Source organism: Novosphingobium sp. UBA6272 (assembly GCF_002440635.1).
Lineage (GTDB): Bacteria > Pseudomonadota > Alphaproteobacteria > Sphingomonadales > Sphingomonadaceae > Novosphingobium.
The window spans coordinates 116,176-171,831 of the sequence record NZ_DJUW01000026.1 but is presented as its reverse complement, the minus strand read 5'-3'; the positions used below and the strand labels follow the sequence as shown (position 1 = coordinate 171,831).

The following is a 55,656-nucleotide window of genomic DNA, read 5'->3' as shown; positions in this document are numbered from 1 at the left end:
AGGTAATAGACGCAGCTGACCATGCGCAGGCTCCGCTCGCTCGTCTCAGAGCGGGTCCGGGTGTCGATATGGCGGTCATAGAAATCGCCGTCGTGATGCGCGACCACGCTGCATTCGCGGTGCCAGACCGGGAAGGGCTTGACCCCAATTGCCGAGATCAGTTCCTCCTCCCGCGCGGACAACGCTTCGAGGAAGCCGGACAAGTCCACTCCAACCCGTCCGGGCAGGCGCATCGAAGAGCGGACTTGCGGCACGGTTCCTGCGCCTGCTGTCTTGCGCACTTCGCTGGGGGTGAAACTGGCTTCGGCCGCGATGATCTGGTCCAGCAGTCTTCCGGCCGCCTCTGCACCCAGGAAGCCGTCTATGATCAAATGCGGGCTCGCTCCGGCGTTCAAGCTGGTCTCAAACGTTGAACTTGAAGTGCAGCACGTCACCGTCCTGGATAACGTACTCCTTGCCTTCCTGACGCAGCTTGCCGGCTTCCTTGGCGGCGTTTTCCCCGCCGAGGCCAATGAAATCGTCATAGGCGATGGTTTCGGCGCGGATGAAGCCGCGCTGCATGTCAGAGTGGATCTCGCCCGCTGCTTCGGGGGCCTTGGCGCCCTTATGCACGGTCCAGGCGCGCGCTTCCTTCGGGCCGACGGTAAAGAAAGTGATCAGGTGAAGCAGATCATAGCCCGAGCGGATCACCCGGGCGAGGCCGGTTTCGTGCAGGCCCATTTCCTCGAGGAACACCATCCGTTCCTCGTCGTCCATCCCGGTCAGTTCGCTTTCGATCGCAGCCGAAACGATCACCGCATTTGCGCCCTCTGCCTTGGCCTTTTCGAACACCCGGGCTGAGAAGGCATTGCCCTGCGCCGCCGACTCTTCCTCGACATTGCAGACATAAAGCACCGGCTTGGCGGTAAGCAGCTGCGCCTGGTTGAATACGCGCAGCTCTTCCTCGTCGCTGGGCCGGGCCAGCCGCGCCGGCTTGCCTTCGCGCAGCAGCTCGAGCGCGGGGGCGAGCACGGCGGCGATCAGCTTGTTTTCCTTGTCTCCCTGCGCGGCTTTTTTCTGCGCGGCGGGCACCCGCTTTTCCAGGCTCTCAAGGTCGGCCAGCATCAGTTCGGTCTCGACCGTCTCGGCATCGGAAACCGGATCGATCTTGTTGTCGACGTGCTGGATGTCGTCGTTCTCGAAACAGCGCAGCACGTGGACGATGGCATCGACCTCGCGGATGTTGCCGAGGAACTGGTTGCCCAGGCCTTCGCCCTTCGATGCGCCGCGCACCAGGCCGGCGATATCGACGAAGCCCAGCTGGGTCGGGATGATCTTCTGGCTGCCGGCGATCGCGGCCAGCTTGTCCAGCCGCGGATCGGGCACGCCGACGTTGCCGACATTGGGTTCAATCGTGCAGAACGGATAGTTTGCCGCCTGCGCCGCCTGGGTTTCGGTCAGCGCATTGAACAGGGTGGACTTGCCGACATTCGGCAGACCAACGATACCGCAACGAAAACCCATCATTCACTCCGCTCAGGCGCCAAGCGCGGGCCAATAGCGGGGGGAGCGCGGTTTGGCGAGTCAGTCATGCACCACGCCTGCCCGGGGCACGGACGGGACGCCCGCCAGCCAGCGATCGGCCTGTGCAGGATTTGAGAGCCGCATCACGTTCCCGGAGAAATCCGCCAGCGCCGCCGCATTGCGCGCGTACCAGGCCGCGCGAAAGCTCAGGACATAGAGCAGGAATTCCAGATTGAGGTTTTCGGGGCAGCCCTCGGTCATGTCCGGCCGCGCGCTGCCGCGATACTGCCACCAGCGCTTGAATACGCGGGCCAGGCAAAGCCAGGTTGGATAGTCGAGCCAGACCACCGTATCGGCGCGCTTGATCCGCAGGGGCAGGGTCGAGCCGTAATTGCCGTCGATGATCCAGCGATCCTGGGCCAACACTGCTTCGACCATGCCGCGCGCTTCGTTGCGATCACGCTCGATCCAGCCGGGGAGCCAGTGGAGTTTGTCCATGTGGAACAGCGGCAGGCCGGTGCGCCCGGCCAGGGTGTGGGCGAGGGTCGATTTGCCCGCGCCGGGCGATCCGATGACGAGGACGCGGTTCATGCTGTCATTCCGACAGACGCAGGGCCAGCTCGCTCATGAACCGGGCATCGTCGCCTTTGGCCAGCCAATCGGCTTCGCCGGCGATCGCGCCAAGCATGTCGGACAACGGTTCCAGTTCGGCCTTGGCATAATTGCCTAGCACATGGCCGGTAACCCGATCCTTGTGGCCGGGGTGGCCGATCCCGATCCGTACCCGGCGAAAATCGGGGCCGAGGTGCTGGTCGATCGAGCGCAGTCCGTTGTGTCCGGCCAGTCCTCCGCCGGTGCGGACCTTGACCTTGAACGGGGCCAGATCGAGCTCGTCGTGGAACACGGTCAGGCTTTCGACCCCAAGCTTGTAGAACCGCAAAGCCTCGCCCACCGCGCGGCCGCTCTCGTTCATATAGGTGGCCGGCTTGAGCAGCAGGATCTTCGCCCCGCCGATCCGGCCTTCCTGGACCCAGCCAAGGAACTTCTTCTGGACCGGGCCAAAGCCATGCACTTCGGCCAGAGTGTCCATCACCATGAAGCCGACGTTGTGCCGGTGCAGTGCATATTGCGGTCCCGGATTGCCCAGGCCTACCCAGATTTGCACGAGGTTCGTCCTTACCGGATCACTTGTTGCCCGCTTCGCGGAGGAACTTGAGCTGGCCTTCGTCGGCCGCCTTGAGGCACTGCATGGTCTGGCGGCTCTGAACCGAAACTTCCAGCTTGCTTGCTGCGTCCCAACGCCGGACGACTTCAGTCTTGAATTCGGCATTCGTCGGCCCAGCCTGGAGCCGTCCGATGAAGAAGGCCAGTGCCCGTTCCGAACGGTTCTGGAGGCGCATTGTCGCTTCGCGCTCCTTGATCTGGTCGGCTGGCTTTTTCATTTCGGCCAGCGTTACGGCAAGGACTTTCATCACCCGAACCGCGCAGTCTAGATCGTCTAGCGGGGCATCGACCGTTTCGACCAGCGGCGCCGTGGCAGAGGGCCGGTTGGCATTCTGGGCCTGGGCCGGAAGCGACGATGCCAACATGGCGGTGGCCAAAAGCGAAACGCGGGCGATGTTCATTTGGGACCCCTGAATAGAAAAGCCGGGCCGTGTTACCACGGCCCGGCTGAACTTTGGCTGGCAAAAGCCGCTGCGGCAACCGCGATTGCGGTTTAGCCTTCGGCCTTGCTGTTATCGCCTTCTTCGCTGCGCAGGCCCGAAGGGGCAACGATGGTGGCGATGGTGAAGTCGCGATCGGTGATCGCGCTCTTCGAACCGGCCGGAAGATTGACGTGGCTGATGTGGATCGAATCGCCGACGTCGAAGCCGGTGACATCGATGTTGATGTCTTCGGGGATCTTGTCCGCTTCGCAGACCAGTTCCAGTTCGTGACGGACGATGTTGAGCACGCCGCCGCGCTTCAGGCCCGGGCTGGCGGCTTCGTTGACGAACACCACCGGCACTTCGACGTGTACGGTCGAATTGGCCGAGAGGCGCAGGAAGTCGGCATGGAGCGGACGGTCGCTGACCGGGTGGAAGGCAACATCCTTGGGCAGGGTGCGGACGGTCTTGCCGCCAACTTCCACTTCGACGATCGAGTTGAAGAAGTGGCCGGTGCCCAGCTGCTTGCGCAGCAGCTTTTCTTCGACGTGGATCGCCAGGGGTTCTTCATTACCGCCATAGACAACGGCAGGGACGCGGCCTTCACGACGCAGGGCACGGGAGGCTCCCTTGCCTGCCCGTTCGCGCGTCTCGGCCGGCAGGGTCAGCGTATCGCTCATAACTCAAGCCTTTCGAAATTCGTAAGTTGGTCCATTTCTCCGCCACGCCTCCAGGGATGACCATGACGGGAAGCGCGGGCCGTTAGCGGCAAAGTGGGGGAAATGCAAGCAATCCCCGGCCTCGGCGCTGCTATTGCAGCCGGGTGACCTTCCAGCCGCGCGCCGCCAGCATCGCAGGCAGGCCATCGCGCCCCGCCAGATGTGCGGCCCCGACTGCCACGAATGGCCGCGCGCCGCCGGCCAGCATCGCTTCAAGCTTGCCCAGCCACGCCCGGTTGCGGCCGACCAGCAACTCTTCGCGCAGCGCCGGGGCCTTGGCAAAGTCTTCGTCGGTCACCCGCGCGATCAGGTCCATGTTTCCGGTGGCCCAGGCCTGCTCCAGATCGCGCAGCTGGACCTCACGGCCATCTGCCTCGATCAGCACGGCATCGAGCAGGGCGCGTTGCTCGGCTTCGGGCAGGGCGTCGAAGATCGCCAGCTGTGCCCGTGCGCCTTCGAACTCCTCGATCGGGCCGCGCCAGGCGAGCGCGATGGCGCGGTCAATCCCGTTGCCGCTGTCATTATCGCCTGCTGCGGCCGCGGCGTTCTGCAGCATCAGCGCCGCCGCCCAGGTCTCATAAGGATCGAGCGAACCGGGCTTCAGCCCCCCGGCGGCCAGATCTTCGGCCAGATCATCGCGCAGAGCGGGCTGCACCCGCGCTTCCAGCGGCGGAAGGCCGGGTGACTGGGCCAGGTCGGCGAAGGCCTTCGCCGTCTTGGCGTCGTCGGTAATGTCCGCAACTTCCAGCACCAGGCGATCGGCTGCCTTCAACGCCGCATCGACTTTGGCGGAGCGCCATTCGACCGGTGCGGGCAAAGCGTGGATCGTCCCGAACAGCCAGGCCTTCTCGCCCTTTGGTCCTTCGACCAGCCACAGCGCCGGATGGACCTCGGGCGCGCGGGCGCAGCCGGCCAGGGCCAGCAGGGCCAGCAGCGCCGCGATCAGCCTATTGGACACGAACCGCCTTGATCCCGCTCTTGGCGAGGAACGACTGGACCGAATCCTTGCCGCCCAGGTGTCCGGCGCCCACCGCGACAAAGACCACCCCGGGCTGATCCAGCCGATTGTCGATCCACACCGACCAGTTGCGGTTGCGATTGGTCAGCAGGGCTTCCCACAGCACCGGATCGTCGGTTTCGGCATTCATCAATGCTGCCAGGCCCTTGGCGTCGCCCTTGGCCCAAGCCGCCACCATCTTGTCGATCTGCGGCTTGATCTCGGGGATTCCGTCGATCACTTCGAACAGATAGCGCTTCTGGTCTTCCGGCTTCAGGCCATTGAAGATGCCGAGCTGGAAATCGAGCGTTTCAAGCCCGGTGCGCGGACGGCCCAGTGCCTTGTTACGCTTGCCGAGCTGGTTTTCCACCCCGCTGTCGAGCGAGTAGCCGGATTTCTGCAGGGGCAGGGTGGCTATGGCCACGGCGGCGAACCAGGGCTTGTAGCGATCAAACGCACTCACAGGCAGGCCCAGGCTGGTCATTGCCGCTTCGAACTTGGCTTTCTCTTCCAGGCTCATCCCGTCGCGCAGTGTCTGGCCGGGAGGCAGGGTGCCGTGCTTGAGCATCATCGAGATGCTCTCTCCATCCGATACTTCGGGAATTTCGGTGACCAGTTCCTGCGACCGTTCGAATGCGGTCTGCAGCTTGCCGTTGTACCACTCGATCCCCTTGGGCAGCAGGTGGACCGTGCCGAACAGGTAGATCGTGGTGTCCTTGTCAGATACCTTCCAAAGTGCCGGTTTGGCGGCAACCGGAGCAGGCGCAATGGGTTCGGCCTTTATAACAGGAACGGGGGCGTTCTGGGCAATCGTAGCCGGGCCGAGCAGGGCAAAAGTGCTGGCACTGGCGGCGATCAAAAGCTTGCGAAGGTTCATGGGATGCTCTTTTCCGGTTTGGGGGTGAGTTTCAAGGCTGCCGGTCAGGCCTAGCGGTATTTCTGCCAGAGCCAGCCGGCGAACCAGACGAACACGGTCAGCACAAAGGCGGCCGCTGCGTCATAGGGCCGGGCCAGCCCGCCTTTTGCGGCGGTCCACCACGCCAGGGTGACCAGGATGTAGACATTGATCGCCAGCGTAGAGGCAAATCCCTGCGCCGCGCGTTCGTGTTCGTCGATATTGCGGTAATAGACCACCGTGATCAGCGCGGTTATGGCCAGCGCGAGCAACAAGGCGATCGCGATGCCGGAAGGGATCGCGCTTTCCGAAAGCAGCGTGCGGAATGTCGCGTCAAAGCCACTGCCGCTTTTCTCCTTGGAGGTCAGCACCAATCCGGCCCCGATCACCGCGCCCAGCGCCAGGCTGAATGTCCACAAAGTCTTGGCCATGCGGGTGCGCGGGCCCGTTTTCCTTCGGTCCATTCCGACCAGACGCCGGATCTGGACAATGAGCAGCCAGCAGATCAGCGCCGCGAACAGCACCACCGGCGCGCCGACAAGAATATCGCCCGGCGAGACCCGGGTGCCCGAATGGCTGCCGAAAAAGCCCACCACTACGCCGATCGAAAAAATCAGGGCCACGCCCAGTGCCAGGATGATTGCCAGCCGCACAGGCCAGGCATCGCTCCATTTCGGGGTGTCATTGGTCGGTGTCATCGAACACTTCCTCAATCGGCATTTCGAACAGTCGGGCGATGCGGAACGCCAGCGGCAGCGAGGGATCGTGCTTGCCGGTTTCGATCGCGTTGACCGCCTGGCGTGATACGTCGAGCCGCTCGGCGAGGTCCGCCTGGCTCCAGTCGCGCATCGCCCGTAGGACTTTGAGCTTGTTCTTCACCTAGGCATCCCGCCAGCGCTGCCACTTGTAGAGGCAGATGAACACGAAGGGCAGGTAGACAGCCGTGTAGAAAATTACCTTCAGGGCGCCCGAAGCATGGGCCAGAATCGCTGCCTCCTGCGGGGTGCCGACGTCAGAAGGAATCGCATCCGGGGCCTGGGTGCGAAGCCAGTCGACAATCTGATCCTGGAATATCACTGCAGCCAGGAAGATCAGCGGCAATGCAGTCGTCAAGAGCTTCACAATCTTGGCTCCGGCCCTCTGCCACAGCCCCTGAGCATATTCATCGCGCATGAACCCGGCCAGAATCAGGAATTCGATCAACAGCCAGGTGCCAATGAACAGGCTCATCGACACCGTGCTCCACACCCCGTGGAGCTGGGAATCCGTCAGGCCAAGCAATCGCAGCCACGGAATGATCGACTGGATCAGAAAGCTCCAGAAAGCGATGTCGATCAGCGTGTCGTAATAGCGGTAATGCTTTCTGGTTGTATTCACGATTGCGCTCTCTCCAACTGGGTCCCGCATAGGGGCTTGGCCGGGCAATGCAAAGGGCGACCCGGCGGGGCAAAGGGTGCCGGGCCGCCCCATCCGCGTGAGCGGATCAGTCGATCTTCTGGCGCGCGCTGGCAATCACATCATCGATGCAGCGTTGTTCTGCGATCCGGGCGCCCGGGCTGAAGTAGCCGGTCCGGCAGGCGTCGCGGGCGGCGGACTTGAGGCGGGTTTCAAAGCGCTCGCGGTCAGCCGATTGGGAGAGATCGAGGCCCGTAACCGAGATTTCGACGTTCACCACGTCCTGGGCAAGGGCAGGGCTGGCAGCGGCGACCAGGGCAAGCGAAGCGATAAGCGAACGAACAATCATGGTGCAACTCCTCGGTTGGTGTCTCGTATACCTGTCTAGATGTCAGGTATGCGTTACACAATGTCGTGATTCGCTGACAATGTCAAGCTTACCTGACATGGCTCTCGAAATGCCCGCAGAACGGTTGATTTGCGCGGGGTTCTCCGCCAAAGGCCGCTGCCATGACCCTTCGACAAGCTCAGGACGATCGGGCCGCCGTGGCCCTTTCCTTCCAGGACATGATCCTCACGCTTCACAATTACTGGAGCGCGCAGGGCTGCCTGATTCTCCAGCCCTATGACATGCGGGTCGGGGCGGGGACCTTTCACCCTGCGACCACGCTGCGCAGCCTTGGGCCAGAGCCGTGGAACGCCGCCTATGTCCAGCCCAGCCGCCGGCCCACCGATGGCCGCTATGGCGAGAACCCCAACCGGCTGCAGCACTATTACCAGTACCAGGTGATCATGAAGCCGAGCCCGGAGAACTTCCAGGAGCTCTATCTGGGCAGCCTGCTGGAGATCGGGATCGATCCGCTGGCGCACGATATCCGCTTCGTCGAGGATGACTGGGAAAGCCCGACGCTGGGCGCCTGGGGGCTTGGCTGGGAAGTCTGGTGCGACGGGATGGAAGTCAGCCAGTTCACCTATTTCCAGCAAATGGGCGGGTTCGACTGCAAGCCGGTCGCGGGCGAGCTGACCTATGGGCTGGAACGGCTGGCGATGTACATCCAGGGCGTCGACAACGTCTATGACCTCGCCTTCAACAAGGCCGGGGTGACCTATGGCGAGGTGTTCCTCAAGAACGAGCAGGAATTCTCGAAATACAACTTCGAGGTTGCCGATACCGACAGCCTGTTCAAAGGTTTCCAGGCCGCCGAGGCCGAATGCCAGCGCTGCATCGATGCCGATATTCCACTCGCCGCCTATGACCAGGCGATCGAGGCCAGCCACCTGTTCAACCTGCTGCAGGCCCGCGGCGTGATCTCGGTCCAGGAACGGGCGAGCTACATGGGCCGCGTGCGCGATCTCGCCAAGGGATCGGCGCAAGCCTGGATCGAGAAGAACAAGGATCAGTGGGCGAAGGATTTTCCGGAGTGGGTGCTGTGAGCGGGGCCGCCAGTCGATCCTCTCCATTTTTGGCGAATGCCACAAATGGGGAGGTGGCGCGGCCGAAGGCCGTGACGGAGGGGTCTCTGCCCTGCCGCTTTACCCCTCCGTCAGCCGCTTCGCGTCTGCCACCTCCCCATTTGGCTTCGCAAAATGGAGAGGACCTTTATGTCTGACTTCCTCCTCGAACTCCGCTGCGAGGAAATCCCCGCCCGGATGCAGGCCGGTGCGCGCGCCGATCTGGAGAAGCTGTTCCGCACGGAAATGGATGCCGTCCTTCGACAGGCTCAGGATGAGCGGGTTGAAGTTGAGATCACCGTCTGGTCCACCCCGCGCCGCCTGGCGCTGATCGCGCGCGGCTTGCCCAGCGCAACCGCCGCCGTCAGCGAAGAGCTGAAGGGCCCGCGCGTCGGCGCGCCGCCGCAAGCGCTCGAGGGCTTCCTGCGCAAGACTGGCCTCAGCGAAGACCAGTTGGTCGAGCGCGACGGGGTGCTCTACGCCATCACCGAAAAGCCCGGCCGCGCCACTGCCGAAGTGCTGGCCGAAGCGATCCCCTCAATCGTCCGCGCCTTCCCCTGGCCCAAGAGCCAGCGCTGGGGCGCGGCCTCGCTTTCCAGCGAGAGCCTGCGCTGGGTACGCCCGCTTTCGGGGATCGTCGCGCTGCTCGATGGCGCGGTGGTGGACTGCGAAGTCGGCGGGATCGCCGCAGGCCGTACCACAGTGGGCCACCGCTTCCACGCGGAAGGCGAGATCGGCATCGACGGTGTGGATGACTACGCCGACAAGCTGCGCGCCGCCCATGTGATCGTCGACCACGCCCAGCGCCAGGACCTGATCCGCGCCGAAGCCGCCAAGGCTGCCGCCGACGCCGGGCTCACACTGGTCGAGGACGAGGGGCTGGTGATCGAGAATGCCGGGCTGACCGAATGGCCCACGCCGCTGCTGGGCCGGTTTGATCCGGCCTTTCTTGATGTACCGCCTGAAGTGATCCAGCTAACCGCGCGGACAAACCAGAAATATTTCGTGTGCACCGACGCGGCGGGCAAATTGGCCAATGCCTTCGTCTGCACCGCCAACATCACCGCGACCGATGGCGGCGCGGCGATTGTCGACGGCAACCGCAAGGTGCTGGCGGCGCGGCTCAGCGACGCGCGGTTCTTCTGGGAGCAGGACCGCAAGGTGCCGCTGGCGCAGCAGGCGAAGAAGCTGGAGCGGATTACCTTCCACGAAAAGCTTGGCACCGTTGCCGACAAGGTCGAGCGGGTGGCCAAGCTGGCCCGGTGGCTGGTTGAGGAAGGAATCGTCGGCTCAGATGTTGCCCTCGCAACCAACTCCACTCGTCGCCCCGGCGAAGGCCGGGGCTTGGCTTCCTTGTCCACGGATGCGGACAACCCAGAGGCCGATAAGAAAAGCCAAGCCCCGGCCTTCGCCGGGGCGACGGAGAGTTTGGCGGATATGGCCGAACTCGCCGCCCGCCTGTGCAAGGCCGACCTCGTCACCGAAATGGTCGGCGAGTTCCCCGAACTGCAAGGCCTGATGGGCGGCTACTACGCCCGCGCCGAGGGCCTGCCCGACGCCGTCGCCGACGCGATCCGCGATCACTACAAGCCGGTCGGGCAGGGCGATGACGTACCGACCGCGCCGGTGACGGTGGCGGTGAGTTTGGCGGATAAGCTGGATACGTTGGTTGGGTTCTTCCTGATCGATGAAAGGCCAACGGGCTCAAAGGATCCGTTTGCGCTCCGTCGTGCAATGCTAGGTATCATCCGCATTATACTCGAGAACCGAATGCGGATCGGTGTCACGGAGCCGTTCCAAACGGCAATGGTCCTTCAAATTCAAAATATCGCTTGGCAGCAAGCCATCCCGTTCGAGGAAGATTTTTGGGCAATTCAATCGCGCAAATTCGCTGAAGAACTTCGACCAGTATTGGCTGGCGCCGCACAGGAAGCCAAGGATCAAAAGCAGCGTGAACTGATTGAGGCGGGTGAACAAAATGCCCGACACTTGGACCAGTTCCTCGCCGACCGCCTCAAGGTTCAGCAACGCGAAGCCGGTGTCCGTCACGACCTGATCGACGCGGTGTTCGCGCTGGGCGGCGAGGACGATCTCGTCCGGCTGCTCGCGCGGGTCCATGCGCTCCAGGCCTTTGTCGGGACCGAGGACGGCGCCAACCTGCTGGCCGGGTACAAGCGCGCCGCCAATATCCTCAAGAAAACTCCCCTCCCCGAGGGGGAGGGGCTGGGGGTGGGGGGTGCCACATCTCCGGCGTCGAACACCCATCCCCAACCCCTTCCCTCAAGGGAAGGGGCTTTTGTGCTTTCCTACACCCCCGAACCTGCGGAAAAGGATCTGATCGACGCGCTCGCGGCGGCGGGGCCCACGGCGGCTTCGGCGGTCGCGGCGGAGGACTTTGCCGGGGCGATGTCGGCGCTGGCCAGCCTGCGCGCGCCGATCGATGCGTTCTTCGACCAGGTCACCGTCAACGATGCCGATCCCGCCAAGCGCCAATACCGCCTCTCGCTGCTCGCGCAGTTGCGCAATGCGGTGCACGGCGTGGCCGATTTCTCGCGGATTGAAGGCTGACACATCGAAGGCTGACCCAAGTCACCGCAAGGTGACACAGGGTGACGGGGGGAGACACAGGGCGACGGAAAGTTTTTTCCGCCGCCTGGACCCTGTCAACTTTGTCAGGTTCGGACCTTCGATCCGGTCTGGCTTATGGCAAAAATCAATCAGCAGCCGCACCTTGCTGCATTGCACAATGGGGGTTAGGGGCCAAAGGGCACCGGCCACCGAGTCGCCGGTTCATGGAAACGGCGGAAAACCATGACTTCATACGTATTCACATTCGGTGGCAATGCCCGCAGCGACGATCCGCGCAGCCGCGACAAGACGATTGTCGGCGGCAAGGGCGCCAACCTCGCCGAAATGGCCGGGATCGGCCTTCCGGTCCCGCCGGGCTTCACCATCACCACCGAAGAATGCGTCCGCTATCTCGCCCAAGGCGCCCTTCGACAAGCTCAGGGTGAGCGGCCTGACTTCGATGACGCGGTGAAGGCCGATGTCGCGGCGGCGCTGGGCCATATCGAGGCGGCGGTCGGCAAGAAGTTCGGTGATGCAGCCGATCCGCTGCTGGTCTCGGTCCGCTCGGGCGCGCGGGTCTCGATGCCCGGGATGATGGATACCGTGCTCAACCTTGGCCTCAACGATGCGACCGTTGAAGGGCTGGCGGCGAGTTCGGGCGATGCCCGCTTCGCCTGGGACAGCTACCGCCGCTTCATCCAGATGTACTCCGACGTGGTGCTCGGTATCGACCACCACCTGTTCGAAGACGCGCTGGAAATCGCCAAGGAAGACCAGGGCTATTATGCCGATGTCGAGATGCAGGCCGATGACTGGCAGAAGCTGGTCCGGGAATATGCCGGGATCGTCGAGGAAACGCTCGGCCGTCCGTTCCCGCAGGATGTCAACGAACAGCTGTGGGGCGCGATCCGCGCAGTGTTTGACAGCTGGGATTCGGACCGGGCCAAGGTCTACCGCCGGCTCAACGACATTCCGGGCGATTGGGGCACCGCGGTCAACGTCCAGGCCATGGTCTTCGGCAACATGGGCGATACCAGCGCCACCGGGGTCGCTTTCACCCGCGATCCTGCGACCGGCGAAAAGGCCTATTACGGCGAATGGCTGGTCAACGCCCAGGGCGAGGACGTCGTCGCCGGGATCCGCACCCCGCAGTACCTGACCAGGGCCAGCCGCGAGCGGGCCGGGGCCAAGCCGCTGTCGATGGAAGAGGCGATGCCCGCGGCCTATGCCGAACTCGCCGCAGTGTTCGAGCTGCTCGAAAAGCACTACCGCGACATGCAGGACATCGAATTCACGGTCGAGCGCGGGCACCTGTGGATGCTCCAGACCCGCAGCGGCAAGCGCACCGCCAAGGCCGCGCTCAAGATGGCGGTCGACATGACCCACGAAGGCCTGATCGACGAGAAGACCGCGATCCTGCGGGTCGATCCGATGGCGCTCGACCAGTTGCTCCACCCCACGCTCGATCCCGCGGCCACCCGCGATGTGCTGACGGTGGGCCTGCCGGCCAGCCCGGGCGCGGCTTCGGGGGCGATCGTGCTCGATGCCGATAGCGCCCAGAACCTGGCCGAGCGCGGCGACGCCGTGATCCTGGTCCGGGTTGAGACCAGCCCCGAGGACATCCACGGGATGCACGCCGCGCGCGGCATCCTGACCGCCCGTGGCGGCATGACATCACACGCCGCCGTGGTCGCCCGCGGCATGGGTCGGCCCTGCGTTTCCGGGGCTTCGGCAGTGTCGATCGACATGGCCAGCCGGACCCTGCGGATCGGCGGGCGCGAGCTGAAGGAAGGCGACCAGATCACCCTCGACGGCACCACCGGCGAAGTGATGTTCGGCCACGTCCCCACGATCGAGCCCGAGCTGGTCGGCGATTTCGGGGTGCTGATGGGCTGGGCCGACCAGCACCGCCGGATGAAAGTGCGCACCAATGCCGAAACCCCGGCCGATTGCCGCACCGCGCGACAGTTCGGCGCGGAAGGCGTCGGGCTGTGCCGGACCGAGCACATGTTCTTCGACAGCACCCGGATCGCGGCGGTGCGCCAGATGATCCTGGCCGAGGACGAGGCCGGGCGCCGCGCCGCCTTGGCCAAGCTGCTGCCCGAACAGCGCGCCGATTTCCACTCGATCTTCGAGGTCATGGTCGGCCTGCCGGTCACGATCCGCTTGCTCGACCCACCGCTGCACGAATTCCTGCCGCACGCCGATGCGGAATTCGCCGAACTGTCGGACATGATCGGGATCGGGGTGGATACGCTCAAGCGCCGCGCGGGCGAACTGCACGAATTCAACCCGATGCTCGGCCACCGCGGCTGCCGTCTGGGGATCACCTTCCCCGAAATCTACGAGATGCAGGCCCGCGCGATCTTCGAGGCTGCCTGCGACGTTGCCGCGCAGAGCGGCGAACCGCCGGTGCCGGAAGTGATGATCCCGCTGGTCGCGACCCGCAAGGAACTGGCGATCCTCAAGGCGCTGGTCGACAGGACCGCCACAGCGGTCTTCGCCGAAAAGGGCCGCACGCTGGACTACCAGGTCGGAACCATGATCGAACTGCCGCGTGCAGCGCTGATGGCCGGGGAAATCGCCGAGGAAGGCGCGTTCTTCTCGTTCGGCACCAATGATCTGACCCAGACTACACTCGGCGTCAGCCGCGACGATGCCGGGCGGTTCCTGGGCCCCTATGTCGAAAAGGGGATCTTCGCCCGCGATCCGTTCGTCAGCCTCGATATCGAAGGGGTTGGCCAGCTGGTCGAGCTCGCTGCCGAACGCGGCCGCGCGACCCGGCCCGATATCAAGCTGGGCATCTGCGGCGAGCATGGCGGCGATCCGGCCTCGATCGCGTTCTGCGAAAAGATCGGGCTCGATTACGTTTCGGCCAGTCCCTACCGTGTGCCGATTGCCCGGCTCGCGGCGGCGCAGGCGGCGCTGCGCTAGCGCTTCCAGCCGCTCAGCGTCAGGATTTCGAAGCTCTCGACCGTGCCGGTGCCGAACGCGGCCCGGGCCCGCTCGCGCGCGGCGCGGGTCAGCGGCGGGCCAGAGCGGGACAGGCAGTTCGACAGTCCCTGGCTGCGCAGATCCGCGACGAGCCGGTCGAGCGAGGAAAAGCGTACCGCCAGGCTGCGGCTGTCGACCACCGGATCGCCCCAGCCGGCGCGCTGGAGCAGCTGACCGCCGGCGCGAACGTCTACCATCGGGTGCAGCCGCGGCGCGGGGCGGTCGCCATCGGCCTCGAGCATCGCTGCGCGCAGGGCCGGCAGGCTGCCTGCGCCGACAAAGCTGGCCAGCGCCAGACCGCCAGGTGCGAGGGCACTGCGAATGTGGATCAGCGCGCCGGGCAGGTCGTTGGCGGTATCGAGCATGCCGAGGCTGGCAATCAGATCGAACCCGGCGAAGGGGAAGGGGCGTTCCTGATCGAAATCCAGAGCATCGGCGCTGACTGCTTCCGCACCCTGTGTCGTCAGCCAACTTGCCAGAGCACCGGTCCAGTCACCGATCACCAGCGCGCGGCGCGGCTCGACCCGCAGAAAGCCGAGACGTTCGATCACGTCTTCGACCATATCGGCGATCAGGTAGTCCGGCGTGTGGCCCGCCCGTGCTGCGGCCAGGTGACGGGCATGCCGCGCGCGGCGGCGAGCGGGAGAGAACACTTCGGGCGGGGCGGGCTGGGTCACGTGGCCAGCCCTGCCTTGCACCGCGCGCCCGCGCAAGCGATACCGCAGGACGATGCAGTTGCACCCGCTCCTCGTCCCGGTCGCCGACCTGCTGTTCCCCCCGCGCTGCCCGCTGTGCGGCGAAGGACTTGCCGCGCAGTCGGGCCTGTGCGCAGCCTGCTGGAGCGAGCTGGCCATTCCGGGCGAACCGAGCTGCCCAACGTGCCAGCGCCCGCTGGGTGACGGCATGGCGGCGGGAACAGTCTGTGCGCCGTGTCTGGCCGATCCGCCGCGTCATGACGGGATCGCAGCGGGCACGCTCTACAACGATGCCTCGCGCAAGCTGATCCTGGCGCTGAAACACGGACACCGGATCGCGCTAGCCCCGCTGCTGGCGCGGCTGATGCTGGCACAGTTGCCCGAGGAGATCGGGCCGGGCTGGGCAGTTGTGCCGGTCCCGCTACACCGCTGGCGGCTGTGGCGGCGCGGGTTCAACCAGGCGGCTTTGCTGGCTGTAGAACTCGCCCGCGCACGCGGCGCAGAGCTGCTGGTCGATGGTCTGGTCCGGCGCAAGCAAACACCGACGCTGGGCGGATTGGGCAAGGCGGCGCGGGCGCGGGCGCTGTCCGGCGCAATTGCGCTTAACCCACGGCGGGAGGCGGCGATTCGCGGCGCCCGGATCGTGTTGGTCGACGATGTGCTGACCAGCGGGGCAACCACCAGCGCCTGCGTCTCGGCGCTCAAGCGCGGCGGCGCAAAGCAGGTCCGGATTGCCTGCTTCGCGCGGGTGCTCGATGAGGCGCTCGATCTGGTCTGAAAACGAAAACGCCCGGAACCGAAGTTCCGGGCGATCTCGTGACGAAACTCATAAGGCTTCCGCTTTGTGCGGTTCGGCAGACCCCCCTTCGGTCTGCCTCGCCCAAATTCCTCATGCGGCGGTCCCTGAACCTGGCCTTCGGCCTTCCGCAGGCTCCCAATCACCGAATCTGCGACCGTTGAAAAGTGCCTTGCGCAATCGCGCGCTTTTTTGCTCGACACATGTGGTTATCTTGCAACAAGGGAGCGAAATGAGCAGCATTGATGCCAGCGACCGTGAGGCCGGAACCGCCTTCTTGCCGAAGTTCGACGGGCAGGGGCTTTTGACCGGCGTGGTAATCGATTTCGCTACCCGCGAGGTGCTGATGGTCGCCTTTCTCGATCGCGAGGCGCTCGATGCGACGCTGGAAACTGGTTTTGCCCACTTCCATTCGCGCTCGCGCGGGCGCTTGTGGAAGAAGGGTGAGAGTACGGGCCACGTGCTGAAAGTTATCGAACTTCGAGTCGATTGCGATCAGGATGCACTGGTGATGATCTGCGAACCGCACGGTCCAGCTTGCCATACCGGCGCGGTTACCTGCTTTTATCGCCGGATCCAGGATGGGGCTCTGGTTCGCTTGCAAGATTGACGCTTACGTAAAGGTAAGCTAATTTCCGTGCATGGAACAGCTCCTCGACAGCCCGACCGCGCATGATGGCGCCCATATCGACACGCCCGATGCGCTGCAGCGCGAACACTTCTCGATCTCGGATCTGACCGGAGAGTTCGGGGTTACCGCCCGCGCGCTGCGCTTCTACGAGGATGAGGGCCTGATCGCCCCGGCCCGGATCGGGCTCAACCGGGTCTATTCGAAGCGTGACCGGGCCCGTCTGGCCTGGATCCTGCGCGCCAAGAACGTCGGTTTCAGCCTGACCGAGATCAAGGAGATGATCGATCTCTACGATCTGGGGGACGGGCGGGTCGAGCAACGCCGGGTGACCGTGCAGCGCTGCAAGGAAAAGGTCGGCCGGCTCAGCCAGCAGCGCGCCGATCTCGACGCGGCCATCGCGGAGCTGACCAATTTCATCAATCTGGTCGAGAATATCGACCTGACGGCCCGCAAGGCCTGATCGCACAACCAAGGAACGATCCCATGCCGATCTACAAGGCGCCGACGCGCGACACCCGATTCGTGATCAATGAAGTTCTGAAGCTGGAAGAGTACTCCGGTCTTCCTGGTTTCGAGAACGCCAGCGCCGATATTATCGACGCGGTGGTGGAGGAATGTGGCAAGTTCTGCTCCGAAGTCCTGGCGCCGCTGAATCTCTCCGGCGATCAGGAAAGCTGCACTCGGCATCAGGATGGCACGGTAACCACGCCCAAAGGTTTCAAGGAAGCGCATGCGCAGTTCCGTGAAGCGGGCTGGGGGACTTTGTCGGCACCGGAAGAGTTCGGCGGTCAGGGCATGCCGCACGTGCTGGGAATGGTGGCGGAAGAGTTCACCGCCTCGGCCAACCAGGCCTGGGGGATGTACCCTGGCCTGACCGCAGGGGCGATTTCCTCGATCCTGGTCAAGGGCAGCCCCGAACAGCAGGCCAAGTACCTGCCCAGGATGATTGCCAACGAATGGCTGGGCACGATGAACTTGACCGAGCCGCACTGCGGCACCGATCTTGGCCTGATCCGCACCCGCGCCGTGCCCAATCCCGACGGGTCCTATGCGATCACCGGCACCAAGATCTTCATCTCGGCCGGCGAGCATGACCTGACCGAGAACATCATTCACCTGGTTCTGGCCAAGACCCCGGACGCGCCGGACAGCACCAAGGGGATTTCGCTGTTCATTGTTCCCAAGGTTCTGGTCAACGATGACGGCTCGCTGGGCGAGCGCAACGCCGTGTCCTGCGGCTCAATCGAGCACAAGATGGGCATCCACGGCAATGCCACCTGCGTGATGAATTACGACGGCGCAAAAGGCTGGATGGTCGGCGAGGAGAACAAGGGGCTCGCCGCGATGTTCATCATGATGAACGCTGCCCGCCTGGGCGTCGGCATTCAGGGATTGTCGCAGGCCGAAGCGGCCTATCAGAACGCGGTCAAATATGCTGCCGAACGCCGTCAGGGCCGTGCGCTGACAGGTGCTGCGGAACCGGGCGAGAAGGCCGATCCGCTGTTCGTCCATCCCGATATCCGCCGCATGCTGATGGATGCCAAGGCCTTTACCGAAGGAATGCGCGGCCTCTGCCTGTGGGGTGCACTGCAGGTTGATCTTTCGCACAAGGCGGCGAGTGAGGAAGATCGCCAGATGGCGGACGACCTTATCAGCCTGCTGACCCCGGTGATCAAAGGCTACGGCACCGACAAGGGTTTCGATACCTGCGTAAACATGCAGCAGGTGTTTGGCGGGCACGGGTTCATCGAGGAATGGGGGATGAGCCAGTTCGTCCGCGATTGCCGGATCACCCAGATCTATGAAGGTGCCAACGGTGTCCAGGCGATGGACCTGGTCGGACGAAAGCTGGCCATGCACGGTGGCCGCGCGGTTCAAGCGTTTTTCGCCGAAGTCGACTCAGCATGCGCTGCTGCCAAGGACCGACCTGAGCTGGCCGGGCTGGCCGGGCAGGTTGAAAAGGCCAATGGTGAGCTCAAGGCCGCGACCATGTGGTTCATGCAGAACGGCATGACCAACCCAAACAACGTCGGCGCCGGCGCGCACCACTACATGCACATCATGGGAATCGTCGCGCTGGGGCTGATCTGGCTGAAGATGGGCACAACTGCCGCCGATGCACTGGCAGCGGGCAGCGAGGACAAGGCTTTCTACGAAGCCAAGCTGGTCACCGCCCGTTATTTTGGTGAGCGGTTTGTCCCCGATGCTGGCGCACTGCGCCGCAAGATCGAGGCGGGCTGCGCCGCAATGATGGAACTGCCGGTCGAGGCTTTCGCGACGGCGTAAGGCGGGTCGCTATTCCCCAGCCGGTGGGCCGGGGAAGCCCCGTTCTTCCTGCTTGATCCACCAGGCATTGCCGGCGGTCACCTGTACTTCGCCGGCCAGCTTGTTCTTCTTGCGGTAGTTGTCGACCGCGATGCGACAGCCGATCAGGTGCCAGTCGTCGATCATCACCGCCCCGCCGCGGTTGAGAAGTGGATAGAGGTATTGGAGCGAAGTCTCGGTTGATTCGAGCGAATCCGAATCGAGCCGGATCAGTGCGAGCGTGCGCCCGGCCAATCCCGGCAGCGTATCGGCGAAATAGCCTTCGAGCAGTTCGACCTGCTCATCAAGCAGCCCGAACCGGGCGATCGCGGCCCGGACTTCCGGCAGGCTGGCTTCCCAGCGGTCGGTCCACGAATTGACGGTGTCGTGCTTGAATTTGGCGCTTAGCGGGATACCGGCGAAACTGTCAGCGGCGATGACCTGACGATCGGTTACGCCGTGAGCTTTGAGCAAGGCACGCATGAAAATGATCGCACCGCCGCGCCACACCCCGGCCTCGATCAGGTCCCCAGTTATCCCTTCGGCCGTTATCCGGTCGAACTGCTGCTCGATCAGTTCGAGTTGGTGGACATTCTGCAAGGTCCGCGGCCGGGCAATGGGCGGGATCGTCCATTCCGAGGCCTTCGGATCATAGAAGCCGGCACTGTGAAAGCGACCGAGCGGTAGTTCGTCGCCAAGCTGGATATAGTTTGTGACCGTGCGCTTGATCAGATCGAGGTAAGCCTCACGCATCAGGTCTGGATCACCGCTCATGGCGACGGAAAGGTCTCGTCAAACAGGCCGAGCATCGCTGCCCAGCTCTGGCGGTCGGCGCTGGCGTTGTATGACGGATTGGGCGTGGCATCGGGGCGCAGGCGGTTGGTGAAACCGTGATCCACCCCGGCATAACTATGGAAATGCCAGTCCGCTCCGACCTGGTCCATCTCCTCCCAGAACGCCAGCACATGGCTGCGCGGGACGAGAAAGTCGATGTCGCCGTGGCAGACCAGAACGCGGGCAGGGATGGGCTGGTTCGCCGGCAGGGGCGATTGCAGCAGACCGTGGAAGCTGACAACAGCCGCCAGATCCTGCCCGTCGCGCGCCAGTTCGAGCACCGCCATGCCGCCGAGGCAGAAGCCGATCGCCGCCATCGGCAGGTCTGGCTCGAGCTGGCGAAGTGCATCGAGCGTGGCTTTCAAGCGCACGCGCATGGCCGCAGGATCGGCTCTCAGCCGCATCATCACTGCGTTGGCCGATTCGAAGTCGTGCGGGGTCTCGGGTCCGTAAAAATCGGCGATCAGCACTGCGTAGCCCGCTTCGACCAGTGCGCGCGCCTTGTCTTCAACCCCCGGTGTCACGTTCATGAAGGTAGGAAAGACGGCGACGGCTGCCCGCGCCTTGCCGGCCGGGCGGAGGTGCAGGCCGGAAAGCGGAGTTTCCCCGTCGCGGTAGTCGATCCTGGTGAAGGCGCTCATTCGGGCAGGAAGTCCGGCACCGAAAGGTACCGCTCACCAGTATCGTAGTTGAAGCCGAGAACGCGGCTGCCTGCGGGCAGTTCGGCCAGCTTCTGCTTGATGGCGGCGAGCGTGGCGCCGGAACTGATCCCGACCAGCATGCCTTCCTTGGTGGCGCAGAGCCGAGCCATTTCCTTGGCGTCAGCAGGATCGACCTGGATCGCACCGTCGATCGCCTGGGTGTGGAGGTTGGCCGGAATGAAGCCGGCGCCGATGCCCTGGATCGGGTGCGGGGCCGGCTGGCCGCCCGAAATAACCGGGGAGAGGCTGGGTTCCACTGCCCAGGCTTTCATCGCCGGCCACTTGACCTTGAGGAATTCGGCGCAGCCCGTGAGGTGGCCGCCAGTGCCGACCCCGGTGATCAGCGCGTCGATCGGGCTATCGGCAAAGTCTGCATAGATTTCCTGTGCAGTTGTGCGAACGTGAACCGCTATATTGGCGGGATTTTCAAACTGCTGCGGCATCCACGATCCGGGCGTGCTGGCGATCAGTTCATGGGCCCGCTCGATTGCGCCCTTCATGCCCTTTTCGCGCGGGGTCAGATCGAAGGTTGCGCCATAGGCCAGCATCAGGCGGCGCCGCTCGATCGACATCGATTCGGGCATGACCAGCACCAGCTTGTAACCCTTGACGGCCGCCGCCATGGCGAGCCCGATCCCGGTGTTGCCGCTGGTTGGTTCGACAATCGTGCCGCCGGGCCTGAGGCTGCCATCCTGTTCCGCGGCCTCGATCATGGCCAGGCCAATGCGGTCCTTGATCGAACCGCCCGGATTGGCGCGTTCGGCCTTGATCCACACTTCGTGATCCGGGAACAGGCGCGAGAGGCGGATGTGCGGGGTATTGCCGATGGTGGCGAGGATGCTGTCAGCCTTCATGGGGACGGGTCCTTTTGTCGATACTGGGGGGCGAAGGTCTTCGCCCGGATGAGTTCAGGGAAAAGCACTGCCCAGATGGCAGTGACCAAGATAGCCCCGGCGCCGCCAAGCGCAACTGCGCCAACCGCCCCCAGAAACGCGGCTGCCAGGCCAGACTGCATCTCACCCAATTCGTTGGATGCGGAAATCGCGAGCCCGGAGATCGAAGAAACCCGCCCTCGCATTTCGTCCGGTGTGTTGAGTTGCACCAATGTGTTGCGGATGAACACGGAGATCGCATCCGCAGCGCCGAGCAGCGCCAGCATCGCCATGCTAAGCGGGAAGCTGGTCGACAGGCCGAATATCAGCGTGGCGAGGCCATAAACCGCTACAGCCCAGAGCATCTTGACCCCAACGTTACGGGCGATGGGACGGAAGCCCAGCCAAATTGCCATCAACATGGCCCCGGCCGCCGGTGCAGCACGAAGCAGGCCCAGGCCTTCGTCGCCAACATGGAGCACGTCATAGGCAAATGCCGGCAGCATCGCGGTTGCCCCACCGAGCAGCACGGCGAACAGATCGAGCGTTACACAGCCCAGCAAAAAGCGCTCGCGCCAGACGAATTTGGCCCCTTCGCCCATCAATTTCAGCGGGTGATCCGCCTCGGCTGCGGGAGGTGCGCGGTGGCGGATAGCGAGAAGCGAGCCTATTCCAAGCACCAGCATTGCCGATGCAAACCAATAGGGCATCGCGGGATCTTCGGCGAGCAGGAAACCGCCAAGCGCCGGTCCAATCACCGCAGCGGATTGCCAGGCGATCGAGCTGGTAGCAATCGCCTTGGGCAGCAATTCGGCCGGAACCACATTGGGGGTAATTGCACTGATCGCCGGGCCAATAAACACCCGTGCCGCGCCATAGCAGGCGGCGAGCGCGAACAGCAGCGGAAGCGAAAGGAAATTCCAAGTATTGGCTGCAGCCAACGCCAGGCCAATCGTGAGGTCAACCGAAACAGCCAGCGCGGCAAGGTGTCGGCGATCCATTCGGTCAGCCAAAACCCCGGCAATCGGAGTCAGCAGCAGGAACGGAACAAACTGGATCAAGCCAAGCAGGCCGAGCAAGAAGGCAGCTTCGCCTTCGCTCATTCCATATTGTTGCCTGGCGAGTTGGTAGACCTGAGCCCCAATCACAACAACCATTGCAGTCGTGGCTGCCGTGTTGATGAAGCGAGCAAGCCAGATCAGGCGATAGTCACGGACCTGCAAGGGGTGTGTTGGTGCATGCATTCCATTGGAATGGCAGCGCACCGGGCTCTTGCCAAGCGGTCAGAAGTTTTGGGTGTTGATACCGGAGCTATCAACGCCCCGGTAAGCTTACCGGCTGCGACGGAGGCGTGGGTTGGGCTGGATCGTGTCGATCATCCGCATGAAATCGTCAAAGCGAATGATTCGTTCGAACTGGAACCCGGCGCGGCCTTCAGCTGCCCAGATCAGGTGCGCTTCGATCCGGCCAATTTCCGGCAAGCGGATCACGACGCGCTCGCCGCGTTCCATATCGACTTTGCCCGACGCCATGAAACCATGCGCCGAGAGGTTGACGATATGCAGGTGCACGTCGCCAAGGCGGCGGTGCTCGCCGATAACCTTGTGATCAACAGGATGCCGCGCCGCGCGGCGCAGATCGGTAACGGTCAGTTGTGCTCCTGCGCCCATCAGCGCACGCCTCCCGGAAAAACCTCAGTAAGGCTTACAATGAACTCGAAAGGCAAAGATTGGGTAAACCGGGAGAATTCCGTAGTTCAGACCCGGCGAAGAATCCCGTGCTTCTTCTTACCGGAAGAAATTCTGATCTCGTTTTCCACCATGATAAGAGCGGTTTCGTCGGTTAGCGCGGCGCCATCGACGCGCGCCCCGCCACCCGCCACCAGGCGCTTGGCTTCGCCTCGACTGGCGGCGAATCCGATCCCGACCAAGGCATCGATCAGGCTGATGCCGGCCGAATCGACTTCCAGGACCGGCAAATCGGCTCCGAGTCCGCCGCCCGTGAATGTGGCTGAGGCCGTCGCTTCCGCCGCCGTGGCAGCTTCTCCACCGCGGCACAGGCGGGTGACTTCGTTGGCCAGCACGATCTTGGCGGCGTTGATCTCGCTGCCTTCGAGCGCCTCGAGCCGGGCAATCTCGCCCAACGGCAGGTCGGTGAACAGCCGCAGGAACTTGCCGACGTCGCGGTCGTCAGCGTTGCGCCAGTACTGCCAGAAGTCATAGCTGGGCAGGGCATCTTCGTTAAGCCAGACCGCGCCGGCGGCGGTCTTGCCCATCTTGGCACCATCGGCCGTGGTCAGCAGCGGAGTGGTCACCCCGAACACTTCGACCCCGTCCATCCGGCGCGCCAGGTCAATCCCGTTGACGATATTGCCCCACTGGTCGCTGCCGCCCATCTGCAGCCGCACGCCCATCTCCTTTTCCAGGTGCCGGAAATCGTAACCTTGCAGGATCATGTAGTTGAATTCGAGGAAGGTCATCGGCTGTTCGCGCTCAAGCCGCAGCTTGACCGAATCGAACGTCAGCATCCGGTTGACCGTGAAGTGCGTGCCGACTTCCTGGAGCAATTCGATGTAGCCCAGCTGGCCGAGCCAATCGTGGTTGTTGACCATCACCGCATCGGTGGGCCCGTCGCCGAAAGTCAGGTAGCGTTCGAACACGGTGCGGATCGAGGCGATATTGGCGTCGATCGTGGCATCGGTCAGCATCTTGCGGCTCTCATCGCGCCCGGTCGGATCGCCGATCCGCGTGGTCCCGCCACCCATCAGCACCACCGGCTTGTGCCCGGCCTGCTGCAAACGGCGCAGCAGCATGATCTGAACCAGCGATCCGACATGCAGCGATGGCGCGGTGGCATCGAAGCCGATATAGCCAGGCACAACCTGCTTTGCGGCAAGGGCATCAAGGCCTTCGGCGTCAGTCGTCTGGTGAATGTAGCCACGCTCGTCGAGCAGGCGAAGCAGGGTTGAGGTGTAGGTCATGGCGGCCTTCTGAATTTCGGGGGCGCCTAGCACGAGGAAGCGCGGTTTGGAAACCTATTGGCTGACTTGCCATCCGGATACGCCTGGCAAGGCGATCAAGGCGATTTCAGCCAAAGTGTCGCACGCGTCAGCGGACAATATCGGTCTGTGGTTCGATCTGCATGGTGAAACAGCGCAATTGGTATGGCCGCAGTGGGCGCTGCCCAGGCGGGCCGACAACCTCTGGCAATCGACTTGCTTTGAAATGTTCATCGCCGATGGAGCTGGCCCGGGATACCGGGAGTTCAACTTTTCGCCCGGCGGCGCCTGGGCCGGATACGGCTTCGACTCCTACCGCGAGGGCATGCGGGATCTGGACTTCGATCGCGTGCCTGAGGTCTATGAGGCGACGAGAACGCCCGAATGCTGTTCGCTCCATGCCCGGATTGTGGCGCTGGCCAAACGCGAAGCCCGAATTTCCCTCTCCGCCGTGATCGAGGAACGCAACGGCACCAAAAGCTACTGGGCGCTGGCCCACCCTCCCGGCAAGCCCGATTTCCACCATCCCACTTGCTTTGCCGCGACGCTTCCGCCACCCAGCACAGCATGAAATTCGGTATCGACCGGCTGCTGGCCGACCCCGCACTGCTCAATCAACTCAAGGGCCGCCGCGTTGCCCTCGTCGCGCATCCGGCGAGCGTTACGGAAGACCTTACTCACTCGCTCGATGCGCTGATCGCCGCGGGTGTCAACGTCTCCTCCGCCTTCGGCCCGCAGCATGGGCTGAAGGGCGACAAGCAGGACAATATGGTCGAGACCCCGGACGAGGTCGATCCGACTTATAACATCCCCGTGTTCAGCCTCTATGGCGAGGTTCGCCGCCCCAGCGGGCAGATGATGAGCACGGCCGACGTGTTCCTGTTCGACCTGCAGGATCTCGGTTGCCGGATCTATACCTTCGTGACGACGCTGCTTTACCTGCTGGAGGCTGCCCAGGCCGCCGGCAAGGAAGTCTGGGTGCTCGATCGCCCCAATCCCGCCGGGCGTCCGATCGAAGGAACGCTGCTGGTCCCGGGGCAGGAAAGCTTCGTCGGGGCTGGGCCGATGCCGATGCGCCATGGACTGACGCTGGGCGAGATGGGCCATTGGTTCATCGACCATTTCAAGCTCGACCTGCCGTACCGCGTGATCGCGATGGAGGGGTGGGAGCCGGAAGGGCCGGGCTTTGGCTGGCCCGAAAGCCGGATCTGGATCAACCCCAGTCCCAACGCCGCCAGTGTCAACATGGGCCGCGCCTATGCCGGCACAGTTATGCTGGAAGGCGCAACGCTCAGCGAGGGGCGCGGGACCACCCGGCCGCTCGAGGTGCTGTTCGGCGCTCCGGACATCGATGCGAAAAACGTCCTGGCCGAAATGCACCACGTCGCCCCGCAATGGCTGGCAGGCTGCGCCCTGCGCGAATGCTGGTTCACGCCGACCTTCCACAAGCATGCCGGGCATTTGTGCAACGGGGTGATGATCCACGCCGAAGGCAAGTTCTACGATCACCACGCCTTCCAGCCCTGGCGGCTGCAGGCGCTGGCCTTCAAGGCGATCCGGCGGCTTTATCCCGACTATGAAATCTGGCGCGATTTCCCTTACGAGTACGAATTTGAAAGGCTGGCGATCGACGTGATCAACGGCGGTCCCGCCTTGCGCGAATGGGTCGATGATCGCGCCGTTCAACCGGGTGACCTGGACCACGTTGCCAGCGCCGATGAAGCTGCCTGGTCGGAAACCGTGCGACCCTTTTTGGTGTATTGAGTTACGCGAACTAAATCGGTCAACCGACTGGGCGCAGATCCAACGGAGCCGCAATCTGACGGGAGAGATCATGAACGAAGGCAAGGCAGCTCCAGGCAAGTTCGACAAATCGACCCGGCTGATGCTGTGGACCCTGCTGGTCGTCTACATCTTCAATTTCCTGGACCGTCAAATTCTCAACATCCTGGCAGAACCGATCAAAAGTGAACTTGGGCTCAGCGATACGCAACTTGGCCTGCTGGCCGGCCCCGCATTTGCCGTTTTCTATGCCGTCCTCGGCATTCCCATTGCGCGTTTTGCCGATCGTGGCAGCACCAATCGTTCAAGGCTGATCTCGGTTTCGCTGATCATATGGTCAGGCATGACCGCGCTGTGCGGCTTTGCGCAGAATTTCTGGCAGATGGCACTGGCCCGGATTGGTGTTGGGGTGGGCGAAGCCGGCTGCACGCCATCCGCGCACAGCCTGATCAGCGACACGGTTGCCCCCGAAAAGCGCGCTTCGGCAATCGCCTTTTATGGCATGGGCGTGCCGATTGGTTCGCTGCTGGGTCTCATAATCGGCGGTGTAGTCAACGATATCTGGGGCTGGCGGGTCGCGCTGATGCTGGTCGGCGCGCCCGGGCTCGTGCTTGCGCTCTTGCTGCCCAAGTTGCTTATCGAACCGCGCCGGATCGGGTTGATGAAGGGTGAAGCCAGCCCGTCAGGCCCGGCCCAGATGCCGGTGGGCAAGGCGGTGGGCGAAGTCTTTGCCTCGCGCGCCTATGTCTTGCTGCTCGTTGCCGCCTCGGTCGCCGCTTTTCTCAGTTACGGCAAGGGGCTTTGGACGCTCTCGCTGTTCATCCGCAGCCACGGCATGACAACCACCGAAGTCGGTATCCTGGGCTCGGTTACACTCGGCATCGCCGGGGTATTCGGCACCTGGCTGGGTGGCTGGGCGGCTGACCGGTTCGGGGCAATCAACCGCCGTCACATCCTGACGCTTCCTGCGGTTGGCATGGCGGTTGCCGCGCCGATCCAGTTCCTTGGCTATGGTGCCCCGATCTGGTGGGTGGCAGGGCTGCTGATCCTCGTGCCGACGATCCTCAATGCGGCTTATTACGGCCCTGCCTATGCCTGCGTACAGGGGCTGGTCCGCAAGGAATTGCGCGCCGTCGCAGCCTCGGTCATGCTGTTCGGCCAAAACCTAATCGGACTTGGCCTGGGCCCGTTCGCGTTCGGTGCATTGTCCGACTGGCTGCAACCCATGGCGGGCACGGAAAGCGTTCGCTGGGTGCTGTTTGGCGCGGCGTGGCTGGGTTTCATCCCCGCATTCTTCTTCTGGCGTGCCAGCCTTCGCCTTAACGATGAGCTCGACAAGCAGGGCTAGGTGCTGAGCAGGGCTGTGTCGCCGATCAGGTAGCTGGTCATCGACAGCGCACCATCAATGCTGTCGCTGAACACGCCGACTTCATCACCGGGCACCCGCGCGCCTGCGATATAGAGCAGCGGCAGGTAGTGTTCAGCGCTGTTGATCGCGGCCATGGCGGCCTGATCCTCTGCGGTGAACCGGGTCAGCGCGGCTTCATCGCCGGCGAGCATGGCCGCATTGATCCTGTGTTGGAAATCGACCGCCCAGTCCGGCCGCGTCCCGGCAAACTGGCGCCACAGCCGCAGATTGTGGACGACATTGCCGCTGCCAATAATCAGCACGCCTTCATCGCGCAGCGGCGCGAGCTTGCGGCCCAGCGCAATATGCTCTTCGGCCGGCAATCCGCGATCAAGGCTCAACTGAACCATCGGTATCTCGGCAGCCGGGTACATCGGCCGGACCACGCCCCATGAACCGTGGTCAAAGCCCCAGGTATCATCACGGCGGATGCGGTCTTCACCGAGCAACGCGGCGACGCGTTCGACCAGTTCGGCCGACCCGGGCGCCGGATACTGGATCGCGAACAGTTCATCGGGAAAGCCGCCGAAATCATGGATCGTGCGCGGCTGCTCGCCGACGGTGAGATGGCTCGCGCCGCTGGTTTCCCAATGGGCCGAGATCACCAGGATCGCGCACGGGCGGGGTAGGGACTTGCCCAGGGCCTGCCAGGCGCGGCGTTCGGGTCCATCGGTGATGACAGTCATCGGCGAACCATGGCCGAGGAAAAGGACGGGAAGGCGTTGGGTCATGCCGCCAATATGGCCCGGAGGCTGCCGACTGCAATCGCAGCATATGTTGATCCGCCAAAAGCGGCGCTGCGGTTACGCTGCGGTAACCCGCATCAGTGCTTCTTGCGGGTCAGCTCACGCATCGCATCGTCAAGCCCGCCCAGCGTCAGCGGGTACATCGATCCGCCAACCAGTTCCTTGATCATCTTGGTCGACTGCGAATAGGACCACTGCTTTTCCGGGACCGGGTTGATCCAGACGGTGGCGGGATAGACGTGGGCCACCCGCTTGAGCCATTCGGAGCCCGCCTCCTCGTTGAAGTGCTCGACCGAGCCACCGGGATGGGTGATCTCGTAAGGGCTCATCGCCGCGTCGCCGACGAACACCACCTTGTAGTCATGGCCGTACTTGTGGAGGATGTCCCAGGTGTTGGTACGCTCGCTCCAACGGCGTTTGTTGTCCTTCCACACACCCTCGTAGAGGCAGTTGTGGAAATAGAAGAACTCCAGGTTCTTGAACTCTGTAGTTGCTGCGGAAAACAGCTCCTCGACCAGCTTGATGAACGGATCCATCGAGCCTCCGACATCGAGGAACAGCAGCAGCTTGACCGCATTGTGCCGTTCGGGTCGCATCCGGATATCGAGCCAGCCCTGCTTGGCGGTGCCGTCAATCGTCGCGTCCAGATCGAGCTCGTCGGCATGGCCTTCGCGGGCGAAGCGGCGCAGACGGCGCAGCGCGATCTTGATGTTGCGGGTGCCGAGCTCGCGGGTGTTGTCGAGATTGGCGAACTCGCGCTTTTCCCAAACCTTCAGCGCGCGCTTGTGCTTCGATTCGCCGCCGATCCGCACGCCTTCTGGATTGTAGCCATTGTTGCCGAACGGCGAGGTCCCGCCGGTGCCTACCCACTTATTGCCGCCTTCGTGGCGCTTTTGCTGTTCGGCGAGCCGCTGCTTGAGCGTCTCCATGATCTCGTCCCAGGTCCCGAGCTTCTCGATCGCGGCCATTTCCTCGGGCGTGAGGAACTTCTCGGCGACAGCCTTCAACCAGTCTTCGGGAATGTCGACCGGGTCCTGACCGTAATTGGTCATGATACCCTTGAAGACCTTGTTGAAAACCAGGTCGAATTTGTCGAGCAGCCCTTCGTCCTTCACGAACACCGCGCGCGACAGGTAGTAGAACTGCTCAGGCGTCTGCTCGATCACGTCCTTGTCGAGCGCTTCGAGCAGCATCAGGTGCTCCTTGAAGCTGGCCTTGATCCCGGCGGCGCGCAGTTCGTCGACAAAGTTGAAAAACACGTGAGGCCGCTCCTTCTCTTAATCGCTTGATTAAGGCGAAGCGCGGCCTTGGGCAAGAGCAGTTGCGGCCCGGCCTCCCTGTTGGGATAACCGGGCCGCTCCGGGTCAACGCGTGGCCGGTTTGAGCGGGGGACCGGCAGAAGGCGAAGACGTCGGGGTGGCGGAAGCCGCGGGGGGGACGCGGTCCGCGATCGACCAGAGTGAGTCCACCCCGATCAAACCGTTGAAAATGGGCTGGTCCTGATAACGGAACGCCTGCAGTGCACTAGGCCCGCCGTCGCGCAAATATGACCCGGCATTATCGCCTTCGGGCCAGGCCGCGCGCTTGTGACAGTTCATGCAATTTGTATCGATCGGGTGCGCTGCGGCCAGTTCGATGTATGGGTTGTAAGCGATCGGCCAGTTGGCGGGCTGGGCCACATCGCGCCAGCCATAAGTCGATGCCATCAGGTAGTTGCGCCATGGACCTTTGGCGGCAGGGTTGCTCGGACGGTCAGCGGCGTATGGACCGGTCCCGGCCCGGTCGCTCCACCAGACCGACTGGAAGGTCCAGTCAGGCTGTTCCTTGGTCATGATGTGCATGGCGATCAGTGCAAGGTAGTCGCCCTGCTTGAACGGTTGGCCATAGGCGTAATAGGCCGAGGCATCGAGGATCGCCTGATCGCAAGGATCAAGCGAAGCGAGGTCGGGCTTGAAATGATAGAACTGTTCGATCCCGACGGTACGGGCCTGCTTGTACGTATTTGGACCAAGCTTGCCTCCGGCCTTAGTCGTCACGCCGTGAAGGTAGGTCACGTCGACCGTGGCGATCTGTGAGGCGGATTGCGGCGTCACCGCCATCGCCCGCGGCCACTGCGACTGGATTTCGAACCCGGAATAGCGGCCGAAATCGTCTTTCCGATCATCCCAGACGGGTAGCGCGGTGTAGCCGGACTGTTTGATCGGCCAAAGCATCGGCTTGAGCACGATCGAGCCGGAAGGCATCGCGGCCATCTCGCGGTTCTGGTTAGCGGGTGGCAAGAGGCCTTGCAGGGTCGCGGTCTGATAAAGACTTTTGTTGCGGATCCATTGGTAAGCGGGATCGTTGTAGATCACCCCTGCAACCATCACGTCGCCGTTGTTCTGGAACTGCGGTCCGCCGGCCAGGGTCTGCAATTTGGCCCCCTTGGCTGGAGCCTGAATGCATTGCTTGTACTTCGGATTCGATAGAACCTGTGGGGGAATCGGATATTGGGGGACATCAGTGAAGTTGATCGGGTCTGCGCCGGTGGTTGGACCATTTTTCTGCTTGAACATCTTCATCGGCAGCTGGCCGTGTGTGGTCGCGGCGGCGGCTTCTGCGCCCTCTGCATCAGGCGAGCCGCTCGGCGAGGCCTGCCCAGCAAAGGCCTGCGTAGCGGTGCACCATGATCGCCAGACCCATTGCCCGCCGGCATCGCTCTGGAGCCCGGCAAACAGATTCCAGCCATGCTGCCGAGCAGCTGCGATATCGCGCTTTGCGACCCAGTTCTGAATGGTCTGGGCGCTTTGCGGATAGTCGAAGCCGCCGGGGAACGGCACGGGGCTGGCGCAAACCTGCGCAGCACTTGCAGCTTCGGGCTTGTCACCGCCCGACGTACAAGATGTCACTACCAATGCCGAAATCGCGCAAGCGATCAGCCCAACCGGTTTAATCACTAGGGATTCTCCCCCGCTTTATTTTGCAGGGATAGAATTGCGAATATTCATATTAAGTAAAGTGGATTCTTCAATTTGTTTGTTGGCAATAAACAAATTGCCGGAAATCAACGCCAATGCGTGCGCGTCTGAACGCAAGCCGATCCGCAGCTTGAGCACTTAGGGCAGTTTGCACAGCGCGAATCACGATTGCCTAGCCTGCTTACATGATGATCTGGATTTCCTTTTCCTTGCCAGGCAGGCGCGAACGGGCCCAGATTGGTTTGGCCGCGTTGAGGCTCCTCATGACCTGCTTGGGTGAAGGCAAGGCAGTGTAAGGGGCAAAACCCACAGCCCGTTCGGCGGTCAAAAGTGTCGGACTGAATCGTGCTTCGCGCTGACCGGAAAGCTCTCCCAATGCATCGCGTCCGACGGTCATGGTTACGCCGCCATCGCCTATGGCAAGCAAATAGCGGTCCATGGCACCACCCGGTCGATAGACCCCGTAGAGCCCTTCCGAAGCCGCGTCGCGGCAATAGACTGGTGCCCTTTCCGGCTTGTTCTTGGCCGGCATCGGAGCGATGCTGTTGATCAAGGCACCGGCCATTACGCCATCGTCTTTGCCGCGTTCGACAAGGCTGGCTTCGGTAGCGGGCAACCGGTCGGGGCAGAGCTGAATAGCATAGGCCGGTTCCGCTCCGACCTTGTCAGGCTTGAAGGCAAGCCCGGCGAAAAAGCTGGCGAGCCGGGCTTCGACAGACGCGGCATCGAGGCGGTTGGATGTCATCCGGATCTTGATTAGCCATTCGCCGCGCTTGGCCAGCATCAGGCCGGTCGCCGAAACCCCTTTGCCGGAGAGCGGAAAGGTAACCCGCACCGCGCTATTGGGGGCATTGCTCCAGGGTGTGTAGAACGAGAAGCGGCGTCCGTCCTTGTCGAGTGTGCCATAGGCTGCAGCATTGGCAGCGATGCTGGACTCGGCTCGGTCCGCCCAGATTGGCACACTCGCACTACCGGCACGGTAGAGGTAAAGTGTTACGCGGGTTTCGCTGACCGTATCGCGGTATTGGAACATCACATCGGACTGGCTACTGCCATAGTCAGCCGCCTCGTAACGCGCAAAACCATCGACCACCGCTGGAACCTTGAGCTTGGTCTGCTTGTGCTCCCAGGCCTTGCCCTTGGGCAATGCGATCGGCGCAGCCGCCATGGCAACGCCTGGCAGCGCAAGCGCGGCAAACGCAATCAGTGTGGTTGCCAGTCTTTGCATTGGCCTGTCCCTCAATATCGCGCGCGGCCTGCCATCGGGTCGGCGTTGGTTGGCAACATGACACGCGCCATATGCGGGGGCAAGGCGCTCTGGAGGCACTGGGGCAGCTTCGGAGGGGGCGGGACTTGCACAGGCTGGGGCTAGAATCCGGTTGAGTGCAACAGCTTAACGGTTCATGGTGAAAAGACTCGGTTAACGGGTGTTTACCATGATCCGTGCTGCTGCCGTACTCGGCGCAACTTTCTTGCTCTTGTTGGTTGCAGGCCTCGCCATCCCGGGCCTGGAGGCTGTGCCCGGCGCGCACGTGGCCCAGGCGCAGGCATCGGCAGTCTTGGCTCCGATGCCCGCCAAGCCGGCCGCGCAAAAGGTTCAACTGCCGCCGCCGGTCACCAAGGTATTGCAATCGGGCGTGTTGATCGTGGTCAGCAAATCGTCGCGCCAGATGTTCGTATTCAAGGACGGTGCGCTGTGGGCCAAGTCGCCGGTATCGACCGGAAAACGCGGGCACGGGACTCCGAATGGAGTTTTCCCGATCCTGCAAAAGCGCAAGTTTCACCGCTCGAACCTCTACAGCAATGCGCCGATGCCCTTCATGCAGCGCCTCACCTGGAGCGGGATTGCGATCCATGCCGGGCACGTTCCCGCGTACAATGCCTCGCACGGCTGCATCCGCGTGCCGCACGGCTTCGCCCGCTCGCTGTTTGCGCTGACCAGGGCCGAGGCAACGACGGTGGTGGTGACCAACGCGGCGGTGAAATCGGACCAAGCTGCGATCAGCATGGCGCTCAACATGCCGATGCCGGGCACCTCATTGCCGGGCAGTGCCGCGCCGCCGGTCCTCGCATCTGCCAATCCGCCGCCACAAATTGAAGCGCTGGTGTTGGTCCCGGTCCAATCGCAGCCCGCGCCAACCGGCCAGACGATCCAGTTGGCCGCCGCACAAAGCCAAGCGGAGGCCGATGCGCTCTGGGCCGATCTGACAAACCGTCATCCACAATTGCTCGGTACCCAGCGCATGATAATCCCGGCCGTGGTCGGATCGCGCCGGGTCTACCGCTTGCGCACGACCGCGCCCGGCGCCCATGCCCTGTGCTCTGAGCTGAAGCGCAGCGGGACCGCCTGCTTCAACGTGAGTTAGCTGGCAGGATCAGTTCTGCCGCCGGGCCATGAAGGCCAGGCGTTCGAACAGCATCACGTCCTGCTCGTTCTTGAGCAGGGCACCGTGGAGCGGCGGGATCGCCTTGGTCGGATCCTTCTGCTGCAGCACATCGAGCGGCATGTCTTCGTTGAGCAGCAGTTTGAGCCAGTCGAGCAGTTCGCTTGTGCTCGGCTTCTTCTTCAGCCCCGGCACTTCGCGAACCTCGTAGAAGATGTCCATCGCCTTGGTCACCAGGGTCTTCTGTATCCCGGGGAAGTGGACGTCGATGATCGACTGCATCGTCTCGCGGTCGGGGAATTTGATGTAGTGGAAGAAGCAGCGGCGCAGGAAGGCGTCGGGCAGTTCCTTTTCGTTGTTCGAGGTGATCACCACGATCGGGCGCTCGGCTGCCGCGATCCGCTCCTTGGTTTCGTAGACATCGAAACTCATCCGGTCGAGTTCCTGAAGCAGGTCGTTCGGAAACTCGATGTCGGCCTTGTCGATCTCGTCGATCAGCAGGACCGGCAGCTGCGGGCTGGTGAAGGCTTCCCACAGCTTGCCCTTCTTGATGTAATTCGAGATGTCGTGGACACGCTCGTCACCCAGCTGGCCGTCGCGCAGCCGGGCGACGGCGTCATATTCGTAGAGCCCCTGCTGGGCCTTGGTGGTCGACTTGACATTCCATTCGATCAGCGGCGCGTTGACGGCCTTGGCAATTTCATGGGCCAGCACGGTCTTGCCGGTGCCGGGCTCACCCTTGACCAGCAGGGGGCGGCGCAGCAGCACCGCTGCGTTGACCGCCACCTTGAGATCGTCGGTCGCGACATAGTTGCTGGTGCCCTCGAAGCGCATGGGAACTCCCTGTTCGTTTAATCGTTCGGTTAAGCGGGATAAGGCGCTTGCGCGGGGCTGGCAAGAGGGCTGTGTGGAGCCGAAAAAAAAAGCGGGCGCCGCAGCTCGAAAGCGCGGCGCCCGCAACCCCCTCTTCCAATTCCCCCCAGAATTGCGCGACCCGAAGGGCTCTTGTGGCTGTCGGTCTAGCTTCCGTGCAGTTTTGCGAATATAAACTTTTTTATGTTTTGAGGCGGACCGCAATGATTGCTCTGGCCGGCCATGAATTACTTGATCTAATTTCGGCCGAGGCGCGGGATTGGCTGGCGCTGACCGGGCAACGCCGCGCCTATTCGGATGGCGAACTGATCCACAGCCGGGGCGATTCCGAGGCGACAATGGGAATCGTGATCAAGGGCCAGGTCCGCCTGTGCCGGCTCCATGCCGACGGTTCGCAAACCTTTGTTAGCCTGGTCCGAAAGGGCCAGCATTTTGGCGATGTGCTGCTGGTTAGCGGGCCGAACCGGCGCACCCACGATGCGGTCGCTGTGGGGAACGTCCTGATCGATCACTTTGATGCCGCGGCGTTTCAGTCGCTGATGGAGCATCCCGAGGTACTCGCGGCGCTCTACCGGATCACCGCGCTGCGCCTGAAGGCCGCGATGGCGATGAGCGACGATCTGCGGGCCATGTCGCGCGAAGCCCATCTCGCCAAGATCCTGCTGGCGCTGCTGCGCCAGGCGGGGGCATCGAATCGGATCAACTGCGTGCAGGAAGACCTCGCCAGCATGCTTGGCACTTCGACCATGACCCTGTCCAAATGCCTGTCGGCGCTGAAGAGGCAGGGCCTGATCGAGACCGGATACCGGGTTGTGCGCATCCCGGACCCCCCACGGCTGCGCAAGTGGCTGGCCGATCAGACCTGAAATCGAAAGAGTGCCCCCGCGCCGGGAGGGGGAGGGAGGCGCGGGGGCGGAAGCCTTACTCGCTGGGAGCAGGCTCCGGGGTCCGGATCCGCAGGCGGCGCAGCCAGCGCCAGGCCAGTACGCCGCCACCAATCAGGGCGACCCACGGCAGCGCCACGCCCAGCAACAGCGTGATAAAGGCGAGCAGGCCCTCGACGCTCGACCAGCTGGCACTGGCGGCCTTGGTGAAGGTGCCTTCGCCAGCCAGAATACCCTCGCTGGCATAACTGAAGCTGACCGGGGTGCTGGCGATCGAGGCCTCCCTGGCCTTGCGATCAGCCACCTGACCGCGCAACTGCTCACGCAGGCTGGCCAGTTGCTGCTGCAGTTCGACCCGTTCCGCAGCCGTCAGGCCCTTGGCGGCAAGGCGATCCTCGATCCGGGCAATCTCGGCCTGGATCCCGGCGCTGTCCGATTGCGACAGCTTGATCGCGTCGCCGGCGTTCTCGCCCTGGACCGATGCGTGTTCGATCTTGCCATCTGCCGCTTCGACCGCCGCAATCGCGTCGTTGCCGAAGGCATGCGCGACATCGGGGGCGAGCAGCAGATCAAGCCGAGCTGAGACTTCATCCTCGCGCGGCTGTTCATAGCTGACCCCGGTGACGCGGCAGCGATCAGGGCCAAGCTTCTGGCAGGCCGCGGCATGCTTTTGCTGGACCTGCGAGATCGCTTTTCCGGGCAGAGTGAAGGCATAGTCGTAACGAAAGGCGACACCGGGCGCGACAGCGCCGGGGATGTTCGGTGCGCCCGCGGCAGCGGCGTCTTCAGAGGCAGGGGCTTCGGACTTTTCGGCGGCACAGGCGGACAGCAGCAAGGCCGGGGCGCACAGCGCCAACAGGGGCAGGGGGAACGAACGCATGACACTCTCCCAAATAACTACCGAATCGGTAGAGTATTAGGTCTATCAATTCAGTAGAGTTTGGCAAGGGTGTGTTATGGCCCGAGCATTCGCATGGCTTGAATCAGTTGGAAGTGGCGGAATAGCGCAGCTTGACGCTGCCCTCAGCCGGAATGCGCAGCACGAAAACGGGCACCCCGTCGCGCTTTTCCCACTTGGCTTCGCTGCTGCCGATCTTCCAGCTGCCGTATACCGCGACCTTCAGCTCGAACACGATCTCTTGCGGACTGGCGTTGGACACTTCGACCTCAACCTCGCTCTCCTGACCCTCGCGGCGCAGGGTACGGCGTACAACCGTCACGTCGGGCGAATAGCCCGCACCCAGCTCGATCTTCTCATCCTCGGCAGTGTCGCGCAGACTGGGTTCGGCAATGCGCATCGTCCGGCCCCAGTGATCCTGTTCGATCACGAAAGCCCCTGAGGGCAGCGGCAGACCAAGCTGGTGCTCCTTGTCGTTTCTGGTGCGCAGGATCACCAGCGTCTGTGGCCGTTCTTCCCCGCTGCCATAATTGACGACCGAGATCATCGCGGTGTGGATCCGTTCGAACGGCACGCCGCGCTGTTCGACCAGCCGGGTCTGCTTCATCTGCATGCCGGCGACAGTGGTGCGCTGCGGGACGCGGTAGAGTTTGAGATCCCCAAGCTGTTCGGGCGGTGGGGGCGGCGGAGGCGGGGGTGGTGGAGGCGCCATGGCCATGACCGGCGACGGCGGTGGCGCGAAAACGCCCTTCCGGCGCTCCGCAGTCAGCACAATCGCATCTGATTCGGCATAACGTTCATAGTCCTCGCCCATGTAGGGCTGGACCAGCTGATAGGGCCGCTCCGGCTTGCGCGGAACCTGATGGGTGCGCTGGCTCGGCCAGCACTTGGCCACAACCTGCGGCTGATTGTTGACGAACTTCTGGACATAGGCCCGGTTGAGCCCGCCGGCGACGATCTGGGTCCGGGCATCGGGCAGCGACATGCCGTTGCCATTGGCCAGTGTGATCCACCCGCCGATGTCCATGGTCTTGCCGTCGGGATTGATATGCGCGGTGTAGTTGGCGCTCCAGTCGAACCCCTCGGCGATGTAGGTGAGGGTGACTGTCGCGGTGATTTCGCGCGGGCTGCTGGTCAGCACCGAAAGCGTCGGCCTAGCGGAGAGGCCCTCGGCTCCGCTGGAATAGCGGAAGGTCTCGGGCAGGCCCGAACACCGCAGGTTCTCGATTCCTCCGGCGGTCTTGAACACCACCCCGTCAGGCCCGGCCGAGATGATTTCACCGGGAAGGCTGATCGCCTTGCCGGTCGCCGGATCGGTGCGCTTCAGCATCACCACCTTGCCCCGCACCGCGCGCATCAGCGAGGAAGGATTGAGCAGCGCCGCATCGCGGTTCTTTTCGATCACCCCGCCCGGCAGGCCCGATACGATCGCGCTTTCGGGCAGGATCCCGTCGACCACCCCTTCGAAACGCAACCGGCTCTTGCCCGCCGGGATCCGCAAGGTGCGGGTTTCCATAACCACCGCGAACCCGCCCAGGCTGTCGAGCCGGATCGATCCGCCATTGCGGTATGGCGCGCGGTAGATCGTGACCGAAATGTCGCTGGGGTCAGCCGCTTTAACTTCGCGCACCTGGGCCTGCGCGGGGAGCGCAGTGATCAGCGTCAGAAGCAAGATCAGCGAGCGGCACACGGGCGCAGCCCTCAGTACCGCGTGTCGAAGGTGGCGGTCAGGTCGGTCTTGCCGTTGGCCGGGACGGTTACCGTCCAGAGCACTGAATCCGCATCGCGGCGTTCGCTCTTGGCGCTTTCGGTTGTGATCCGGACATCGCCCCACAGACCTGACTGGATGACCCGGACGGTGACCGGCTTGGGCAGGGCATTGCTCAGCGTATAGCGCATCGAGGTCTTCCAGCGCCGGTCGCTGACCTTGGTCCGCGCCTCGACCACCGGCTGCACCTTGACGTCGAAGGCCTGGCCGGTGCTGATCGCCAGCTTCGATCCCATCGGGGTATGGCCGATCGCGTGCTCGCCAATGAACTGAGCCTGCCCGCGCGCGTCGCGGAGATAGAACCGGACGATGCCGGCGGGGAGCTGATCGCCAAGTCCGCCCTTGGCTGAATTGCTGAAGCTATAGACCGTCGCCGCGCTGATCGGGGTTTCGGAGGTCTGCATCCAGCCAAACCAGGCTTCATAACCATGCTGGGCCGGGGCGCCGTGGACATCGAGGAAGCTGACCTGCTTGGTCTGGAGATTGGCCACAGTGGTCCGGTCGCCCAGCGGGTAGAGATAATAGTCGCCAAGCCGCTCACGGGTGCCGCTTTCGGTGCCGGCTTCGACCATGCCTTCGCCGTCATGGCCCGGCTGATAGCCGCGCCCTCCGCCGTTCTGGCCGATCAGCCGAGGATTTCCCGCAACCAGCACGGTCCGCGCATTCTCATAGGTCGTGCCCGAATTGTTGGTCAGCGTAACCCAGCCCTGGACATCGATCGTGCCCTGTTTGTCGTCATAAAGCGCGACATAATCAGCGCGCCATCCTAGTCCCGGAGTCAGATAGCGCAGCGCAGCCTCGCGCGTGCCGGGGTTGCCTTGCAGGGTGATCGAAAGCGTCGGATCGGCGCGCATGTTGGGCGGGACCTTGTCGAAGATCACCCGCACCGGCAGGCCATCGTCGCGGAGAACCTCGATCCGACTGCCGATCTGCAAAACCACTCCGCCGTTGGCCGCAAGCACGACCGCCTGTTCGCGCGTCTCCGCCCCAGTCGCGGGGTTGGTGCGAACCAGCGTGATCGTCTGACCGACCGCATTTTCCATGATCTTGGCGGGAGAGAGCAGGTCGTAATCGAAGTTCTGCTCGATGATCCGCATGTCGCTGGCCGCCAGACTGGCGGTCTCGGGCCGGATCTGGGCGGAAACGTTCTTGAACTCCACCTTCTGCGGCGCGCCGGTGAAGGTGACCTGGCGGGTGTCCTGCACCAGCGCCTGGTTGTCGGCATAGATCGTGATATCGATCCCGGGATCGGCCGAGGCGGCGGTTGCGAGGGTGAACAGGGACGCGGTGAGGATCAGGGGCAGGCGGGGCATGGAATGTCTCCTCTCAGCGCAATGTGATAATGTTACACGGCGTGGTGTCAATGCCGCAGACTTGGTCTTTCCAATCTTAACGGTATGTTGCCGGGATGATCGTGATTACCGGCTCTGTCCAGCTTCGCCCCGAACACATTGATGCCGCGATCGCGCTGGGCATCGAACATTCGCGCCGGTCACGCGCTGAACCCGGCTGCATTGCGCACAATTGCCAAATCGATGCGGAAAGCCCCAGTCGGATCGTGTTCGTCGAGGAATGGGCCGATATCGCGGCAGTAAAGCAGCATTTCGCCGTACCGGAATCCGGGGAGTTCGTGCGGGCCATGACGGCCATGGCAGTTGCCCCGCCCGAAATGAAGCTGCTCGAGGCGCGGGAAATCAATCCATAGCGGCAATTTTGCAGTGTCGGGTTTTTCCAATGACGCAAGCGAAAGGGGCGGTTATCACTTGGGCAACCTCAAGGCCGCCTTGGCCTGTCACTGAGGGGTCCGCTATGAGGGGTAACCTAATGAAGACTGTTTCGCGCGTTCTCGCCGCTGCTTCGGCGCTTTCGATGCTTGCTGCCATTCCGGCTCCGGCCCAGGCCCAGGAATACGATACCGCGGTCCACAGCCTGCTACTCGATTGCACTGCGCTGCAGATCCTGTTCGCCAGCGCGTCGGACAAGGAAGCAGACAAGACCCAGTCGGCCAATGCCGCTGCCGCGTTCCTGACCGCTGCCAACATCATGTCGGGTTCGGAAATCAAGGACCTTGGTGCCGAGATCAAGCCGCGTCGTGAAAAGATCATGGGCTGGATCACCAAGAACGATCCGGCTGCTACGCGCCTGACCAAGAGCTGCGCCTCGATCATCACGGTCGGCCGCAACGCTCCGGCCAAGTAAGCCAATCTGACGGCGGCGCGGGCAGCAAGGCCCGCGCCGCCGCTCAGGCGTCGATCATATCGCGATCGACGTCTCCGGCGCGGTTCTGGATGAACATGAACCGCTGCGCCGGATCGCGGCCCATCAGCCGGTCGACCAGATCCTTCACCGCCGCGCGGCCTTCGTATTCGGGCGGCAAGGTCACGCGCAGCAGGCTGCGCTTGTTGGGATCCATGGTCGTTTCCCGCAATTGCTGCGGGTTCATTTCGCCAAGGCCCTTGAACCGGCCGACCTCCACCTTCTTGCCCTTGAAGACCGTCGCTTCCAGCTCAAGCCGGTGCGCCTCGTCGCGGGCATAGGCGCTCTCCTTGCCGGCGGTCAGGCGATAAAGCGGCGGCTGGGCGAGGTAGAGGTGACCGCGCCGCACCACTTCGGGCATTTCCTGGAAAAAGAAGGTCATCAGCAAGGTGGCGATATGCGCGCCGTCGACATCGGCATCGGTCATGATGATGATCCGGTCATAGCGCAGGTTGTCCGGGTTGCAGTCCTTGCGAAACCCGCAGCCCATCGCCAGGCCCAGATCACCGATTTCGGTATTGGCGCGGATCTTGTCCGCCGTGGCGCTGGCGACGTTGAGGATCTTGCCGCGGATCGGAAGGATCGCTTGGGTCTTGCGGTCGCGTGCCTGTTTGGCCGAGCCGCCGGCGCTGTCCCCTTCGACGATGAACAGTTCGGTCTCGGCATCGCCTTCGCCGGTACAGTCGGTCAGCTTGCCGGGCAGGCGCAGCTTGCGGGCGTTGGTGGCGGTCTTGCGCTTGACCTCGCGCTCGGCCTTGCGCCGCAGCCGCTCATCCATCCGTTCCAGCACCGCGCCGAGCAGCGCTTTGCCGCGCTCCATGTTGTCGGTCAGGAAGTGGTCGAAGTGGTCGCGCACTGCATTCTCGACCATCCGCGCCGCTTCGGGGCTGGTCAGGCGGTCCTTGGTCTGGCTCTGGAACTGGGGATCGCGGACGAACACCGAGAGCATCACTTCGCTGCCGGTGATCACGTCCTCCGGCGCGATGTCCTTGGCCTTCTTCTGACCGACCAGGTCGGCGAAGGCCCGGATCCCCTTGGTCAGCGCAGCGCGCAGGCCCTGTTCGTGAGTGCCGCCGTCGGGGGTCGGGATGGTGTTGCAGTAATAGGAATACGACCCGTCCGACCAAAGCGGCCAGGCCACGGCCCATTCGACCCGGCCCTGTTCCTCGCCGGGGAAATCCTGCGAGCCGGAAAAGAACTGGGTGGTGACGCATTCGCGGTCGCCGATCTGTTCGCGCAGGTGATCGGCCAGGCCGCCAGGGAACTGGAACACGGCTTCGGCCGGAACCTCTTCGCTTGCCAGCGAAGCCACGCACTTCCAGCGGATTTCGACGCCCGCGAACAGATAGGCCTTCGACCGGACCAGTTTGAACAGCCGCGCCGGCTTGAATTTTGCGTCCTCGCCGAAGATTTCACTATCGGGGATGAAGGTAACGCTCGTCCCCCGCCGGTTTGGCGTGCCGCCCAGGTGCTGCAGCGGCCCGAGCGGTTCTCCGCGCGAAAACTCCTGCGCGTAAAGCTCCTTGTTCCGCGCAACCTCGATCCGGGTGAGGGTGGACAGCGCATTGACCACCGAAACCCCCACGCCGTGCAGACCGCCCGATGTGGCGTAAGCCTTGCCCGAGAATTTGCCGCCCGAATGCAGCGTGGTCAGGATCACTTCCAGCGCTGACTTGCCGGGATATTTCGGATGCTCGTCGACCGGAATGCCGCGGCCATTATCGGTAATGGTCAGGCGGTTGCCTTCTTCCAGCGTTACCTCGATCCGGTTTGCGTGGCCGGCCACGGCTTCGTCCATCGCGTTGTCGAGCACTTCTGCCGCAAGATGGTGAAAGGCGCGCTCGTCAGTGCCGCCGATGTACATGCCGGGGCGGCGGCGAACCGGTTCAAGCCCTTCGAGGACTTCGATCGCGCTGCCATCATAGGATTCGCCGGTGCTGGCGGGAAGTTTGTCAAACAGGTCGTCGGGTGCTTGGGACATGCAGGGGCCTATAGAACCCCCGGAATCCGCAGTGCAAGCCGCACCCTGTCTTTATCGTCAGTCCACGAACTTCTCCGGCGCGGGGCTGACGATGGTCACGCCCCCGGCACGGGTCTCGCGCACTTCGAGCGAGCGTTCGCCAAGGCCGGCCGACGTGAAGCGGAACGGTCCGTCGAGACCGAGGAACCCGCCGGTATCGGCCAGACGTCCGACCGGGAAGGCCGAATTGCCCCGCCATTCCCGGGCAATCCGGACGGTCAGCAGCACCGAATCATATCCCAGCGTAGCCAGCCGATAGGGCGCTTCGCCGAAGCGGGCCTGATAGCTGGTCGAGAACTGTCGGAATCGCGTATCGGGCAAGGCTGCAAACCAGGCTCCGCGCAGCGCGGCGGAACTGCTGGCAACCGGATCGCCGCTCCACAGGTCGGTCCCGAGGATCCGTGGGCTGGCCGCCCCGGACGCCTTCAAACGCGAGGCTGCCTGCGCCGCCACCTTCGGCGTATCGGCGATCAGCACGGCCTGGAACCCGCCTTTGGCCTTCAGCCGTGACGCCGCGCTGAGCACCGAATTGTTGCCGCGATCATAGCTGTCGCTGGCGCTGAGCGTGCCGCCGGCAGCACGCACCGCATCGCCATAGCTCGCCGCCATGCGGCTGCCTTGCTCACCCTTGGGAGCCAGCACGGCAAAGCGGTTGATTCCCTTGCTCCGGGCGAACTGCACCACCCGCAGGATCGAATTGTCCTGCGTCGTGCCCATCACGAATACGTCGCGCGCGGCCACCCGGGGATCGCTGGAATAGGTAATCAACGGCACCCGCGCCGAGCGGGCGACCGCAGAAACGGTCGAAACATCCTCGGTCAGCATCGGGCCGAGGATCAGCTTGTTGCCTTCGTCGAGTGCCCGCGCCGCGGCAGCTGCCGCGCCGCCCGACGTATCGTAAGTGGTGATCCGCACCGTCTGGGCGTTGGTATCAAGGATCGCCATGGTGGTGGCATTGGCGATAGACTGGCCTAGACCGGCATTGGGGCCGCTCAGTGGCACCAGCAGCGCCACGCGGTGCCGCGCCTTGTCGGCGGGAAGGCCATCGCCGGGACCTTCGGGCGGCGGGGGATTGACCGGACCCTTGGGGATGACCTTGCACCCGGCCAGCAGGGCCACGCCGATCAGCAATGCAATACTGCGGCGGCTCATCCGTGGCTCGATCATCCCTTGTCGCTCCCTTGCGCGCAGTCCATGGTGGAACCGATGGATCAAGCGCTTGAACCCGGCCTCTATATTGTCGCGACCCCGATTGGCAATCTGGGCGACATTTCGCAGCGCGGCGGAACGGTACTCGGTGCCGTGGCTGCGGTAGCCTGTGAAGATACCCGGGTTACCGGCAAGCTGTTGCAGCACCTTGGCGTCAAGACGCGGCTGATCCGCTATGACGATCACGCCAGCGATGAAACGCGGGATTTCGTGCTGGGGCTGGCGCGGGAAAGCGCGGTGGCACTGGTCAGTGACGCCGGAACGCCGCTCATCTCCGACCCGGGCTACAAGCTGGTCCGCGGCGCGCGCGAACAGGGGATCGCGGTCACCTCGATCCCAGGGCCGAGCGCGGCGATTGTTGCGCTGACCTTGGCTGGATTGCCCAGCGACCGCTTTCTCTTTGCCGGCTTTCTCCCCAGCAAGGCCAAGGCCCGTGCCGACGCTCTGTCAGAGCTGGCCGGGATCAAGGCAACGCTGGTCTTCTACGAAACCGCCCCGCGCCTGATCGACAGCCTGGCCGCGATTATCGAAATACTGCCGGGCCGCGAGGTGGCCGTCGCGCGTGAACTGACCAAGCTTTACGAGGAATGCCGCAGCGGCACGCCAACCGAGTTGATCGCGCACTATACGGCGCACTCGCCGCGGGGTGAGATCGTGCTGGTGATCGCCCCGCCGGGCGAGGTGGAAACCAGCGCCGAAGACGCCGACTTGCTGCTCCGCGAGGCGCTGGCCACGCTCAAGCCCAGCCAGGCAGCCGCCGAAGTGGCGCGGACGACCGGGCTTGACCGCAAGACGCTCTATGCCCGGGCGATGGAACTGAAGTGAGCTCGCGCGCCGAACGCGAGGCGCGCGGACGGCGCGGCGAGGCATTGGCGGCATGGTACCTGCGGCTGAAGGGCTGGCGGATCGTGGCCCAGCGGCTCAAGACCCCGCGCGGCGAGATCGATCTGATTGCGCGGCGGGGCAGGGTGGTTGCCTTTGTCGAGGTCAAATGGCGGGCCAGTGCCGCCGAGCTTGACCTGGCGATCGATGCTTACCGCCTGCGCCGGGTTGCGGCTGCAGCCGAAGCAGTCGCGCATCGCTATGCCAAAGCGGACGATGTGCAGCGCATCGACGTGCTGCTGCTTGCGCCGGGGCGTTTACCGCGCCACATGGCGAACGCCCTGTTGCTGTGATTGGAGCCGAGTTCGCATGACCCTTCGCGTCGCTGTCCAGATGGACCCGCTCGAAAGCATCAACATTACCGGGGATTCCAGCTTCGCGCTGATCGAGGCGGCGCAGGCGCGCGGCCATACGGTGTTCGAATATGCCGTGCAGACGCTGGCCTATGAAAGCGGCCGCCTCACTGCCTGGGCCGCGCCGGTTACCGTCCAGCGGGTCGAGGGAGCGCATTTCACCCGCGCTGAGCATCGCCGGATCGACCTGGCGCAGGATGTCGACGTGGTGCTGATGCGGCAGGACCCGCCATTCGACCTCAGCTACATCACCGCCACCCATTTGCTCGAGCGGCTTGAGGGCCAGACACTTGTGGTCAACGATCCCGCCTCGGTCCGCAATGCGCCCGAGAAGGTCTTCGTGCTCGACTACGCGCACTTCATGCCGCCGACTCTTATCGCGCGGCGGTTCGAGGACGTGAAGGATTTCCACGCCCGCCACCCCGGCGATCTGGTGATGAAGCCGCTCCACGGCAACGGCGGAAAGGCAGTAGTAAGGATTCCGACCGACGGATCGAACCTTGGCGCGCTGATCGAACTGTTCGACAACGCCTGGGTCGAACCGCACATGTTCCAGCCCTTCCTTCCCGAGATCAGCGAGGGCGACAAACGCATCGTGCTGGTCGACGGCGAAGTCGCCGGCGCAATCAATCGCCGCCCGGGCGAGGGCGAATTCCGCTCGAACCTGGCCCAAGGCGGCTATGCCGAAGCCACCACGCTGACCGCCCGAGAAGAGGAAATCTGCGCCGCGCTCGGCCCGGCGCTCAAGGAACGCGGGCTGATCTTCGTCGGGATCGACGTGATCGGTGGCAAGTGGCTGACCGAGATCAACGTGACCTCGCCGACCGGCATCCGCGCGATCGACCGGTTCAACGGTACCGATACGCCAGGGCTGATCTGGGATGCGATCGAGCGGCGGGTGGGGCGGATCTGACCGGCTTGCCAATTTTTGCCATTCGGGCTACAATGCGCGTATGGCTACAATGAACATTTCGCTCCCCGAAGCGCTCAAGTCGTTCGTCGACCTGCAAGTGGATGAACGGGGCTATGGCACCAGTAGCGAATATGTCCGTGAACTGATCCGCAGGGATCAGGATCGGCAAAGGCTGCGCGCACTGATGCTGGAAGGCCTCGAGACGCCAGGCAGCACGGCTGCGGACGAGTCATACTTTGCCGGTCTGCGTGAAAAGGTGCGTCGCGCAGCGGCATGACAGCAAAATCCGTCATTCCAAGCCCGCTCGTGATGAGCGAGGTGGAAACTGCAATCGACTACTACTTGTCAGAAGCCGACGCCGCCACCGCACTGGCTTTCATTGGCGCGCTTGAAACAGCCTACCGGTTCATCGGCGAAAATCCGGCGGCGGGCTCGCCTCGCTGGGGGCATCTTCTCGAGTTGCCGGGATTGCGATCGTGGCGTTTGAAGGGGTTTCCCTGGATGGCCTTCTATGTCGAACGCAGCGATCAGATCGATGTCGTTCGTCTGCTTCATTCCAAACGCGACATTCCGGAATGGATGACGCGGGACGGAAACTGACGCAACTAACCTTGCTCCCTCGGATGTGCATTCCGATAAACGTCCAGCAGCACCGCCGCATCGACTTTGGTGTAGATCTGGGTCGAGCCCAAGCTCGCGTGGCCCAGCAGTTCCTGCAGGCTCCGCAAATCCGCACCAGCCCCAAGCAGGTGTGTAGCGAAGGAATGGCGCAGCGCATGGGGCGTGGCGCTCGCAGGCAGGCCTAGCGAAACGCGCGCGCGGGCCATGGCTTTCTGGACCATACCCTGGCTGAGCGGCCCGCCCTTGGCGCCGCGGAACAGCGGCCCGTCCTTGGGCAGCGGCCAGGGGCATTTGGTGGCATAGTCAGCCACCGCGTCGCGGACGAGCGGCAGGATCGGCACGACCCGCTGCTTGTTGCCCTTGCCGGTGACAGTCAGCGTCTCGCCGATCGGCATGGCACCGCCGGTCAGCGACAGCGCCTCGGCAATCCGCATCCCCGCGCCGTAAAGCAGCAGCAGCACCGCCCGGTCGCGCACGCCGATCCAGGGTTCGCTGGCATCCTCATCGACAGTGAAAGCGAGATTGACCGCCTCATCCGGCGTGACCGGGCGGGGCAGGCCCTTCTTGACCCGCGGTCCGCGCATCCGGGGCGGGGCGGTGTCGGCCATCCCGGCCTGCTCGCGGGCGAAAGCGATGAAGCCCTTGAGAGCGGAGAGTTCGCGGGCAGCGCTGGCATTGGTCAGCCCCTCGGCACGGCGGCGCGCCAGTTGCTGGCGCAGCGCGGCGGAATCGAGCCGGGCGATCTCGGGCCAGCTCTCCAGTTCGGTGGCATCGAGTAGTCTTGCCGCCGTTGCGACATAGGCGCGCACGGTGTGGGGCGATCGGCGGCGCCCGTCGCTGAGGTGCGCGTGCCACATTTCGAGGAGATCGGCGCGGGTCATTTGGATATCCATCCGAACCACAACCCACCCTGCCAATGACCGTCACCCTGAACTTGTTTCAGGGCCCATTGTGCGGTTGACCCAGCGGTGGTGGATCCAACACATGCTGCGAGGTTGGCTTTGGCACGAGGGGGCAGAGCAAAACGAGGATTGGGCCCTGAAACAAGTTCAGGGTGACGGAGGTCGCGAGGATGGGAGGGGGAGCTGATCATCCCTCCACCAGCTCCGCAGAAACCAACTCACCCAGCAAGGCATCGAGCAAGGGCATGCCTTGAGATGTCACGCCGAGCTTGCCCGGTTCCTGCCACAACAATCCCTGGGCGGAATAGAACCCGACCTTGTCGGTATCGAGCAATTGCGCCGCGCTGAAATCGAACCGGGCGGAGAGGCTATCGAGGTCCACCCCTTCGCGCAAGCGCAGGCCCATCAGCAGCGCTTCGGACGCCTGCTCACCGGCGGACAGCCGCCGTTCCTCAGCCATGCCGTCGCCCTTGTCCGCGACAGAAGCCAGCCAGTTCTCGGGTTTCTTGTGCCGCACCGTCGCCAGCCCGCCGCGCCGTCCGTGCGCGCCTGGGCCGATCCCGCAATAGTCCTGATAGCGCCAGTAGGTCAGGTTATGGCGGCTTTCCTCGCCCAGGCGGGCATGGTTGCTGATCTCGTAGGCGGGCAGACCGGCGGCTTCTGTCAGCTGCCGGGTCAGTTCGAACAGGTCGGCGGCGGCATCGTCGTCGAGCGGGGTGAATTCGTTCTGGCGGACCATGGTGGCGAACCTGGTGCCGAGCTCGATCGTCAGCTGGTAGAGCGAGAGATGCCCGGTGCCGAACCCCAGCGCGCGGGCCAGCTGCGCCTGCCATTGCGCCGGGGACTGGCCGGGCAGGGCATAGATCAGATCGAACGAGACCCGCGCGAAGTACTGCTGGGCCACTTCAAGCGCTTTCAGACCTTCATTGGCGTCATGCAGCCGCCCGAGAAAGCGCAGCGCCGCATCGTCGAGCGATTGCAGGCCAAGTGACACCCGGTTGATCCCGGCACTGGCCAACGCGGCATAGTTGGCGGCCTCGACCGAGGAGGGATTGCCCTCCAGCGTGATCTCGATCCCCTCGGCAAAACCCCACAGCCGCTCGGCCTCGCGCAGCAAGGCTTCGACCAGTGCCGGCGGCATCAGGCTGGGGGTGCCACCGCCGAAGAAGATCGATTCGAGCCGCTCGCCGCCCGCCAGCTCATGCTCGCGGCGCATGTCGGCCAGCAGTGCGGCCTGCCATTCGGCGTGGTCCACCGCGGCACGGACATGGCTGTTGAAGTCGCAATAGGGGCACTTTGCGAGGCAAAAGGGCCAATGGATATAAAGCGCGCGGGCCATGCGCCGTGCTTACCCGCCAAACTGCTCCGCGACCAGCTTGGTGAAGGCGTCGGCGCGGTGGCTGATCTTGTGCTTCTCGGCGGGATCGATCTCGGCAAAGGTCTCGGTCCGGCCCTGCGGCACGAACACCGGATCGTAGCCGAAACCCAGAGTGCCGCGCGGCGGCCAGGTCAGCGAGCCGGCGACCTTGCCTTCGTAGATCGCGCTTTCGCCATCGGGCCAGGCGATCGCCAACACGCAAGCGAAATGGCCGGAGCGGTTCGCATCGGGACCCAGCTCGCTAAGCAGGCCTTCGACCTTGCCCATCGCCATGTACCAGTCGCGCCCGGCAGGTCCTTCGAACCATTGCCGCTCGGCCCAGTCGGCAGTGTAGACCCCGGGGCGCCCGCCCAGAGCATCGACGCACAGCCCCGAATCGTCGGCCAGCGCCGGCAGGCCCGAGCTCTCCGAAGCCGCCCGCGCCTTCAGCAGCGCGTTTTCGACAAAGGTCTTTCCGGTCTCGGCCGGCTCGGGCAGGCCCAGCGATCCTGCCGAGATGCAATTCAGCCCATAAGGCGCGAGCAGCGCGGATATTTCCTTTAGCTTGCCTGCGTTATGGGTGGCGATGACCAGCGTTTCGGAGCCGAGGCGGCGCGGCATCACTTCACCGCGTCTGCCTGCGCCGCGAAGATCCGGTCGCAGCCGATCCGGGCGAGGCGGAGCAGGCGGAGCAGGGCTTCCTCGTCATAGGTCGCGCCTTCGGCAGTGGCCTGGACCTCGGCGATCTGGCCGCCTTCGATCAGCACGAAGTTGGCATCGGCATCGGCCGCGCTGTCTTCGTCATAATCGAGGTCGAGCACCGGATTGCCCTGGAAGATCCCGCAGCTGACTGCCGCAACCTTGCGGGTCAGCGGGTCTTCCTTGATCGCGCCGTCGAGCATCAGCTTGGCCACCGCGATCCGCAGCGCGACCCAGGCGCCGGAAATCGCCGCCGTGCGGGTTCCGCCATCGGCCTGGATCACGTCGCAATCGAGCGTGATCTGGCGCTCGCCCAGCTTCTTGAGATCGGTGACCGCGCGCAAGGAGCGTCCGATCAACCGCTGGATTTCCTGCGTCCGCCCGCTCTGCTTGCCCTTGGCCGCCTCGCGTGAACCACGGGTATGGGTAGCGCGCGGTAACATCGAATATTCCGCCGTAACCCAACCTTCGCCCTTGCCGCGTAGCCACGGCGGCAGGCGCTCTTCAACGGAGGCGGTGCAGATCACCTTGGTGTGTCCGAAAGAGACCAGCACCGACCCTTCGGCATGCTTGGTATAATGCGGTTCGAAGCTGATAGCGCGCATCTCGTCGGGCGCGCGGCCGGAAGGTCGCATGGGAATTCCTTTGCTAGATTTCCCGGAGCGTTAGGCGCATTGGGGTTGAGCCCGCAAGTGGGCAGTCTAAATTGGCCGCTCATGACCACACCGCCGATCACCGATCTGACCGACCGCGCCCGGGAAATTTTTCGCCTGGTGGTGGAAGGCTATCTGTCGACCGGGCAGGCGGTGGGATCGAAGACGCTGGCCGGGGCGGGGGCGCTCAATCTTTCACCGGCCTCGATCCGGTCGGTGCTGCACGAGCTGGAAGGGCTTGGCCTGCTGGCCGCGCCGCATACCTCGGCGGGACGCTTGCCGACCGACCAGGGGCTGCGGCTGTTTGTCGACGGGATCATGCAGGTGGCCGAGCCGTCGCTGGAGGAACGCGCGGCGATCGAACGCAGCGTGACCAAGCCCGGCCCGATCGAGGCCGCGCTGGAAGCAACCTCGGCGCTGCTGTCGAGCATCTCCTCCGCCGCCGGAGTAGTGATGGTGCCGCGCCGCGAGCAGCGCCTGGCCCATCTTCAACTGGTCCCGCTGGCGACTGACCGGGCGCTGGCGGTGCTGGTTGGGACCGACGGCGCAGTTGAGAACCGGGTGGTGATGCTGCCCCCCGGCGTGCCGGCCTCGGCGCTGGAACAGGCTTCGAACTATATCTCGGCGCACCTTGGCGGGCGAACCCTGCCAGAAGCGGTGCAGGCGATCCGGACCGAGATTGCCTCGGGCCAGAGCGCGCTCGACACGGCCAGCCGCGATCTGGTCGAACGCGGGCTGGCGGTGTGGAGCGCCGACGCGATGAGCCGCCCAGTGCTGATCGTCCGCGGGCAGGCAAACCTGCTTGATGAAACCGCGCTGACCGACCTTGAACGCGTCCGCCTGCTGCTTGACGATCTTGAGAACAAGCAGTCGATCGCCGAACTGCTCGATTCCGCCCGCGATGCCGAAGCGACGCGGATTTTCATCGGCGCGGAGAACCGCTTGTTCGCGCTTTCGGGCTCTTCGGTGATCGCCTCGCCCTATCGCGACCGCGATGGCCGGGTGGTCGGCGTGGTGGGTGTAATCGGCCCCACACGGTTGAATTATGCGCGGCTAGTCCCCATGGTGGATTTCACGGCCCAATCGCTGGGCAAGTTGATCGGTTAAGACAGGTTTTTGGACAAGATGAGCGACGAAAAGCAACCGCAGGGCGACCCGGCGGTGGAAGCCGAACTGGCCGGCGTGCCTGAAGAATTGCTGGAAAAGGAAACCGACAAGCTGGGCGAGGCGCTCGACCGGCTGCGCGAGGATCTGGATGCGGCCAAGCAGGAAGTCCTTTACGCCAAGGCCGAAACCCAGAACGTGCGCCGCCGTCTGGAAAAGGACATTGCCGATACCCGCGCCTATGCCGCAACCGGCTTTGCCCGCGATATGCTGAGCGTGGCCGACAATCTTGCCCGCGCGCTCGACGCGGTTCCCCAGGAATTGCGCGAGGATGAGCGGCTGAAAAGCCTGGTCGCCGGGATCGAAGCCACCGCGCGCGAGATCGACAAGGTCTTCGGCCTCCACGGCATCAGCCGGATCGCCGCCACCGGCCTGCCGCTCGATCCCAACCAGCATCAGGCCATGCTCGAAGTCCCCAGCGCCGATGCCGCCCCCGGTACCGTACTGCAGGAACTGCAAGCCGGCTACATGATCAAGGACCGCCTGCTGCGGCCGGCGATGGTAGCTGTGGCGAAGAAGCCGGATTAAGAAGCTTTGGATTGTGCGGTCGGCGCGGCTCCTGCAAGTAGACGGTTGATTTCACCAGCAACGTTGCTGACGTCGTCGGCTAGAGCGCGCAGTGACTTTAGGGAATATATCCTCGCTTCGGGCCTACCATCCACCAAATCTGCCGAGTTTCGGAAAATGGCCATCGTTTCCCCGTCGGTGTGAGCGATGAGCATTTCGGCATGAACGATGTCGGTTCGTTCTCGCAGTAAACTTTCTGCCTTTTCAAGAAGCCGGGCGGTGGCAGCTTGATCATTCTTGTCGAACAATTCTATAGTGCCAGGTTCGCGAAGCTTCTTAACTCTCTGGCCAACCAGCGCCCGACTGGCGAACTTCAACTCCGTCCGCCCGCAGAGCGTGATAATAGATAATTCTAATCTCGCAAACGAATCGACACACTGACTGCGGACCTTTGCATAGGCCTCAGTCTTGGGCGGATTTGGACTTTTGGCCACGGTATCGGAGACTAGGTTCATCTCGCTCCTTTACTACCGTGGCGCTAAAAAATCACAAATTCAGATCACCTGCGCCGCGTTCTCATCCCTGTGCTTCTTCAGGTACTTCATGAACGGCGTCCCCCCCGTGCCGACGTCAGGGTCATTGCCGGGCAGGGCCGAGGCCTGCTTGTTGATGTAGCTGGCGGCATATTCGAGGTGCCGGGTGCGGAAGCGGGCGACTTGTTCGAGGTTGGCATTGAACGCGTCCGTCAGGCTGGCTGAACCCGCTTCGGTGACAAACTGGCGCAGGGTCGAACGCGCGGCGATGTCCTCGATGAAGCGGCGATGCGGGACCGGGCGGTAGTGGTGCAGCTCGTCGAGGAAGCTCTTTAACGGATCGTCGCTGTGAGCCACCCCGAACAGCGCGTCCATCGCCGGAACGATCGAGCTTTGCGAGCCGGTCTGGCCCCGGAAGGCCATCGGCTTGCCCGCGTACTTGTCCACCCCTTCGTAAACCAGCCCGCCGCCCAGCGCTGGGTTGTTGGCCCAGCCGTGGATCCACGGGCGCACGCGGTTGAAGTAGACATAGGGGTCGCAATGCTCGGGCATCCGCCAGAAGATGGCGTAGATCTTGTCCCAGGCCGCGTTCATCTCGTGCAGCAGCGCTTCGCAGGTACCCGCATCACCTGCCGCGACCGCATCGATCAGGCGCACGGCATTGTCGAGCAGCACCCCGGCTTCCAGCTCGATCGCGATATGGATCAGCACGAACCAGTTCTCGTCCTCGCCCCCGGCGAAGTTCTGGACCATCCGGACATTGTCGAGGCTGAGCGGGGCCGACTTGTCGAGCCGGGCCCAGTTGTCGAGCACATAGCCCGAATAGGGCAGCAGCGGCGCCTGGCCGAGCCGGTCGGCAATCGCCACGATCGGGCGGGCGAGGTTGGCGGGGAGGTGCTGCGGCGCTTTGGGCTCACCCCAGACATAGGTCTGGACCAGAAACGAATAGCGCACCATCGCTGCGCGCACCTGCTCCTCCGGGGCTTCCCTGGCCCAGCTCTCGATCCGCGGATCGGGCAGCTTGCCCAGGAAGTGGCGCGGGCGGGTGGTGGAGATGATCCCGGATAGCCGCTCGGCCGCTTCGACGATTGGATGGAAGGCGGCGGGAAGGGTGACTTCGTCCAGTTCGAACGCAGCAAGATAGCCGCGCTCGCGCGACATGCCGTAATCAGACAGTTTCATGGAGAACCCATTGGCCGGGCGCGGGTTGGGCCGCCCGTAATGGTTTCAACTGTTACCAGTTCGAGGAGGTCGTCTCAATCCCCAGCGCCATTAAAATTCACCAGTTTGTCATAAGCCTTGCGCCCCTCGACCCCCGCGATCTTTGCGCCATTGCGCAGCAGGAAGGCGTGACGGACAATCTCCGCCTGCTGTTCGATCCCATAGCGCTCCAGCATCCAGCCCGGTTTGAGGCTGTAATCGTAGCGGCGCGAGAACGGACGGCGCAGGATCAGATACCAAGGGCCACGGGTCTGGACCTGCCAGACGTGAACCATTTCGTGGATGAAGTGGCCTTGCAGCGCCAGGCCTGCCCGACTGAAATCATCGCAGTAACTTGCTGACAGAGGGTGGAAATGGATGTGCCCGCGCGGGGCCATGGTCACCTTGCGGGGTTGAAACGGGAACCACCGCCGCCGCCGGATCGTGACCCGGCTTGTATCGATGGCGTTGCCGAAGACCGAGCGGACCAGCGCCACCTCTCCCTCGGTCAGCGGGCGTTCACCGCCGACCGGGCAGGTGTGCGCCAGATCGCTCAGTGGCTTTCCCCGTGATCCATGCCGCCCATCGCATCGGCGCCCATCGCCTCGATCTTGAGCGGGGCGGATACCTTGTCGCCATCGGCGAAGGTCACGGTCATCTCGGTGGTTTCGCCGGCCTTGAGCTGATCGCCCAGTTCAAACGCCATCACGTGCAGCCCGCCGCGTTCGAACTTGATCACGGTCTTGGCTTCGACGTCGATCCGGTCGACCGGCTTCATCTGGCCGCCAATGGTTTGATGGACTTCGGTCTTGCCGACTCCGTCGATCGCGATCGCCGCGATCGAAACCGTGCCTGTGCCTTCGTTGTCGAGCGCGAAATAGGCCGCGCCGGGATTGCCCGATACTGCGGGAAGGATCAGCTTGCCTTCGGCCACGCTGATCCCGGGCTTGCCTTCAGGAGCCTTCGTCGCCTCCGGCTTTGCCGCTTCCTTGCCGCTGTCGCAGGCACCGAGGGCAGCCAGCGAGAGCGCGGCGGCGAGGGGCAGGGCGAAGCGGCGGGCGTTGATCACGGTCGTAGTCCTTTCGGCAGGATGTGAATTTGCCCGCACCGCTAAACATCCGCTGCCCTTGTGCCAAGCAAAACCACTCCTATATCGCCCCTTGAAGAGCCGCCGGGCCGTCTTGCTGCAACTGCGGGAGGCGAAACAAGCGGTGTCACCAGTCTGAGTAAGGATGGGGTTCAAATGGCTAAAGTTATCGGTATCGACCTTGGCACTACCAACAGCTGCGTTGCCGTGATGGACGGCGGCAAGCCCAAGGTAATTGAAAATTCCGAAGGTGCGCGCACCACGCCCTCGATCGTTGCCTTCACCAAGGATGGTGAACGCCTGATCGGGCAGCCGGCCAAGCGCCAGGCCGTGACCAACGGCGACAACACGATTTTTGCGGTGAAGCGCCTGATCGGCCGCCGCTTTGACGATCCGGTGACCAAGAAGGACACCGAGCTGGTTCCCTATACCATCGTCAAGGGCAAGAACGGCGACGCCTGGGTCAAGGCCGGCGGCGAAGACTATTCGCCCAGCCAGATCAGCGCATTCATCCTTCAGAAGATGAAGGAAACCGCTGAGGCCTATCTCGGCGAAACCGTTACCCAGGCGGTCATCACCGTCCCGGCCTACTTCAACGACGCACAGCGCCAGGCGACCAAGGATGCCGGCCAGATCGCCGGCCTTGAAGTTCTGCGCATCATCAACGAGCCGACTGCGGCGGCGCTGGCCTATGGCCTCGAAAAGAACGACGGCAAGACCATCGCGGTCTATGACCTTGGCGGCGGCACCTTCGACGTCTCGATCCTCGAAATCGGCGACGGCGTGTTCGAAGTGAAGAGCACCAACGGCGATACCTTCCTCGGCGGTGAAGACTTCGACACCCAGGTGGTCGAATGGCTGGCTGAACAGTTCAAGAAGAAGGAGGGCATGGACCTCCGGACCGACAAGCTCGCGCTCCAGCGGCTCAAGGAAGCGGCTGAAAAGGCCAAGATCGAACTGTCGAGCACCGCTTCGACCGAGATCAACCTGCCGTTCATCACCGCCCGCATGGAAGGCGGCACCACCACGCCGCTCCACCTGGTCGAAACGATCACCCGCGCCGATCTGGAAAAGATGGTCGCTGGCCTGATCGAACGCACCAAGGAACCGATGAAGAAGGCGCTGGCCGATGCCGGCCTGAAGGCTTCGGACATCGACGATGTCGTGCTGGTCGGCGGGATGACCCGCATGCCGCGCGTGCGTGAAGTGGTGAAGGAATTCTTCGGCAAGGAACCGCACACCGGCGTCAACCCGGACGAAGTCGTCGCCATGGGCGCGGCGATCCAGGCAGGCGTTCTGCAAGGCGACGTCAAGGACGTGCTGCTGCTCGACGTGACTCCGCTGTCGCTGGGCATCGAGACGCTGGGCGGCGTGTTCACCCGGATGATCGACCGCAACACCACGATCCCGACCAAGAAGAGCCAGGTCTTCTCGACCGCCGAGGACAACCAGCAGGCGGTGACCATCCGCGTGTTCCAGGGCGAGCGGGAAATGGCCGGTGACAACAAGATGCTGGGCCAGTTCGACCTGGTCGGCATTCCGGCCGCGCGCCGCGGCGTGCCGCAGATCGAGGTCACGTTCGACATCGACGCCAACGGCA

The 55,656-nt window shown here is 63.6% G+C and carries 59 protein-coding genes (1 of these 59 only partly in view); 22 read left to right on the top strand and 37 right to left on the bottom strand.

Going from position 1 to position 55,656, the window contains the following annotated elements; all coding sequences use genetic code 11:
- The 12 genes from B2V17_RS12195 to B2V17_RS12140 form a co-directional block, all read right to left on the bottom strand.
- On the bottom strand, nt 1-371 hold the 5' portion of the coding sequence (locus B2V17_RS12195; RefSeq protein WP_292998049.1) for a 2OG-Fe(II) oxygenase. Its footprint begins 214 nt before the window's first position; only the first 371 of its 585 coding nucleotides appear in the window; it begins with the start codon at nt 369-371; the stop codon falls past the left edge of the window.
- 31 nt (nt 372-402) lie between these two features.
- Complete coding sequence (gene ychF / locus B2V17_RS12190; RefSeq protein ID WP_292998224.1) at nt 403-1,503, bottom strand: redox-regulated ATPase YchF; 1,101 nt, start codon at nt 1,501-1,503, stop codon at nt 403-405.
- A 60-nt stretch (nt 1,504-1,563) separates the two neighbouring features.
- On the bottom strand, nt 1,564-2,094 hold the full coding sequence (locus tag B2V17_RS12185; RefSeq protein ID WP_292998047.1) for an AAA family ATPase: 531 nt from the start codon (nt 2,092-2,094) through the stop codon (nt 1,564-1,566).
- Nucleotides 2,095-2,098: 4 nt separating this feature from the next.
- Nucleotides 2,099-2,668, bottom strand: coding sequence for an aminoacyl-tRNA hydrolase (pth, locus tag B2V17_RS12180; protein WP_292998045.1), 570 nt, complete (start codon nt 2,666-2,668; stop codon nt 2,099-2,101).
- Between the two features lie 19 nt (nt 2,669-2,687).
- Nucleotides 2,688-3,128: a hypothetical protein gene (locus B2V17_RS12175; RefSeq protein ID WP_292998043.1), complete on the bottom strand. Its 441-nt coding sequence runs from the start codon at nt 3,126-3,128 to the stop codon at nt 2,688-2,690.
- A 92-nt stretch (nt 3,129-3,220) separates the two neighbouring features.
- Nucleotides 3,221-3,829, bottom strand: a complete 609-nt coding sequence (locus B2V17_RS12170) for a 50S ribosomal protein L25/general stress protein Ctc (RefSeq protein ID WP_292998041.1) — start codon at nt 3,827-3,829, stop codon at nt 3,221-3,223.
- Nucleotides 3,830-3,959: 130 nt separating this feature from the next.
- Nucleotides 3,960-4,826: a TraB/GumN family protein gene (locus B2V17_RS12165; RefSeq protein WP_292998039.1), complete on the bottom strand. Its 867-nt coding sequence runs from the start codon at nt 4,824-4,826 to the stop codon at nt 3,960-3,962.
- Nucleotides 4,816-5,742 (bottom strand): TraB/GumN family protein, encoded by a 927-nt coding sequence (locus B2V17_RS12160; protein WP_292998037.1) that lies wholly within the window; start codon nt 5,740-5,742, stop codon nt 4,816-4,818. The genes B2V17_RS12165 and B2V17_RS12160 overlap by 11 nt, the downstream gene beginning before the upstream one ends.
- Before the next feature lie 50 nt (nt 5,743-5,792).
- The gene (locus tag B2V17_RS12155) at nt 5,793-6,458 is read right to left on the bottom strand and encodes a hypothetical protein (RefSeq protein WP_292998035.1); all 666 of its coding nucleotides are present in this window, start codon (nt 6,456-6,458) and stop codon (nt 5,793-5,795) included.
- Nucleotides 6,442-6,639, bottom strand: a complete 198-nt coding sequence (locus tag B2V17_RS12150; RefSeq protein ID WP_292998033.1) for a helix-turn-helix transcriptional regulator — start codon at nt 6,637-6,639, stop codon at nt 6,442-6,444. The genes B2V17_RS12155 and B2V17_RS12150 overlap by 17 nt, the downstream gene beginning before the upstream one ends.
- Nucleotides 6,640-7,137: a hypothetical protein gene (locus B2V17_RS12145; protein WP_292998031.1), complete on the bottom strand. Its 498-nt coding sequence runs from the start codon at nt 7,135-7,137 to the stop codon at nt 6,640-6,642.
- Between the two features lie 106 nt (nt 7,138-7,243).
- Nucleotides 7,244-7,504 carry a UrcA family protein gene (locus tag B2V17_RS12140; protein ID WP_292998029.1) on the bottom strand — a complete coding sequence of 87 codons (261 nt, stop codon included), beginning with the start codon at nt 7,502-7,504 and terminating at the stop codon, nt 7,244-7,246.
- 161 nt (nt 7,505-7,665) lie between these two features.
- Here B2V17_RS12140 and B2V17_RS12135 point away from each other — a divergent pair, with 161 nt between their 5' ends.
- From B2V17_RS12135 to ppdK, 3 genes are all read left to right on the top strand, one after another.
- Nucleotides 7,666-8,589 (top strand): glycine--tRNA ligase subunit alpha, encoded by a 924-nt coding sequence (locus tag B2V17_RS12135; RefSeq protein WP_292998027.1) that lies wholly within the window; start codon nt 7,666-7,668, stop codon nt 8,587-8,589.
- A gap of 168 nt (nt 8,590-8,757) precedes the next feature.
- Entirely contained in the window at nt 8,758-11,175 is a 2,418-nt protein-coding gene (glyS, locus tag B2V17_RS12130) for a glycine--tRNA ligase subunit beta (protein ID WP_292998025.1), read from the top strand.
- 243 nt (nt 11,176-11,418) lie between these two features.
- A complete protein-coding gene (gene ppdK, locus B2V17_RS12125; protein ID WP_292998023.1) occupies nt 11,419-14,109 on the top strand; it encodes a pyruvate, phosphate dikinase in 2,691 nt (896 codons plus the stop codon).
- Here ppdK and B2V17_RS12120 read toward each other — a convergent pair.
- The gene (locus B2V17_RS12120; RefSeq protein WP_292998021.1) at nt 14,106-14,846 is read right to left on the bottom strand and encodes a methyltransferase domain-containing protein; all 741 of its coding nucleotides are present in this window, start codon (nt 14,844-14,846) and stop codon (nt 14,106-14,108) included. The two genes, ppdK and B2V17_RS12120, sit on opposite strands and share 4 nt — an antisense overlap.
- A 52-nt stretch (nt 14,847-14,898) precedes the next feature.
- On the opposite strand from B2V17_RS12120, the gene B2V17_RS12115 reads away from it, so the two are divergent.
- The 4 genes from B2V17_RS12115 to B2V17_RS12100 all read left to right on the top strand — a co-directional run bounded on the left by B2V17_RS12115 (nt 14,899) and on the right by B2V17_RS12100 (nt 18,577).
- Nucleotides 14,899-15,642, top strand: a complete 744-nt coding sequence (locus B2V17_RS12115) for a ComF family protein (RefSeq protein WP_292998019.1) — start codon at nt 14,899-14,901, stop codon at nt 15,640-15,642.
- A gap of 250 nt (nt 15,643-15,892) precedes the next feature.
- Nucleotides 15,893-16,270, top strand: a complete 378-nt coding sequence (gene hisI / locus B2V17_RS12110) for a phosphoribosyl-AMP cyclohydrolase (protein ID WP_292998017.1) — start codon at nt 15,893-15,895, stop codon at nt 16,268-16,270.
- A 31-nt stretch (nt 16,271-16,301) separates the two neighbouring features.
- Complete coding sequence (locus tag B2V17_RS12105; RefSeq protein WP_292998015.1) at nt 16,302-16,751, top strand: MerR family transcriptional regulator; 450 nt, start codon at nt 16,302-16,304, stop codon at nt 16,749-16,751.
- Between the two features lie 23 nt (nt 16,752-16,774).
- Nucleotides 16,775-18,577, top strand: coding sequence for an acyl-CoA dehydrogenase C-terminal domain-containing protein (locus tag B2V17_RS12100; RefSeq protein ID WP_292998013.1), 1,803 nt, complete (start codon nt 16,775-16,777; stop codon nt 18,575-18,577).
- A gap of 9 nt (nt 18,578-18,586) precedes the next feature.
- Here the strand turns inward: B2V17_RS12100 and B2V17_RS12095 are convergent, their stop codons facing one another.
- From B2V17_RS12095 to tyrS, 6 genes are all read right to left on the bottom strand, one after another.
- Nucleotides 18,587-19,369, bottom strand: a complete 783-nt coding sequence (locus B2V17_RS12095) for a TylF/MycF/NovP-related O-methyltransferase (RefSeq protein WP_292998011.1) — start codon at nt 19,367-19,369, stop codon at nt 18,587-18,589.
- Nucleotides 19,366-20,070, bottom strand: a complete 705-nt coding sequence (locus B2V17_RS12090) for a dienelactone hydrolase family protein (RefSeq protein WP_292998009.1) — start codon at nt 20,068-20,070, stop codon at nt 19,366-19,368. The genes B2V17_RS12095 and B2V17_RS12090 overlap by 4 nt, the downstream gene beginning before the upstream one ends.
- Nucleotides 20,067-20,984, bottom strand: coding sequence for a cysteine synthase A (cysK, locus tag B2V17_RS12085; protein ID WP_292998007.1), 918 nt, complete (start codon nt 20,982-20,984; stop codon nt 20,067-20,069). The genes B2V17_RS12090 and cysK overlap by 4 nt, the downstream gene beginning before the upstream one ends.
- Nucleotides 20,981-22,246, bottom strand: a complete 1,266-nt coding sequence (locus B2V17_RS12080) for an MFS transporter (protein ID WP_292998005.1) — start codon at nt 22,244-22,246, stop codon at nt 20,981-20,983. The genes cysK and B2V17_RS12080 overlap by 4 nt, the downstream gene beginning before the upstream one ends.
- 87 nt (nt 22,247-22,333) lie before the next feature.
- On the bottom strand, nt 22,334-22,672 hold the full coding sequence (locus B2V17_RS12075) for a PilZ domain-containing protein (protein WP_292998003.1): 339 nt from the start codon (nt 22,670-22,672) through the stop codon (nt 22,334-22,336).
- 86 nt (nt 22,673-22,758) lie between these two features.
- On the bottom strand, nt 22,759-23,982 hold the full coding sequence (gene tyrS, locus B2V17_RS12070) for a tyrosine--tRNA ligase (RefSeq protein ID WP_292998001.1): 1,224 nt from the start codon (nt 23,980-23,982) through the stop codon (nt 22,759-22,761).
- 46 nt (nt 23,983-24,028) lie between these two features.
- Between tyrS and B2V17_RS12065 the strand changes: the two genes are divergently transcribed.
- The 3 genes from B2V17_RS12065 to B2V17_RS12055 all read left to right on the top strand — a co-directional run bounded on the left by B2V17_RS12065 (nt 24,029) and on the right by B2V17_RS12055 (nt 27,130).
- Nucleotides 24,029-24,571, top strand: a complete 543-nt coding sequence (locus B2V17_RS12065; RefSeq protein WP_292997999.1) for a DOMON-like domain-containing protein — start codon at nt 24,029-24,031, stop codon at nt 24,569-24,571.
- A complete protein-coding gene (locus B2V17_RS12060; protein WP_292997997.1) occupies nt 24,568-25,764 on the top strand; it encodes an exo-beta-N-acetylmuramidase NamZ family protein in 1,197 nt (398 codons plus the stop codon). Before B2V17_RS12065 ends, B2V17_RS12060 begins: the two co-directional genes overlap by 4 nt.
- Before the next feature lie 70 nt (nt 25,765-25,834).
- Nucleotides 25,835-27,130 (top strand): spinster family MFS transporter, encoded by a 1,296-nt coding sequence (locus B2V17_RS12055; RefSeq protein ID WP_292997995.1) that lies wholly within the window; start codon nt 25,835-25,837, stop codon nt 27,128-27,130.
- On the opposite strand, the gene ygiD is transcribed toward B2V17_RS12055, so the two are convergent.
- From ygiD to B2V17_RS12035, 4 genes are all read right to left on the bottom strand, one after another.
- On the bottom strand, nt 27,127-27,921 hold the full coding sequence (gene ygiD / locus B2V17_RS12050) for a 4,5-DOPA dioxygenase extradiol (RefSeq protein WP_292997993.1): 795 nt from the start codon (nt 27,919-27,921) through the stop codon (nt 27,127-27,129). The genes B2V17_RS12055 and ygiD overlap by 4 nt on opposite strands.
- A gap of 92 nt (nt 27,922-28,013) precedes the next feature.
- Complete coding sequence (locus tag B2V17_RS12045; RefSeq protein WP_292997991.1) at nt 28,014-29,195, bottom strand: vWA domain-containing protein; 1,182 nt, start codon at nt 29,193-29,195, stop codon at nt 28,014-28,016.
- 105 nt (nt 29,196-29,300) lie between these two features.
- Complete coding sequence (locus tag B2V17_RS12040) at nt 29,301-30,872, bottom strand: hypothetical protein (protein WP_292997989.1); 1,572 nt, start codon at nt 30,870-30,872, stop codon at nt 29,301-29,303.
- A gap of 202 nt (nt 30,873-31,074) precedes the next feature.
- The gene (locus B2V17_RS12035) at nt 31,075-32,121 is read right to left on the bottom strand and encodes a hypothetical protein (protein WP_292997987.1); all 1,047 of its coding nucleotides are present in this window, start codon (nt 32,119-32,121) and stop codon (nt 31,075-31,077) included.
- 340 nt (nt 32,122-32,461) lie between these two features.
- Between B2V17_RS12035 and B2V17_RS12030 the strand changes: the two genes are divergently transcribed.
- The gene (locus tag B2V17_RS12030) at nt 32,462-33,259 is read left to right on the top strand and encodes a L,D-transpeptidase family protein (protein ID WP_292997985.1); all 798 of its coding nucleotides are present in this window, start codon (nt 32,462-32,464) and stop codon (nt 33,257-33,259) included.
- A 9-nt stretch (nt 33,260-33,268) separates the two neighbouring features.
- On the opposite strand, the gene B2V17_RS12025 is transcribed toward B2V17_RS12030, so the two are convergent.
- Nucleotides 33,269-34,111 (bottom strand): AAA family ATPase, encoded by an 843-nt coding sequence (locus B2V17_RS12025; protein ID WP_292997983.1) that lies wholly within the window; start codon nt 34,109-34,111, stop codon nt 33,269-33,271.
- A 242-nt stretch (nt 34,112-34,353) separates the two neighbouring features.
- Here B2V17_RS12025 and B2V17_RS12020 point away from each other — a divergent pair, with 242 nt between their 5' ends.
- A complete protein-coding gene (locus B2V17_RS12020; RefSeq protein ID WP_292997981.1) occupies nt 34,354-35,016 on the top strand; it encodes a Crp/Fnr family transcriptional regulator in 663 nt (220 codons plus the stop codon).
- A 55-nt stretch (nt 35,017-35,071) separates the two neighbouring features.
- Here B2V17_RS12020 and B2V17_RS12015 read toward each other — a convergent pair whose 3' ends face one another.
- From B2V17_RS12015 to B2V17_RS12005, 3 genes are all read right to left on the bottom strand, one after another.
- Nucleotides 35,072-35,914 (bottom strand): DUF4349 domain-containing protein, encoded by an 843-nt coding sequence (locus B2V17_RS12015; RefSeq protein ID WP_292997979.1) that lies wholly within the window; start codon nt 35,912-35,914, stop codon nt 35,072-35,074.
- A 103-nt stretch (nt 35,915-36,017) separates the two neighbouring features.
- A complete protein-coding gene (locus tag B2V17_RS12010; protein ID WP_292997977.1) occupies nt 36,018-37,622 on the bottom strand; it encodes a DUF4139 domain-containing protein in 1,605 nt (534 codons plus the stop codon).
- Nucleotides 37,623-37,633: 11 nt separating this feature from the next.
- On the bottom strand, nt 37,634-39,013 hold the full coding sequence (locus tag B2V17_RS12005; protein WP_292997975.1) for a DUF4139 domain-containing protein: 1,380 nt from the start codon (nt 39,011-39,013) through the stop codon (nt 37,634-37,636).
- Between the two features lie 95 nt (nt 39,014-39,108).
- Here B2V17_RS12005 and B2V17_RS12000 point away from each other — a divergent pair, with 95 nt between their 5' ends.
- Together B2V17_RS12000 and B2V17_RS11995 are read left to right on the top strand one after the other, a co-directional pair.
- Nucleotides 39,109-39,405, top strand: a complete 297-nt coding sequence (locus B2V17_RS12000) for a putative quinol monooxygenase (RefSeq protein WP_292997973.1) — start codon at nt 39,109-39,111, stop codon at nt 39,403-39,405.
- Nucleotides 39,406-39,524: 119 nt separating this feature from the next.
- Entirely contained in the window at nt 39,525-39,899 is a 375-nt protein-coding gene (locus B2V17_RS11995) for a hypothetical protein (protein ID WP_292997971.1), read from the top strand.
- 43 nt (nt 39,900-39,942) lie between these two features.
- On the opposite strand, the gene parE is transcribed toward B2V17_RS11995, so the two are convergent.
- Together parE and B2V17_RS11985 are read right to left on the bottom strand one after the other, a co-directional pair.
- A complete protein-coding gene (parE, locus tag B2V17_RS11990) occupies nt 39,943-41,937 on the bottom strand; it encodes a DNA topoisomerase IV subunit B (protein WP_292997969.1) in 1,995 nt (664 codons plus the stop codon).
- Nucleotides 41,938-41,994: 57 nt separating this feature from the next.
- Entirely contained in the window at nt 41,995-43,143 is a 1,149-nt protein-coding gene (locus tag B2V17_RS11985; protein ID WP_292997967.1) for a penicillin-binding protein activator, read from the bottom strand.
- Nucleotides 43,144-43,182: 39 nt separating this feature from the next.
- On the opposite strand from B2V17_RS11985, the gene rsmI reads away from it, so the two are divergent.
- The 5 genes from rsmI to B2V17_RS11960 are packed head-to-tail and all read left to right on the top strand — an operon-like array spanning nt 43,183 to nt 45,933.
- Nucleotides 43,183-44,010, top strand: a complete 828-nt coding sequence (gene rsmI, locus B2V17_RS11980) for a 16S rRNA (cytidine(1402)-2'-O)-methyltransferase (protein ID WP_292997965.1) — start codon at nt 43,183-43,185, stop codon at nt 44,008-44,010.
- Entirely contained in the window at nt 44,007-44,360 is a 354-nt protein-coding gene (locus B2V17_RS11975) for a YraN family protein (protein ID WP_292997963.1), read from the top strand. The genes rsmI and B2V17_RS11975 overlap by 4 nt, the downstream gene beginning before the upstream one ends.
- Before the next feature lie 16 nt (nt 44,361-44,376).
- On the top strand, nt 44,377-45,333 hold the full coding sequence (gene gshB / locus B2V17_RS11970; RefSeq protein WP_292997961.1) for a glutathione synthase: 957 nt from the start codon (nt 44,377-44,379) through the stop codon (nt 45,331-45,333).
- 49 nt (nt 45,334-45,382) lie between these two features.
- On the top strand, nt 45,383-45,610 hold the full coding sequence (locus B2V17_RS11965; protein ID WP_324474871.1) for a type II toxin-antitoxin system ParD family antitoxin: 228 nt from the start codon (nt 45,383-45,385) through the stop codon (nt 45,608-45,610).
- Nucleotides 45,607-45,933, top strand: a complete 327-nt coding sequence (locus B2V17_RS11960) for a type II toxin-antitoxin system RelE/ParE family toxin (protein WP_292997957.1) — start codon at nt 45,607-45,609, stop codon at nt 45,931-45,933. The genes B2V17_RS11965 and B2V17_RS11960 overlap by 4 nt, the downstream gene beginning before the upstream one ends.
- A 5-nt stretch (nt 45,934-45,938) precedes the next feature.
- On the opposite strand, the gene B2V17_RS11955 is transcribed toward B2V17_RS11960, so the two are convergent.
- From B2V17_RS11955 to rph, 4 genes are all read right to left on the bottom strand, one after another.
- Nucleotides 45,939-46,835 carry a tyrosine recombinase XerC gene (locus tag B2V17_RS11955; protein ID WP_292997955.1) on the bottom strand — a complete coding sequence of 299 codons (897 nt, stop codon included), beginning with the start codon at nt 46,833-46,835 and terminating at the stop codon, nt 45,939-45,941.
- 208 nt (nt 46,836-47,043) lie between these two features.
- Complete coding sequence (hemW, locus tag B2V17_RS11950; protein WP_292997953.1) at nt 47,044-48,195, bottom strand: radical SAM family heme chaperone HemW; 1,152 nt, start codon at nt 48,193-48,195, stop codon at nt 47,044-47,046.
- Between the two features lie 9 nt (nt 48,196-48,204).
- Nucleotides 48,205-48,834, bottom strand: coding sequence for an RdgB/HAM1 family non-canonical purine NTP pyrophosphatase (rdgB, locus tag B2V17_RS11945; RefSeq protein ID WP_292997951.1), 630 nt, complete (start codon nt 48,832-48,834; stop codon nt 48,205-48,207).
- The gene (gene rph / locus B2V17_RS11940; RefSeq protein WP_292997949.1) at nt 48,834-49,547 is read right to left on the bottom strand and encodes a ribonuclease PH; all 714 of its coding nucleotides are present in this window, start codon (nt 49,545-49,547) and stop codon (nt 48,834-48,836) included. The genes rdgB and rph overlap by 1 nt, the downstream gene beginning before the upstream one ends.
- 81 nt (nt 49,548-49,628) lie before the next feature.
- Here rph and hrcA point away from each other — a divergent pair, with 81 nt between their 5' ends.
- Together hrcA and grpE are read left to right on the top strand one after the other, a co-directional pair.
- Nucleotides 49,629-50,672: a heat-inducible transcriptional repressor HrcA gene (gene hrcA, locus B2V17_RS11935; protein ID WP_292997947.1), complete on the top strand. Its 1,044-nt coding sequence runs from the start codon at nt 49,629-49,631 to the stop codon at nt 50,670-50,672.
- An 18-nt stretch (nt 50,673-50,690) separates the two neighbouring features.
- Nucleotides 50,691-51,257: a nucleotide exchange factor GrpE gene (grpE, locus tag B2V17_RS11930; RefSeq protein WP_292997945.1), complete on the top strand. Its 567-nt coding sequence runs from the start codon at nt 50,691-50,693 to the stop codon at nt 51,255-51,257.
- Here the strand turns inward: grpE and B2V17_RS11925 are convergent.
- The 4 genes from B2V17_RS11925 to B2V17_RS11910 all read right to left on the bottom strand — a co-directional run bounded on the left by B2V17_RS11925 (nt 51,254) and on the right by B2V17_RS11910 (nt 54,038).
- A complete protein-coding gene (locus tag B2V17_RS11925; RefSeq protein WP_292997943.1) occupies nt 51,254-51,751 on the bottom strand; it encodes a hypothetical protein in 498 nt (165 codons plus the stop codon). The genes grpE and B2V17_RS11925 overlap by 4 nt on opposite strands.
- A gap of 39 nt (nt 51,752-51,790) precedes the next feature.
- Nucleotides 51,791-52,951 carry an indoleamine 2,3-dioxygenase gene (locus tag B2V17_RS11920; RefSeq protein ID WP_292997941.1) on the bottom strand — a complete coding sequence of 387 codons (1,161 nt, stop codon included), beginning with the start codon at nt 52,949-52,951 and terminating at the stop codon, nt 51,791-51,793.
- Between the two features lie 74 nt (nt 52,952-53,025).
- On the bottom strand, nt 53,026-53,466 hold the full coding sequence (locus tag B2V17_RS11915) for a vgr related protein (protein ID WP_292997939.1): 441 nt from the start codon (nt 53,464-53,466) through the stop codon (nt 53,026-53,028).
- Nucleotides 53,467-53,522: 56 nt separating this feature from the next.
- A complete protein-coding gene (locus tag B2V17_RS11910; RefSeq protein ID WP_292997937.1) occupies nt 53,523-54,038 on the bottom strand; it encodes a copper chaperone PCu(A)C in 516 nt (171 codons plus the stop codon).
- Between the two features lie 174 nt (nt 54,039-54,212).
- Between B2V17_RS11910 and dnaK the strand changes: the two genes are divergently transcribed.
- The coding region (dnaK, locus tag B2V17_RS11905) for a molecular chaperone DnaK (RefSeq protein ID WP_292997935.1) at nt 54,213-55,656 on the top strand (1,444 nt) is incomplete at its 3' end.

Coding starts and splice junctions, on each gene's coding strand:
- gshB (WP_292997961.1), top strand. CDS start 44,377: ATGACCCTTCGCGTCGCTGTCCAGATGGACCCGCTCGAAAGCATCAAC.
- hrcA (WP_292997947.1), top strand. CDS start 49,629: ATGACCACACCGCCGATCACCGATCTGACCGACCGCGCCCGGGAAATT.
- B2V17_RS12115 (WP_292998019.1), top strand. CDS start 14,899: ATGCAGTTGCACCCGCTCCTCGTCCCGGTCGCCGACCTGCTGTTCCCC.
- B2V17_RS12185 (WP_292998047.1), bottom strand. CDS start 2,094: ATGAACCGCGTCCTCGTCATCGGATCGCCCGGCGCGGGCAAATCGACC.
- B2V17_RS12035 (WP_292997987.1), bottom strand. CDS start 32,121: ATGCAAAGACTGGCAACCACACTGATTGCGTTTGCCGCGCTTGCGCTG.
- parE (WP_292997969.1), bottom strand. CDS start 41,937: ATGTCCCAAGCACCCGACGACCTGTTTGACAAACTTCCCGCCAGCACC.
- B2V17_RS12075 (WP_292998003.1), bottom strand. CDS start 22,672: ATGGGCGCAGGAGCACAACTGACCGTTACCGATCTGCGCCGCGCGGCG.
- tyrS (WP_292998001.1), bottom strand. CDS start 23,982: ATGACCTACACCTCAACCCTGCTTCGCCTGCTCGACGAGCGTGGCTAC.
- B2V17_RS12095 (WP_292998011.1), bottom strand. CDS start 19,369: ATGAGCGGTGATCCAGACCTGATGCGTGAGGCTTACCTCGATCTGATC.
- glyS (WP_292998025.1), top strand. CDS start 8,758: ATGTCTGACTTCCTCCTCGAACTCCGCTGCGAGGAAATCCCCGCCCGG.
- B2V17_RS12015 (WP_292997979.1), bottom strand. CDS start 35,914: ATGCGTTCGTTCCCCCTGCCCCTGTTGGCGCTGTGCGCCCCGGCCTTG.
- B2V17_RS12140 (WP_292998029.1), bottom strand. CDS start 7,504: ATGATTGTTCGTTCGCTTATCGCTTCGCTTGCCCTGGTCGCCGCTGCC.
- hemW (WP_292997953.1), bottom strand. CDS start 48,195: ATGGCCCGCGCGCTTTATATCCATTGGCCCTTTTGCCTCGCAAAGTGC.
- rsmI (WP_292997965.1), top strand. CDS start 43,183: ATGGATCAAGCGCTTGAACCCGGCCTCTATATTGTCGCGACCCCGATT.
- B2V17_RS12175 (WP_292998043.1), bottom strand. CDS start 3,128: ATGAACATCGCCCGCGTTTCGCTTTTGGCCACCGCCATGTTGGCATCG.
- B2V17_RS11960 (WP_292997957.1), top strand. CDS start 45,607: ATGACAGCAAAATCCGTCATTCCAAGCCCGCTCGTGATGAGCGAGGTG.
- B2V17_RS12005 (WP_292997975.1), bottom strand. CDS start 39,013: ATGCCCCGCCTGCCCCTGATCCTCACCGCGTCCCTGTTCACCCTCGCA.
- ychF (WP_292998224.1), bottom strand. CDS start 1,503: ATGGGTTTTCGTTGCGGTATCGTTGGTCTGCCGAATGTCGGCAAGTCC.
- B2V17_RS12100 (WP_292998013.1), top strand. CDS start 16,775: ATGCCGATCTACAAGGCGCCGACGCGCGACACCCGATTCGTGATCAAT.
- B2V17_RS12060 (WP_292997997.1), top strand. CDS start 24,568: ATGAAATTCGGTATCGACCGGCTGCTGGCCGACCCCGCACTGCTCAAT.
- B2V17_RS12170 (WP_292998041.1), bottom strand. CDS start 3,829: ATGAGCGATACGCTGACCCTGCCGGCCGAGACGCGCGAACGGGCAGGC.
- B2V17_RS12020 (WP_292997981.1), top strand. CDS start 34,354: ATGATTGCTCTGGCCGGCCATGAATTACTTGATCTAATTTCGGCCGAG.
- B2V17_RS12105 (WP_292998015.1), top strand. CDS start 16,302: ATGGAACAGCTCCTCGACAGCCCGACCGCGCATGATGGCGCCCATATC.
- B2V17_RS12055 (WP_292997995.1), top strand. CDS start 25,835: ATGAACGAAGGCAAGGCAGCTCCAGGCAAGTTCGACAAATCGACCCGG.
- B2V17_RS12135 (WP_292998027.1), top strand. CDS start 7,666: ATGACCCTTCGACAAGCTCAGGACGATCGGGCCGCCGTGGCCCTTTCC.
- B2V17_RS11995 (WP_292997971.1), top strand. CDS start 39,525: ATGAAGACTGTTTCGCGCGTTCTCGCCGCTGCTTCGGCGCTTTCGATG.
- ppdK (WP_292998023.1), top strand. CDS start 11,419: ATGACTTCATACGTATTCACATTCGGTGGCAATGCCCGCAGCGACGAT.
- B2V17_RS12000 (WP_292997973.1), top strand. CDS start 39,109: ATGATCGTGATTACCGGCTCTGTCCAGCTTCGCCCCGAACACATTGAT.
- ygiD (WP_292997993.1), bottom strand. CDS start 27,921: ATGACCCAACGCCTTCCCGTCCTTTTCCTCGGCCATGGTTCGCCGATG.
- B2V17_RS12090 (WP_292998009.1), bottom strand. CDS start 20,070: ATGAGCGCCTTCACCAGGATCGACTACCGCGACGGGGAAACTCCGCTT.
- B2V17_RS12080 (WP_292998005.1), bottom strand. CDS start 22,246: ATGCATGCACCAACACACCCCTTGCAGGTCCGTGACTATCGCCTGATC.
- B2V17_RS12155 (WP_292998035.1), bottom strand. CDS start 6,458: ATGACACCGACCAATGACACCCCGAAATGGAGCGATGCCTGGCCTGTG.
- rdgB (WP_292997951.1), bottom strand. CDS start 48,834: ATGCCGCGCCGCCTCGGCTCCGAAACGCTGGTCATCGCCACCCATAAC.
- B2V17_RS11925 (WP_292997943.1), bottom strand. CDS start 51,751: ATGAACCTAGTCTCCGATACCGTGGCCAAAAGTCCAAATCCGCCCAAG.
- B2V17_RS12160 (WP_292998037.1), bottom strand. CDS start 5,742: ATGAACCTTCGCAAGCTTTTGATCGCCGCCAGTGCCAGCACTTTTGCC.
- B2V17_RS12025 (WP_292997983.1), bottom strand. CDS start 34,111: ATGCGCTTCGAGGGCACCAGCAACTATGTCGCGACCGACGATCTCAAG.
- B2V17_RS11985 (WP_292997967.1), bottom strand. CDS start 43,143: ATGATCGAGCCACGGATGAGCCGCCGCAGTATTGCATTGCTGATCGGC.
- grpE (WP_292997945.1), top strand. CDS start 50,691: ATGAGCGACGAAAAGCAACCGCAGGGCGACCCGGCGGTGGAAGCCGAA.
- B2V17_RS12030 (WP_292997985.1), top strand. CDS start 32,462: ATGCCCGCCAAGCCGGCCGCGCAAAAGGTTCAACTGCCGCCGCCGGTC.
- hisI (WP_292998017.1), top strand. CDS start 15,893: ATGAGCAGCATTGATGCCAGCGACCGTGAGGCCGGAACCGCCTTCTTG.
- B2V17_RS11955 (WP_292997955.1), bottom strand. CDS start 46,835: ATGACCCGCGCCGATCTCCTCGAAATGTGGCACGCGCACCTCAGCGAC.
- cysK (WP_292998007.1), bottom strand. CDS start 20,984: ATGAAGGCTGACAGCATCCTCGCCACCATCGGCAATACCCCGCACATC.
- B2V17_RS11920 (WP_292997941.1), bottom strand. CDS start 52,951: ATGAAACTGTCTGATTACGGCATGTCGCGCGAGCGCGGCTATCTTGCT.
- B2V17_RS11965 (WP_324474871.1), top strand. CDS start 45,383: ATGAACATTTCGCTCCCCGAAGCGCTCAAGTCGTTCGTCGACCTGCAA.
- rph (WP_292997949.1), bottom strand. CDS start 49,547: ATGCGACCTTCCGGCCGCGCGCCCGACGAGATGCGCGCTATCAGCTTC.